Annotated in this window: 53 protein-coding genes and 2 pseudogenes (1 of these 55 only partly in view); 35 read left to right on the top strand and 20 right to left on the bottom strand. The window is 62.2% G+C overall.

The features are described 5' to 3' along the window. Positions 1-174: 174 nt before the first annotated feature. On the bottom strand, positions 175-1,302 hold the full coding sequence (locus PXJ20_RS24225; RefSeq protein ID WP_421031854.1) for an ATP-binding protein: 1,128 nt from the start codon (positions 1,300-1,302) through the stop codon (positions 175-177). Between the two features lie 459 nt (positions 1,303-1,761). Here PXJ20_RS24225 and PXJ20_RS24220 point away from each other — a divergent pair, with 459 nt between their 5' ends. The 4 genes and pseudogenes from PXJ20_RS24220 (at position 1,762) to PXJ20_RS24205 (ending at position 5,443) form a co-directional block, all read left to right on the top strand. After that, complete coding sequence (locus tag PXJ20_RS24220) at positions 1,762-3,459, top strand: methyl-accepting chemotaxis protein (RefSeq protein WP_421031855.1); 1,698 nt, start codon at positions 1,762-1,764, stop codon at positions 3,457-3,459. Between the two features lie 59 nt (positions 3,460-3,518). Continuing rightward, positions 3,519-3,758: pseudogene (locus tag PXJ20_RS24215) on the top strand (hypothetical protein); the annotation flags it as partial. Positions 3,759-3,810: 52 nt separating this feature from the next. Then, a complete protein-coding gene (locus tag PXJ20_RS24210; protein WP_413215977.1) occupies positions 3,811-4,020 on the top strand; it encodes a hypothetical protein in 210 nt (69 codons plus the stop codon). A 235-nt stretch (positions 4,021-4,255) separates the two neighbouring features. After that, positions 4,256-5,443 (top strand): porin, encoded by a 1,188-nt coding sequence (locus PXJ20_RS24205; RefSeq protein ID WP_199540906.1) that lies wholly within the window; start codon positions 4,256-4,258, stop codon positions 5,441-5,443. A gap of 370 nt (positions 5,444-5,813) precedes the next feature. Here PXJ20_RS24205 and PXJ20_RS24200 read toward each other — a convergent pair whose 3' ends face one another. The 4 genes from PXJ20_RS24200 to metC all read right to left on the bottom strand — a co-directional run bounded on the left by PXJ20_RS24200 (position 5,814) and on the right by metC (position 10,523). Then, positions 5,814-6,965, bottom strand: coding sequence for a branched-chain amino acid ABC transporter substrate-binding protein (locus tag PXJ20_RS24200; protein WP_421031856.1), 1,152 nt, complete (start codon positions 6,963-6,965; stop codon positions 5,814-5,816). 110 nt (positions 6,966-7,075) lie between these two features. Next, positions 7,076-7,918 carry a VOC family protein gene (locus PXJ20_RS24195; RefSeq protein ID WP_277598679.1) on the bottom strand — a complete coding sequence of 281 codons (843 nt, stop codon included), beginning with the start codon at positions 7,916-7,918 and terminating at the stop codon, positions 7,076-7,078. Positions 7,919-7,927: 9 nt separating this feature from the next. Beyond that, positions 7,928-9,247: an NAD(P)/FAD-dependent oxidoreductase gene (locus tag PXJ20_RS24190; RefSeq protein WP_421031857.1), complete on the bottom strand. Its 1,320-nt coding sequence runs from the start codon at positions 9,245-9,247 to the stop codon at positions 7,928-7,930. A gap of 115 nt (positions 9,248-9,362) precedes the next feature. Beyond that, a complete protein-coding gene (metC, locus tag PXJ20_RS24185; RefSeq protein WP_421031858.1) occupies positions 9,363-10,523 on the bottom strand; it encodes a cystathionine beta-lyase in 1,161 nt (386 codons plus the stop codon). Positions 10,524-10,828: 305 nt separating this feature from the next. On the opposite strand from metC, the pseudogene PXJ20_RS24180 reads away from it, so the two are divergent. Beyond that, positions 10,829-10,951, top strand: a pseudogene (locus tag PXJ20_RS24180) (MBL fold metallo-hydrolase); the annotation flags it as partial. A gap of 84 nt (positions 10,952-11,035) precedes the next feature. Here the strand turns inward: PXJ20_RS24180 and PXJ20_RS24175 are convergent. Further along, positions 11,036-11,689, bottom strand: coding sequence for a protein phosphatase CheZ (locus PXJ20_RS24175; RefSeq protein WP_421031859.1), 654 nt, complete (start codon positions 11,687-11,689; stop codon positions 11,036-11,038). Positions 11,690-11,825: 136 nt separating this feature from the next. Further along, the gene (locus PXJ20_RS24170; protein WP_421031860.1) at positions 11,826-12,155 is read right to left on the bottom strand and encodes an EAL domain-containing protein; all 330 of its coding nucleotides are present in this window, start codon (positions 12,153-12,155) and stop codon (positions 11,826-11,828) included. A gap of 987 nt (positions 12,156-13,142) precedes the next feature. On the opposite strand from PXJ20_RS24170, the gene PXJ20_RS24165 reads away from it, so the two are divergent. Both PXJ20_RS24165 and PXJ20_RS24160 read left to right on the top strand, forming a co-directional pair. Next, entirely contained in the window at positions 13,143-14,816 is a 1,674-nt protein-coding gene (locus PXJ20_RS24165; protein WP_413215353.1) for a methyl-accepting chemotaxis protein, read from the top strand. 16 nt (positions 14,817-14,832) lie between these two features. After that, positions 14,833-15,375, top strand: coding sequence for a chemotaxis protein CheW (locus tag PXJ20_RS24160; RefSeq protein WP_421031861.1), 543 nt, complete (start codon positions 14,833-14,835; stop codon positions 15,373-15,375). An 89-nt stretch (positions 15,376-15,464) separates the two neighbouring features. On the opposite strand, the gene PXJ20_RS24155 is transcribed toward PXJ20_RS24160, so the two are convergent. The 8 genes from PXJ20_RS24155 to PXJ20_RS24120 are packed head-to-tail and all read right to left on the bottom strand — an operon-like array spanning position 15,465 to position 23,986. Further along, a complete protein-coding gene (locus tag PXJ20_RS24155; protein WP_126876990.1) occupies positions 15,465-16,541 on the bottom strand; it encodes a protein-glutamate methylesterase/protein-glutamine glutaminase in 1,077 nt (358 codons plus the stop codon). A 12-nt stretch (positions 16,542-16,553) separates the two neighbouring features. Beyond that, a complete protein-coding gene (locus tag PXJ20_RS24150; protein ID WP_126876991.1) occupies positions 16,554-17,363 on the bottom strand; it encodes a CheR family methyltransferase in 810 nt (269 codons plus the stop codon). Positions 17,364-17,421: 58 nt separating this feature from the next. Then, the gene (locus tag PXJ20_RS24145; protein ID WP_421031862.1) at positions 17,422-19,443 is read right to left on the bottom strand and encodes a methyl-accepting chemotaxis protein; all 2,022 of its coding nucleotides are present in this window, start codon (positions 19,441-19,443) and stop codon (positions 17,422-17,424) included. A gap of 52 nt (positions 19,444-19,495) precedes the next feature. Then, on the bottom strand, positions 19,496-20,029 hold the full coding sequence (locus tag PXJ20_RS24140; protein WP_126876993.1) for a chemotaxis protein CheW: 534 nt from the start codon (positions 20,027-20,029) through the stop codon (positions 19,496-19,498). An 18-nt stretch (positions 20,030-20,047) separates the two neighbouring features. Further along, positions 20,048-22,120, bottom strand: a complete 2,073-nt coding sequence (locus PXJ20_RS24135) for a chemotaxis protein CheA (protein WP_421031863.1) — start codon at positions 22,118-22,120, stop codon at positions 20,048-20,050. Next, positions 22,117-22,440, bottom strand: coding sequence for an STAS domain-containing protein (locus tag PXJ20_RS24130; RefSeq protein WP_126877088.1), 324 nt, complete (start codon positions 22,438-22,440; stop codon positions 22,117-22,119). Before PXJ20_RS24130 ends, PXJ20_RS24135 begins: the two co-directional genes overlap by 4 nt. Before the next feature lie 26 nt (positions 22,441-22,466). Next, the gene (locus tag PXJ20_RS24125; RefSeq protein WP_017775021.1) at positions 22,467-22,835 is read right to left on the bottom strand and encodes a response regulator; all 369 of its coding nucleotides are present in this window, start codon (positions 22,833-22,835) and stop codon (positions 22,467-22,469) included. Between the two features lie 8 nt (positions 22,836-22,843). After that, positions 22,844-23,986: a methyl-accepting chemotaxis protein gene (locus PXJ20_RS24120; protein ID WP_421031864.1), complete on the bottom strand. Its 1,143-nt coding sequence runs from the start codon at positions 23,984-23,986 to the stop codon at positions 22,844-22,846. Positions 23,987-24,595: 609 nt separating this feature from the next. Here PXJ20_RS24120 and PXJ20_RS24115 point away from each other — a divergent pair. After that, positions 24,596-25,723, top strand: a complete 1,128-nt coding sequence (locus PXJ20_RS24115) for an aminotransferase class V-fold PLP-dependent enzyme (RefSeq protein WP_421032638.1) — start codon at positions 24,596-24,598, stop codon at positions 25,721-25,723. 91 nt (positions 25,724-25,814) lie between these two features. Here PXJ20_RS24115 and PXJ20_RS24110 read toward each other — a convergent pair whose 3' ends face one another. Beyond that, positions 25,815-26,702 carry an SDR family oxidoreductase gene (locus PXJ20_RS24110; protein ID WP_277598667.1) on the bottom strand — a complete coding sequence of 296 codons (888 nt, stop codon included), beginning with the start codon at positions 26,700-26,702 and terminating at the stop codon, positions 25,815-25,817. Positions 26,703-26,800: 98 nt separating this feature from the next. On the opposite strand from PXJ20_RS24110, the gene PXJ20_RS24105 reads away from it, so the two are divergent. The 24 genes from PXJ20_RS24105 to PXJ20_RS23990 all read left to right on the top strand — a co-directional run bounded on the left by PXJ20_RS24105 (position 26,801) and on the right by PXJ20_RS23990 (position 49,897). Then, positions 26,801-27,676 (top strand): helix-turn-helix transcriptional regulator, encoded by an 876-nt coding sequence (locus tag PXJ20_RS24105; RefSeq protein WP_421031865.1) that lies wholly within the window; start codon positions 26,801-26,803, stop codon positions 27,674-27,676. Positions 27,677-27,750: 74 nt separating this feature from the next. After that, complete coding sequence (locus PXJ20_RS24100) at positions 27,751-28,338, top strand: TMEM175 family protein (protein ID WP_017775026.1); 588 nt, start codon at positions 27,751-27,753, stop codon at positions 28,336-28,338. A gap of 134 nt (positions 28,339-28,472) precedes the next feature. Beyond that, positions 28,473-28,886 (top strand): ester cyclase, encoded by a 414-nt coding sequence (locus tag PXJ20_RS24095; RefSeq protein WP_126876998.1) that lies wholly within the window; start codon positions 28,473-28,475, stop codon positions 28,884-28,886. 10 nt (positions 28,887-28,896) lie between these two features. Then, positions 28,897-29,376 carry a MarR family winged helix-turn-helix transcriptional regulator gene (locus PXJ20_RS24090; protein WP_126876999.1) on the top strand — a complete coding sequence of 160 codons (480 nt, stop codon included), beginning with the start codon at positions 28,897-28,899 and terminating at the stop codon, positions 29,374-29,376. Positions 29,377-29,421: 45 nt separating this feature from the next. Beyond that, on the top strand, positions 29,422-29,691 hold the full coding sequence (locus PXJ20_RS24085; protein ID WP_017775029.1) for a MoaD/ThiS family protein: 270 nt from the start codon (positions 29,422-29,424) through the stop codon (positions 29,689-29,691). 73 nt (positions 29,692-29,764) lie between these two features. Next, on the top strand, positions 29,765-30,925 hold the full coding sequence (locus tag PXJ20_RS24080) for a WD40/YVTN/BNR-like repeat-containing protein (RefSeq protein ID WP_421031866.1): 1,161 nt from the start codon (positions 29,765-29,767) through the stop codon (positions 30,923-30,925). Between the two features lie 337 nt (positions 30,926-31,262). Then, a complete protein-coding gene (locus PXJ20_RS24075) occupies positions 31,263-31,940 on the top strand; it encodes a GntR family transcriptional regulator (protein WP_126877001.1) in 678 nt (225 codons plus the stop codon). 137 nt (positions 31,941-32,077) lie between these two features. Next, on the top strand, positions 32,078-32,863 hold the full coding sequence (locus PXJ20_RS24070) for an ABC transporter substrate-binding protein (protein ID WP_017775032.1): 786 nt from the start codon (positions 32,078-32,080) through the stop codon (positions 32,861-32,863). A gap of 76 nt (positions 32,864-32,939) precedes the next feature. After that, the gene (locus PXJ20_RS24065) at positions 32,940-33,638 is read left to right on the top strand and encodes an ABC transporter permease (protein WP_026121495.1); all 699 of its coding nucleotides are present in this window, start codon (positions 32,940-32,942) and stop codon (positions 33,636-33,638) included. After that, positions 33,635-34,360 (top strand): ABC transporter permease, encoded by a 726-nt coding sequence (locus PXJ20_RS24060; protein WP_017775034.1) that lies wholly within the window; start codon positions 33,635-33,637, stop codon positions 34,358-34,360. Before PXJ20_RS24065 ends, PXJ20_RS24060 begins: the two co-directional genes overlap by 4 nt. Before the next feature lie 11 nt (positions 34,361-34,371). Then, positions 34,372-35,136 (top strand): ABC transporter ATP-binding protein, encoded by a 765-nt coding sequence (locus tag PXJ20_RS24055; RefSeq protein ID WP_026121496.1) that lies wholly within the window; start codon positions 34,372-34,374, stop codon positions 35,134-35,136. 25 nt (positions 35,137-35,161) lie between these two features. Continuing rightward, positions 35,162-36,568: an aspartate aminotransferase family protein gene (locus PXJ20_RS24050; protein ID WP_421032639.1), complete on the top strand. Its 1,407-nt coding sequence runs from the start codon at positions 35,162-35,164 to the stop codon at positions 36,566-36,568. Positions 36,569-36,581: 13 nt separating this feature from the next. Beyond that, on the top strand, positions 36,582-38,174 hold the full coding sequence (locus PXJ20_RS24045) for a gamma-glutamyltransferase family protein (RefSeq protein ID WP_421031867.1): 1,593 nt from the start codon (positions 36,582-36,584) through the stop codon (positions 38,172-38,174). A gap of 46 nt (positions 38,175-38,220) precedes the next feature. Then, positions 38,221-39,195 carry an agmatinase gene (speB, locus tag PXJ20_RS24040; protein ID WP_126877005.1) on the top strand — a complete coding sequence of 325 codons (975 nt, stop codon included), beginning with the start codon at positions 38,221-38,223 and terminating at the stop codon, positions 39,193-39,195. Positions 39,196-39,354: 159 nt separating this feature from the next. Next, positions 39,355-40,476, top strand: coding sequence for a porin (locus tag PXJ20_RS24035; RefSeq protein WP_421031868.1), 1,122 nt, complete (start codon positions 39,355-39,357; stop codon positions 40,474-40,476). Positions 40,477-40,838: 362 nt separating this feature from the next. Continuing rightward, positions 40,839-42,398 carry an acetolactate synthase large subunit gene (locus PXJ20_RS24030; RefSeq protein WP_421031869.1) on the top strand — a complete coding sequence of 520 codons (1,560 nt, stop codon included), beginning with the start codon at positions 40,839-40,841 and terminating at the stop codon, positions 42,396-42,398. 41 nt (positions 42,399-42,439) lie between these two features. Continuing rightward, positions 42,440-43,252: an SDR family NAD(P)-dependent oxidoreductase gene (locus PXJ20_RS24025; protein WP_421031870.1), complete on the top strand. Its 813-nt coding sequence runs from the start codon at positions 42,440-42,442 to the stop codon at positions 43,250-43,252. Positions 43,253-43,270: 18 nt separating this feature from the next. Next, positions 43,271-44,308, top strand: coding sequence for a WD40/YVTN/BNR-like repeat-containing protein (locus PXJ20_RS24020; protein ID WP_126877009.1), 1,038 nt, complete (start codon positions 43,271-43,273; stop codon positions 44,306-44,308). A gap of 19 nt (positions 44,309-44,327) precedes the next feature. After that, on the top strand, positions 44,328-44,843 hold the full coding sequence (locus PXJ20_RS24015) for a VOC family protein (protein ID WP_421031871.1): 516 nt from the start codon (positions 44,328-44,330) through the stop codon (positions 44,841-44,843). A 54-nt stretch (positions 44,844-44,897) separates the two neighbouring features. After that, positions 44,898-45,503 carry an amino acid synthesis family protein gene (locus PXJ20_RS24010; protein ID WP_017775044.1) on the top strand — a complete coding sequence of 202 codons (606 nt, stop codon included), beginning with the start codon at positions 44,898-44,900 and terminating at the stop codon, positions 45,501-45,503. A gap of 27 nt (positions 45,504-45,530) precedes the next feature. Further along, entirely contained in the window at positions 45,531-46,409 is an 879-nt protein-coding gene (locus PXJ20_RS24005) for an alpha/beta fold hydrolase (RefSeq protein ID WP_421031872.1), read from the top strand. A 3-nt stretch (positions 46,410-46,412) separates the two neighbouring features. Further along, on the top strand, positions 46,413-48,050 hold the full coding sequence (locus PXJ20_RS24000; RefSeq protein WP_421031873.1) for a bifunctional 3-(3-hydroxy-phenyl)propionate/3-hydroxycinnamic acid hydroxylase: 1,638 nt from the start codon (positions 46,413-46,415) through the stop codon (positions 48,048-48,050). Beyond that, positions 48,040-48,369: an NIPSNAP family protein gene (locus PXJ20_RS23995; RefSeq protein ID WP_421031874.1), complete on the top strand. Its 330-nt coding sequence runs from the start codon at positions 48,040-48,042 to the stop codon at positions 48,367-48,369. The genes PXJ20_RS24000 and PXJ20_RS23995 overlap by 11 nt, the downstream gene beginning before the upstream one ends. 58 nt (positions 48,370-48,427) lie before the next feature. Next, positions 48,428-49,897 carry an NAD-dependent succinate-semialdehyde dehydrogenase gene (locus PXJ20_RS23990; protein WP_421031875.1) on the top strand — a complete coding sequence of 490 codons (1,470 nt, stop codon included), beginning with the start codon at positions 48,428-48,430 and terminating at the stop codon, positions 49,895-49,897. 21 nt (positions 49,898-49,918) lie between these two features. Here PXJ20_RS23990 and PXJ20_RS23985 read toward each other — a convergent pair whose 3' ends face one another. Next, positions 49,919-50,644, bottom strand: a complete 726-nt coding sequence (locus PXJ20_RS23985; RefSeq protein ID WP_421031876.1) for an IclR family transcriptional regulator — start codon at positions 50,642-50,644, stop codon at positions 49,919-49,921. A gap of 301 nt (positions 50,645-50,945) precedes the next feature. Between PXJ20_RS23985 and PXJ20_RS23980 the strand changes: the two genes are divergently transcribed. Continuing rightward, positions 50,946-52,403: an APC family permease gene (locus PXJ20_RS23980; RefSeq protein WP_017775050.1), complete on the top strand. Its 1,458-nt coding sequence runs from the start codon at positions 50,946-50,948 to the stop codon at positions 52,401-52,403. Between the two features lie 26 nt (positions 52,404-52,429). On the opposite strand, the gene PXJ20_RS23975 is transcribed toward PXJ20_RS23980, so the two are convergent. Further along, positions 52,430-53,533, bottom strand: coding sequence for an ATP-binding protein (locus PXJ20_RS23975; RefSeq protein ID WP_126877013.1), 1,104 nt, complete (start codon positions 53,531-53,533; stop codon positions 52,430-52,432). After that, a complete protein-coding gene (locus tag PXJ20_RS23970) occupies positions 53,533-54,222 on the bottom strand; it encodes a response regulator (protein ID WP_017775052.1) in 690 nt (229 codons plus the stop codon). The genes PXJ20_RS23975 and PXJ20_RS23970 overlap by 1 nt, the downstream gene beginning before the upstream one ends. Before the next feature lie 135 nt (positions 54,223-54,357). Between PXJ20_RS23970 and PXJ20_RS23965 the strand changes: the two genes are divergently transcribed. Then, a complete protein-coding gene (locus PXJ20_RS23965; protein WP_421031877.1) occupies positions 54,358-54,741 on the top strand; it encodes a hypothetical protein in 384 nt (127 codons plus the stop codon). 244 nt (positions 54,742-54,985) lie between these two features. After that, positions 54,986-56,746 carry an ABC transporter ATP-binding protein gene (locus PXJ20_RS23960; RefSeq protein ID WP_421031878.1) on the top strand — a complete coding sequence of 587 codons (1,761 nt, stop codon included), beginning with the start codon at positions 54,986-54,988 and terminating at the stop codon, positions 56,744-56,746. A 60-nt stretch (positions 56,747-56,806) separates the two neighbouring features. Here the strand turns inward: PXJ20_RS23960 and PXJ20_RS23955 are convergent, their stop codons facing one another. After that, positions 56,807-57,197: the final stretch of a flagellar hook-basal body complex protein gene (locus PXJ20_RS23955; RefSeq protein ID WP_421031879.1), read on the bottom strand. Its footprint extends 1,109 nt past the window's final position; only the last 391 of its 1,500 coding nucleotides appear in the window; its start codon lies off the right edge, out of view; it ends in the stop codon at positions 56,807-56,809.

Raw genomic sequence — 57,197 nt, 5'->3', positions numbered from 1 at the left:
TCCATTGGTCTGTGACTTCACCGACTCCAGGAGGCAGGTGCCCACCCGTTGTCATTTAAACCGAGGGCACACGGATCATCGCCTCGGCCGCCGCGCTCGCGCAAAGCTTTTACGCGCAAGCTGTCTCCATCGCCGGATCGCCTCGACCTTCCACGCTGCGTCGGATCATCGCCCTCAACCGGAAAGCGAAGGCAAGCTCGGCATGTGCACGGTAAAGCTGGTTCCGCGTTCCGATGATGCAACGGCTATGGTTCCCTGATGTGCGCTGACGATGCAGCGGCAGATATAGAGGCCGAGCCCAATGCCCGCAGCGCTTCCGCTCCGCTCAGGCGAATTCGCCCTCGTGAGCGGATCGAACAATGTGGGCAGTGCTTTCTCCGGGATGGGATTGCCTTCGTTGGAGACGACAATGGTCACGTGCCCCTCGCGGCCATCGGCTTCGACGACAACTCCGCCAGAGCCATAGCGGGCCGCGTTCGTCAGCAGGTTGACCATCAACTGGCTGATCCTGGCGCCGTCCCATCGGCCCCGCAGATCGCCCGCAAGACGCACGTCGATAGTGGCGTCAGGGTAGGACGCCCGCACTTCGTCCGCGGCGTCGCCACAGATACGCCCAATATCCTGCGACGCAAAACTGACCGGCAGCGTGTCGCCCAGCCGTGCGCGGGTGAAAATCAGCAGATCGTCGATCATCTGCTTCATGCGCGTTGCGCTGCGCTGGATGAACGCAATCGCCCGTACGCTGCCGGAAGACAGACCGTTGTCATGCAGCAGCACTTCGCCTGCATTCAGTATCGCCGCCAGCGGCGAGCGCAGGTCGTGGGCCAGCACGCCGTTAAACAGGTCGCGGCTGCGTTCGGTCTGGGCCGCATAGTGCCGCACCGATTCAGCCAGTACCTGATCAATCGCTTCATTGAAGCGGATCATTTCCTGGAACGCCGCGGCACCTTCGGGCGAGGTCGTGTGCCAGTGACGTAGCACCGTGGCGCGCAGGGCGCGGAATTCCGCCACCACGTCGTTGATGCCAAAGCCATGCGCCAGGCGGTCCTCCGCGTGATGGTGTGCCCCGCGGTTGAACTCCGATTGCGGGGCGCGATCGTCGCCACGGGATTTGGCTTCCTGTTGCACCGCGTTCTGTGCAGTTCGCATGTCCGCTGCAATTGCCGTCAGAATCTCGGCAGCAGAATTTCGTAACTGGCTTTCGGAAAGAAGCGTGTCCTCCTGGCTGATGGCCAGGGCGTATTCCGCCCAGGCGTCGATCAAACCGTCAAGGTCGGCCTCAATGAAGTCTGCAAGTTTCATTTGACTGCCCCTCTACAGGTACGCGCGTTGCGAATGGTCGTGCGTCACGGTTGAGCGTTGCGGGACGACCCAGCCGTGCCGTTCCGGGATACGAGTTTACCTGTATTCGGCTGCGGCATATGCCACCGCTCGTGCCCCCTGCGCGACGGAGCCCGCAGATCGCATGGCCTGCGCCTGCGCCGGCGTCTTGCCGCGGACGATAGCCGTCCGGGCGGCGAAGCGACAGCAGCGCCGTTTGCGGCGTGGGATAAGTGCCAGAACAGGTCTTCGGAACACTGGGCGTCGACACGTTACCGGCAGGCCTTGATCGGTAGCAGGCGCCGCTGCAGCGCTTCAACCGGGCGATTCCGTATTTCTGGTAAATGAGCACAGCGCTCTGGCGGCAAGGGTTTACCCTGATATCAGTTCAGGTAGACCGGACAGGACCGATATATGGACTGTCACCCTGGAGATATGAACATGAAATATTTAGGTTCGCTACGTATTGGCACCCGCCTTAAAGTGGGCTTTGGCATTGCCCTGCTTCTGTTGCTGATGACAGGCGGTCTCGCCATGTTGCAAGCCTCAAGAATCTACGGAGGGACGCGTGAGATCGCCGGAAACTGGCTGCCCAGTGTTCAGACGCTGGGCGATATCCGAGCCTTGGCGAACGGCGTACGCCGGGCTAGCTTGCGATCGATTATGGAGAGCGATGTAACAGCAAAGCAAAGTCAGCGCGCTCAGCATGACGCTGATCTGTCGTCTTTTAACGCCGCGATGGCCGCGTACGAGAAGCTGGTGTCCTCGCCCGAAGAACAGCAAATTACGGACAACCTAAAAAATGCGTGGTCCGCATACACGACGTCTGACGCGAAACTGCTTGAGCTTTCCGAATCGGGCGATGCCGGGTTCGCTGCGGCCAGAACACTTGCAACAGGCGAGTCGGCGAGGCTTTTCACTCAGGCACTGCGGCTGATCGAGCAGGACGTAAAGCTGAATCGGGCTGGCGCAGCCGACGCCAAGGCCGAAGCGGAGGTCAACTACCATACGACGATCGTTTTAACGGGCGTTCTGTGCGCGGCTGCCCTGCTGTTGTCTGTTGTGGTGGCATGGCTGATTACCCGTTCCATCGTCACGCCACTGGGTCGGGCAGTCGGCATTGCTGAGACCGTTGCGCGGGGCGATCTGACGTCCGACATCGAAGTGTCCGGTACCGACGAAACGAGCCAACTGTTGCACGCGCTGAAAAACATGAACGAGCGTCTGCTGGATGTTGTGAGCCGCGTCCGCTCAAGCAGCGAAAGCATCGCTAGCGGTTCCGCCCAGATTGCCGCAGGCAATACCGACCTGAGCCAGCGTACCGAAGAGCAGGCTGCATCGCTGGAGGAAACGGCGGCAAGCATGGAACAGTTGACTGCGACGGTCAAACAGAATACCGAGAACGCCCGTCAGGGCAACGCGCTCGCCGGCAATGCATCGGAGGTAGCAGCCAGAGGCGGGCAGGTGGTGGCACAGGTGGTTGATACCATGCACGACATTTCCGCCAGTTCGGCCAAGGTTTCCGAAATCATTGCGGTCATCGAGGGCATCGCGTTTCAGACGAACATCCTGGCGCTGAATGCCGCGGTTGAGGCCGCGCGGGCTGGCGAGGAAGGCCGCGGCTTCGCCGTTGTGGCGAGCGAGGTACGCGGCCTCGCGCAGCGTAGCGCGTCGGCGGCCAAAGAAATCAAGGAGCTCATCAACCAGTCGGTGGCCAAGGTGGAGGCCGGTACGTCGCTCGTTGACAATGCGGGCGCCACGATGAAGGAAGTGGTCGACTCGGTCAAACGTGTCACCGACCTCATGGGGGAGATCGCATCCGCGTCGGTCGAGCAGCATACCGGTATCGAGCAGGTCAACCAGGCGGTCATACAGATGGACGAAGTCACGCAGCAGAATGCGGCGCTTGTCGAGGAAGCTTCCGCCGCTGCGCAGTCGATGGCATCGCAGTCGAGCACCCTGCGCGAACTCGTTTCGATCTTCCGCCTGCCGGACTCCATCGCAGGTTCTGCAAGCCTGCCTATGCGCGCGACTGTGGCACAGCGGCGGCCGGTGTCGACGGCGAGGAACGCTGTCCGGCACAGAAGCGAGACGCCGCTTGTCGCGAACGAAAGCAAGCCGGCCTGGCAGGCGTTCTAGCGTGCGTTAGCCACTTTTGGCGGAATGAAAAGAGCCAACCGCAGCGCTACCCGACTGATGTGTCCGACAAAGATTGGGGTTTCGCGGCACCTTATCTGATGCTGGTGGACATCAGCGCACCGCAGTGCAAGTGCGAACTGCACGAGATGTTCAATGCGTTGCGCTGGAGAGTGCGTGCAGGGCCGCCAGGGCCAGCTGGCGGTTGATACCTTGGGGCAATTGCTGGCTGTGCTGTGACACCTGCCAACGAACAGGAGCGGGCGCACGTTGGTGAGCGTGCGCGTCAGGTTCAGCAGGCCGCAGCAAATCGCACATTGCATCACGTGCGCACTGCCGCCACGACCGACGACCGTGAGCCGACGGCGTGCGCATTCTGTCCATCATGGGCTGTCTTTCTCGCTGGTCTTTTCGTTCGCAGCGCTGCCGGCGCTGCTCGCCATTCCCATGTTCGACGACGACCTCCGTACCGGCATCGTGCTCGGTACCGTCATGGCGCAGCCTTGGGAAGAGGGTGGCGATGCCGAAGAGACACTTCATGAGTTGTTCCTCGTGGCGCCTTGATGTGCCGGTCGTCGATTGTCGTCAGCACGACATATGCCAATGGCCTCAATGCGCCCTCCTTCCAGTAAGTTCCCGCTCGCGACAGATTGGTTGCTATTTATCAAGGTAGCCTGAGATAGCCCTGCCTCGTTGCATGGCAGCAACCGACAGATTCCGCTCCGATGCCACCATACTCGCCGTCCGCCGATGCGGTTTTGTTAACGCAACGAAACTTTAATAACAGGGAGAAAGCTCCATGAAAAGCAACCTCAAAAAAACCCTAGTCGCCTTCGGTGTGTTGGGTGCATTCAGCGCGGCAGCGCATGCACAGAGCAGCGTGACGCTCTATGGCTCGCTCGACGCGGGTCTTGCCTATGTGAACAACGCGGGCGGGCACAGCCTGTGGGCGCAGTCCAGTGGCCTGATGTCCAATACGTACTTCGGCCTGAAGGGCGCGGAAGACCTGGGTGGTGGCCTGAACGCGATCTTCAAGCTGGAATCCGGATTCAACCTGAATAACGGCCAGTTCAGCCCCGGCTATTTCACGGGTCAGTCTTCGGGCATGTTCACGCGCCAGGCTTACGTCGGCGTGCAAAGCCGTGACTACGGCACCGTCACGCTGGGTCGCCAGTACGACACCTTCACCGACTACCTATCGCCGCTTGGACTCGCAGGTCAGGCCGGTGGCATCAACCTCGCCGCCCACCCGTTCAACAATGACAATATCGGTGCCGAGTATTCGTATCTGAATGCGCTCAAGTATCAGAGCACCAATTACGCCGGCTTCAGCTTCGGCGGCATGTACAGCTTCAGCAACCAGGCCGGTGCCTTTGCCGACGGTCGTCAGTGGAGCGTCGGCGCGGGTTATAACCGCGGGCCTCTGAAGGTTGCCGCCGCTTATAGCCAGATGAGCAACCCGGGCGTCAATGCCAATATCGCATCCAATTCCGTACTCAATTCCGGTCTGTTCACTGTTAATGGTACGAGCAGTGGGCAACTGGCCGGCGTGCAGCGCACGGTCGGTGTCGGCGCCAATTACGCGTATGGTCCGGGAACGGTTGGGCTGCTGTGGACGCACACGCGCCTGCAGGACCTTGGCAGCGTCGGTTCGGGCGTGAACATGCGCTTTGACAACGTCGAGCTTAACGGCACCTATGGATTGACGCCGGCGCTGGCGCTCGTAGGCAACTACACGTATACGTGGAGCCGCCTGTCGTCCGGCGACACGGGGCTCAGCCCGAAATGGCATTCGGTCACACTCGGCGCCGACTATTCGCTGAGCAAGCGCACCGATGTGTATCTGGCGAGCGTGTACCAGCATTCGTCGTCTGAGAACGTGAACGGCGTTTCGTTCGCTGTCCCGACCTCGATCGGCGGCATCATTCCGTCTTCGAGCACACAAAACCAGGTGGCTGTGACCACCGGCATTCGCCACCGCTTCTAAACCGGTGTGAGCAGCGCTACCCCGGGTCGGCGTAGCGCTTGCGACGGGCACGTCAGCCAGGTTCACGGCAGACGTGCCCGTTTTGCATCATCAGCTCCCTGTCGACCTCCAGTTCGACGGTGGGCAGATGCATCGTAGTGCCTGCAATGGCGGCATTTATCCAGGAACTGCTCGTCGCGGGAACTGATCTGCGCGGTTAGCGCAGTAATCCCGGAGGCACGTCAGTTTCCGCCTGGCGCCGAAGTGCGACTGGGCGAGTGGCATTGAGGCGGGCCAGCAAATGCACGGTCTCAGGCCGAGGCTCCCCGACCAGGTAGCGTTTCTTGAGGGCGTCTCAGCCGTCTTGGTCGTACGGCTCTGCGCTGTCCAGTCAGCGGGCCGAACTCGTCACCGTTTGCCACGCGCCGTTCTTCACCTGATACAAGGTGCAGACCGCATGGTTCAGGTCGCCTTTGCGGTCGAACGAGACCATTCCCGTCAGGCCGTTGAAATCGAGCCCCTTCAGCGCCTGAGAGATGTTTGCGGGCTCGACGGATTTCGCTGTCAGCATCGCTGCAATCGCCATTCGTGTGCCGTCGTACGCGAACGGCGAGTAGGGAAGCGGGTCGCTGCCGAAACGCGCCTTGTACCCGTTCGCGAAACCACTGCCGCCCGGCAGGCTTTGCAGCGAAGGCCCGTTTTCCCAGGCCATTGCCCCGTCGGCTGCCGCTCCGGCCAACTTCAGGAAATTGGTGTCCGCAACCCCTCCGCCAGCCAGAAACTGCGCATCCACTCCGAGCTGCTTCATACGCTTGACGATTAACGCACTCTGCGTGTCGAGCCCGCCGAAGAACAGCAGATCCGGGTTGAATGACTTGATGTGGGTGAGCTGCGCGCTGAAATCTACCGCCTTGTCGTTCGTGTATTCGCGGTCGACGATCGTGCCGCCGGCGGCGTTTACCGCGCGGACGAATTCGTCTGCTTCGCCTTCACCAAACGCAGTCCGGTCATCGAGCACCGCAATGCGCTTCGCCTTCGTTACCTTCACGGCATAAGCACCCGCGTTGCCGGCATTCTGCGCGTCGGTGGCGATGATGCGAAACACGTTGGCATAGCCGCGTCCCGTAATCGCCGGATTCGTCGCGGACGGCGTGATCATCGGAATTCCCGCACGTTCGTATAGCGTCGAGGCCGGCAACGTCGTGCCGGAATTGAAATGGCCTATCACGACGGCCACGCCGTCATCGACGAGCTTCTGCGCGACCTGCACGGCAGTACGAGGGTCGCTCTGGTCGTCTTCGTGAACAATTTCCAGGTGCACGTCGTTTTCGCCGATTCTCAGGTGTCGTGCGTTCGCTTCTTCAACCGCCATTGTCACGCCGTTCAAGATGTCTTTTCCGTAGCCGGCGCCTTCGCCGGTCAGCGGGCCGACAACGCCAATCTTGACCGTGACGGGTGACGCGTACGCAAGGTTGCCCGACACGCCGACGATAAAGCCCGTCAAGAGGGACGACAGCAACCGTGACTTTCGTTTGAAACACATGGTCGACTACTCCGTTTGAGTGGTTAAAAATCGGACTACTAATTGTTGTCGCGCGATTGCTGCCGAACGATTCCAGGCCCGGATCGAACTCCGGGCGCGAATTGCGTCACTCAGGCATGGGCTGCATTTCCGCGCTCGACAAAGCGCAGCACCGCTCCGTGCGCAACAGATCCGTCCACCACCACATCGCGCGCGCTTCGCGTGGACTCGATGCCGGCACGGCGCAGTACATCGACGAGCCGGTCCAGCGACTCGACCGTGAACGCAAGCTCGGAGAACTTCGGCCCTGCACGGAACGCGTCTTCGTGCGCGGCATGTTCGATTCGAACGTCGACATTCCCGCAGCGGATCAGGCAGCTCGTATCGGCGAGGCACATCGCGCTCGCTGCGAGCACGCGTTCGTATCGATCGACCGTCGTTGCAAGCTGGGCGGCCTCAACCGAAATCGTTATCCCCGCAAGGCCCGTTACGCCATTTGCATGCAGCGTGCCGCCGGGCGGATAGACGAGTTCCGGCGTCAGATGTTCGCACGCAAACACGCGGCCGCCCGGTGTGTATGCGACGTCGACCTGCGTGATCCGGAAGCTCGCATCCGCAGTGCCGCTATCCGTTGAGACGGGCCGCGAAAAACCCACAGGCGGCTCTGCCGGAACGCCGGCCGCACGCCAGTCGCGATACAGCGCGTCCGCGCTGTCGGTCGCGACCACCATGGCGGCGGCGCCATCGCCGCGCTCAAGAAAGTCCGAGAAGAACGCCGTGACAGGATGTGGCCGGCGAACCGTCAGCAATTCGAGATAGCAGCCGGCGAACATGGCGCAATGGTTCTCGGAGCCCATGGTGTGGTAACCGCGCGGCGTGAGGGAGAACCCCATCCGCACGAAGTCGTCGCGCGCGGCATCGAGATCGCGCACGGCGATGACGAAATGATCGATGCCGGACAGATGTCGTGTCATGGGAGGTGCCTAATCGCGGTGGTCTTTCCAGCGGTAATAGAGCATCGCGCCGATCGCAACTCTCCTGACGAGCGCGTGCGCCGTGATCGTCCGCAGCGTGGAAAACGGCAACTTCGATGCGCGCTCGTCCCCCGTGAGCGCGACATCCACAAGCTCGGGGCCGACCGCGGTCGATAGTGCGACGCCGCGCCCATTGCAGCCATACCACGTGTACAGCCCATCATCGAGCCGCACGAAGCGAGGCATCCGGTCCGGGGTGACCGCGAAGTCGCCATGCCAGAGATATTCGAAACGAAGCGGCACGTCGTTTAGTTGGCCAAACATCCGTCGCACTCGCGCACCAATGCGCAGCGGTAGCCGGCGCTCATAACCCATTGGTACGACGAGCGCGCCTCCGGTTACAAGCCGCCCCTCGTGATCGAAACGTGCGAAGTGAAGATCGGACTGCGTATCGGACATCGCATGATCGAACGGCAGGATCGTGGCGCGCATATCTGCGGGCAGCGGCTGGGTCGCCATCTGATATGAGCGCATGGGCAGCAGCGCGTTCGCGATGCCGGGCCACGGCGCGTGGGCGGAGCGCCCGCTGTAGCTGTGCGTGGCAATGACGACCCGGCTCGCATGCACGGACGCATCGCCGTGTGCCGCCACCCAGTGAGCACCCTGCCGCGTCAGCGACGACACGGGTGTGTGCGTATGGATGCAAGCGCCGGCGTCCTGCGCCGCGCGCGCCAGTCCGCGGACGAATGCGAGCGGGTTCAGGTGCCCGCCCGTCGGGTTCTGCCAGCCGCCGTGCCAAAACGACGAGCCGGTCAATTCTGCGGTACGGTCACGATCCAGCAGTTCTACATCGACACCGCGACGCCGCCACTGGTCGACGCGCGAGCGGGCGAGGCCGAGGCGGCTCGCGCGGTGTGCAGGCTGTATCCATCCCGCCTGCACGGCCGCGCACGCTATCCGGTGCCGACGCACGAGATCGAACACGGTATTCGCAGACTCGCCGATCAGCGAGACGAGTGCTTCGCCCTTGTCCGCGCCGTATTCCGCAACGATCGCATCCGGATCGGCGCGCGTCATGGCCGGAATCACTTGCCCGTTGTTGCGGCCCGACGCGCCCCATCCAATTTCCGTTGCCTCCAGCACGATGACCCTGGCTCCACGCTCTGCCGCATGCAGCGCAGCGCTGAGGCCCGTGAAACCCGCGCCGATGACCAGCAGGTCCGCGAAGTACGTGCCAGCCGGCAGCGGTGTGGTGGGCACGGCGGGAGCAGATGTGGCCGCCCACAGCGATGGAGGCATGCGGCTCGGGTCGAGACTCGCGTCAGACATGGCAAATCCCCCGTGTGGAAGGGTTCCGGTGCTTTTGCATGAATATGTCTTCCGGAAAATGGTTCGTTTCCCTGAACTTTCGTGAGGCCGGTTCGCATCCGTTGCTACAGCACACTCAAAGCTGCGCTTGCGCGTTGCGCAACGCTTCGCGCATGTCGGCGATGAGGTCGTCAACGTTTTCCAGGCCAGCGTGGATCCGCAGCACGTGGCCGCGGTGCGGCCAGGGGCGCACGGACCGGCGCAGGACAGGCTCGGACAACAACGCCAGGCTCTCGAAGCCGCCCCACGAAAGCCCGATGCCGAACAGTCTGAAGCTGTCCATCAGGGCCGCGAGCGCGACACGTGGCATCGGCTTGAGCGCGACGCCGAACAGTCCGCTCGCGCCCGTGAAGTCGCGCGTCCAGAGCTTGTGCCCCGGATCGTCGGGCAGCGCAGGATGCATGACGCGCTCGATCAACGGATGCCCGACCAGACTCTGTGCGAGCTTCACTCCATTGGCCCAATGCTGCCTCAGACGCACATCGAGTGTCCTGATGCCGCGCAAGGCGAGATAAAGATCATCCGGGCCTGCGGTCTGGCCGCAGTCGTGCGCACCCTTCGCCAGAGTGGGCCATGCGGCTTCGGTTGCTGTCGCTACACCGAGTAATGCGTCCGAGTGGCCGACGATGTACTTCGTTGCGGCCTGAATCGAAACGTCCACGCCATGACCCAGCGCGTTGAAATAGAGCGGGGAAGCCCATGTGTTGTCCATGATTACCGTTGCGCCTGCGCTCTTGGCGACCTCGGCGATAGCCGGAATGTCGAGAACCTCGAAGGTCCATGAACTTGGCGACTCGACGAAGACGACGCGTGTATTCGGTCTGAAGTCTGCGCGGATGCCGGCGCCCGCCAGCGGGTCGAAGAAAGTCGTTTGGATACCGAACCGTGTCAGCACGTTCTCCGCGAACTGACGCGTCGGTCCGTATACGGCGTCGCTCATCAGCACGTGGTCGCCGCTCCGGACGAATGCCAGCAAGCTCAGGGCGCACGCGGACAATCCCGATGGGAACACGATGCTGCGATAGCCGCCTTCCAGGTCCGCGACCACATGCTCGAAGGAGCGTGTGGTCGGCGTGCCGAAACGTCCGTAAGACGCTGTGGGATTGCCGGGCTCCTTGCGGCTGTCCCATTCGGCAAGCGATGCGGCGACGACTGTCGATCCCCGATGAACCGGCGTGTTGACCATCCCCGAGAAACAGGCGGGATTCCGCCCGCCATGGACGAGGCGGGTTTGCACAGAAGATTTGCTTGCGTGGACAGCCATGCGTTTCCTTGTTGAGTCTGAAGCCCGCAGGCGGGCAACCGGCGAGCGACTGCCTGCCAGCAGCCGTGCTCGCCCGGCTCCCACATATCGGACAGTGCGGTCGATGGAGGAATCATATCGCTCTGACAGGAGAAGCCAATTTCAATATTTTTTATAGCTTCGCCGCTTTGGAGAATTTTTTTCTAGCTGCTGGGCGCGCCGATCAACATGCGGTCGTCCCAAACGCGGCGCCCACGTTGTTGCTGAACGCGATGCCTGCCTCGACGGGCACGGCGAGTGACGTCGACGTCGTGCTGATCAGCGATGGTGTTCCGCCGTTGCCCACCTCCACCCTATCCGCGAACGTGAGCGAAGCGGACCGAAGCCGATGGTTCGAGGGTCGCCTCCTGCAACGCGACATGAATGGCACTGCAGTTGCGGCAATACCGGAAGATGCGAGCGTGAGTGCCGCTTCTGCGTTTGAATTGCGCCGCATGTAACGGCAGTCAGAACCCGAGGCTTGCGAGCAGATCGTCAACCTCAGATTCGTTCAGTTTTTCCAGCGCCGGGCGCTCACGTTGCTGAGATGGTTCGCCCCCTATCGATGGCGATGGCTGAACCTCACCCGACGCAGCGATGCGCGCAAGCGTTTCAGGCGCCACGTTTTCGAGCAGCACGGCAAGCAGTTCCCTTTCGATCACAAGGATGATGTCCAGGACTCTGCGGATCACTTGTCCCCCCAGATCCTGAAAGTCCTGCGCCATGAGAACTGTGAGCAATTGGGTATTGGTCGAACTGGCCGTGTCCGACACCTTCGAGAGGAATGCCCTCGTGTCGTTCAACAGACGAGGCACCTTGTCGCCTCCGCCAGGCACGGCGTACCACTGCGCCCATCGGGCGCACAGCGCTGCGGCCAGTTTCTCGAGCTCATCCTGAAGCAGTCTGGCCGAGTCGATCGCGTTCAGCGTGCAATCGGCACGCTGCTCGAAAACAGAGGCCACGTATTGAAGACCATCACGGGCTTCGGGTACCACCTCTGCGGCAAGCAGCACGCGCCTGTCGAGACCGAGTTCGCGCAGCGAATCGTGCAGCACGCGAGTCAACTGCCCAACCCGGGAAAGCGTCCGTTCGTTCGCTTGAGCATCGGCAGCGCCTTGCATATGAGTCTCTATTGACGGTTTCATTTCTACATCGCGCTTTCGCCACGACATCAAGAATTTTTCGGATCGTCACCCAGGCATCGCCGCGTCTGGACGTTGCCCATGGCGGTTGGCGGATTTCGACGCTAACACATCGTTATCCCTCGGCGAAAGAAACGGCCATTACCTGCGCCTCGTCCGTGTCTCGCTTTCCGGAACGCATGCCCGTTGGCACGACATCTACAAGATTGCATGACGCAAGAACGCCCTGGAGGTCACGCTCCGGTTTCGGCTCGCTGAACAGATAACCCTGAACTTCGCCGCATCGTTCGATGCCAAGCAGTTCCAATTGGGCAATGGTCTCCACGCCTTCAGCCGTGCTGCCTATGCCGAGACTGCTGCACATGCCCGTGACAGCGCGTACGACGGCGAGTGATTCAGGCCGCTGCTCAATCCCGCTCGTGAACGCCCGGTCGATCTTTAGCATGACACTTGCCTTTCTCTTGTTCGAAGCGCCACCCGCCAGGCACTTCGGCAATTCCTGGACGAACGGCGCTTGCGCTTACATCGACAGCAGGGTGTGGAGCCCAAAAAAAAGCCCGCCGTGGCGAGCCGAACCATATCTATGGAGATATGGAGGAGACAACCCTTCAGAAGATGCAGCGCTGGTGGATCGGAATCTCCCACACAGCCAGATGCACCTGATTATCAGGAGACCATTCGGAAACAACTTGACGCATATCAATTGAGACGAACGTGACGCAGGAGGGGCATCTGATGGCTGGCCAGCCGCGAAGCGGCACTCCAGAGCACGCAGACACAGCACCTTTTGCGTGAACTGGCACGAAATCTCATTGCTCCAGGTGTTGCTGACGTACGTGGCGGATGCTAGCTGTCTCTTTCATACCGGACGAACTCCTCACCGACCTTGAGGGACTTTCGAGACGGAACGTTCCAACCGAAACCTCTCGCGCATTAGCTTGAGAGACGGTCTGGTTGTGTCGCGAACCCATCTTGCGGCCGTCCATAACAGCGCAAGCCAAACGTGGCGGCACGCTGCCGAAACTCGCTTGTTTTAACCCGTTAGACCATTTTCAATAAAAAGGCGACCGCACAGGACGTACTAAAGGAGGGCGCGTCCAATTTGCCGTTTTTCAGCCTCGCCTGATTATTTTCCTTATTGAAATCGTAATGATGCAGATTGCATTTTGAGCGGGGAAAAGGTGTCAATACGATCGCCTCTGACGCAACGGCCAGGGAATTTGCGCAAACACAGGTGGTAAATCATTCCCCTCCAGGCGTTACAAAGAATTTTCCGGATCAGGGATTAAGACGTAGTTGTCTCTAACCGATATCCACGTTTATACGCAGGGCTCGCATGACCGAGATGAGCGTGATGCTCGCGATTTAATCCGTCCCCGAAGTCGCGACTGACGTAAGCCCTGCTGAATCCCTTTTCCAAGGACACTTTCATATGCTTGGCAATATCAGGATAGGCATCCGCCTTGTAGCCGCCTTTCTCGTCGTCGCTTCGGCCAGCGGTATCGTTGGCATGGTAGGCATCAGCAACGCCGGCAAGATCAACGATCTTGCCGATCACATGTACAGCAACGAAGTGCTCGGCGTGTCTTACATCAAGGAAGCCAACATCGACCTGATTTACATCGGACGAGCTCGCGGCAACGCGCTGCTGGCTACCACGACGGAAGAACGCGCGAAGTATCTCGACATAATGAACAAGTCGGTCGACTTGTTGAAAAACAACATGGACAAGGCGCGCCCGCTCATGACCTCGGAAAAGGGCAAACAGCTGCTGGACAGCTTTTCCCGAACCTGGGACGCCTACCTGCGCGACCAGGCGACGCTCGTCACGCTGATCAACGCGAGCAAACTGACCGCGCGCGATCCCGCGCTCACGGCGGCGATGGCAACGGTGCGCGAAAAGGCCACCGTGCTGGACGACACAATGACCGACCTCGCTCAGGTGAAAGAGGCCGCCGCGAAGCAGGCATCCGAAGACACCACCGCGCTGTACGAGCAAAGCCGCTCGCTGATGATCGGCACGATTGCGGCTGCTCTGGCGTTGGGCGTGCTGCTCGGCTTCCTCATCAGTCGCGGCGTCAGCAAGCCGCTGGGGCAGGCGTTGGAGGCCGCCAACCGGCTCGCCGAGGGCGACCTCACGGTTCGCATCGAATCGAAGAACAAAGACGAGGTTGGGCAACTGCTGCGGGCGATGCAAAACATGATCGCGAGGCTGTCCAACGTGGTTGGCGAAGTCAATAGCGGGGCGGAGGCACTGGCAGGCGCGGCCGAGGAGGTCAGCGCGACCGCGCAATCGCTGAGCCAGGCTTCGAGCGAACAGGCAGCTGGCGTCGAGGAGACGAGCGCGTCGATCGAACAAATGACGGCATCGATCACACAGAACACCGATAACGCGAAAGTGACCGACGGTATGGCGCAGCAGGCCGCGAAAGAAGCCGCGCACAGCGGGGAAGCGGTCAAGGCAACGGTCAGCGCCATGAAGCAGATCGCGCAGAAGATCGGCATCATCGACGACATCGCTTATCAAACCAATCTGCTGGCGCTGAACGCCGCCATCGAAGCGGCGCGCGCGGGCGAACACGGCAAGGGCTTCGCCGTGGTGGCGGCCGAGGTGCGCAAGTTGGCCGAGCGCAGCCAGGTGGCCGCGCAGGAAATCGGCACTGTGGCGGGCTCGAGCGTCGAACTGGCCGAGAAGGCTGGCGCACTGCTCGATTCGATGGTGCCCAACATCAAGAAGACCTCGGAACTGGTGCAGGAGATCACTGCTGCCTCGGAAGAGCAGTCGTCCGGCGTTGGGCAGATCAACGTGGCGGTCAGCCAGTTGAGCCAGACCACGCAACAGAACGCCTCCAGCTCCGAAGAACTGGCAGCGACCGCGGAAGAGATGAGCAGCCAGTCGGAGCAGTTGCGGCAGGCAATGACCTTCTTCCGCCTGGCAGCGGGCGCCAGCACGACGCGCGCGAGCGATGCCGGCAGCGCCCGCAGCTCGACGGCGCACACGCGTGCGCGCAGCGCCGCAAAGCCGGCCGGCGGCCTGGCGTTGGCGCCAGGGCTCGCGTTCGTCAGCACGGAGATGCCCGACGAATCACAATTCGCGAAGTTCTGATGGGGGGAGCCGGATCATGAATCAGACTCCCGCTACTGCCGAACCGCGGGCGCAGGTCAACGCGCCCGAGACCGTGGACATCGCCGAGCCAGCCCAGGTGTTGACTTTCATGCTGGCCGGCGAAGCCTACGGGCTTGGCATTTTGTCGATCAAGGAAATCATCAGCTACACGGCGATGACAACCGTGCCGATGATGCCGGCGTTCGCGCGCGGCGTCATCAATCTGCGCGGCGCGGTGGTGCCGGTCATGGATCTGCTGGCGCGCTTCGGCAAGCCCTCGTCCGAGGTGACGAAACGCACGTGCATCGTCATTGTCGAAGTGCAGGTTCAAGGCGAACGGCAGGATATCGGCATCGTGGTCGATGCTGTCAACGAGGTGCTCGATATCCCGGCCTCGGACATCGAACCGCCGCCCGCGTTCGGCTCGTCTGTCCGAACCGAGTTCATTCAAGGCATGGGCAAGGTGCGCGGCCGGTTCGTCGTCCTGCTCGCCTTGCAGCACATGATGTCGGCAAACGACATTGCAGCGCTCCAGACCGCGGCCGAAACCGCACATTGAAATGGCAAGCGCCATCGAGCCGCAACGGCGAATGCCGTTGCGGCTCGATGCGTTTACACGTTGAAGTGGTGTGCCGCGTCGCGCCGCGCTCAAGCGCGGTGAGCTTGCACCAGCACGATTTCCTGACTGATCGCGGATAACGGGATGACCTTGTCGACGCCACCGCGTTTGATCGCTTCCCGAGGCATGCCGAACACGACGCAGCTTTCTTCGTCCTGCGCGAGCGTACGCGCGCCGGCGACATGCATCTCGGCAAGCCCGGCCGCGCCATCATCGCCCATGCCGGTCATGATGATTCCGAGCGCATTGCGGCCCGCGCTGCGGGCGACCGAGCGAAAGAGCACGTCCACCGAGGGGCGATGGCGATTGACGAGTGGCCCGTCGATGACGTCGACGAAATGCTGTGCGCCGCTGCGCCGCACGGTCAAATGCTTGCCGCCGGGCGCGATCAGCGCGCGTCCTTGCGTCACGCGATCGTTCGGCTCGGCTTCCTTGACCTCGATCTCGCAAATCCGGTTGAGACGCTCGGCAAAAGCAGCCGTAAACTTTTCCGGCATGTGCTGCACGACTACGATGCCGGGGGAGACGCGCGGTAGCGCCGTCAGTACGACTTCGAGCGCCTGAGTGCCGCCCGTTGACGTGCCGATTGCCACAATGCGTTCGGTCATTTGCGACAGCGCGCCCGGCATGCCCGGTGGCAGCACCACATCCGCCGTATGTTTCGGGACCGGCACGGCCGGGGGATGCCGGCGGGCGAGCCGCGCCGCATTCACGCGCGCTGCGGCGCGAATCGTCGTGGTCAGCTCGTCGGCGGCTTCCAGCAGAAACTGCTTCAGACCCAGCCGCGGCTTGGCGACCACCGACACGGCGCCTGCCGCCATGGCGTCGATGGTCGTGCGGGCGCCCTTTTCGGTGAGCGTCGAACAGATGACGACGGGCGTCGGCCGTTCCGCCATGATCTTCTTCAGGAACGTAATGCCGTCCATACGCGGCATCTCGACGTCGAGCAGGATCACGTCCGGCCAGCCGTGCGCGAGACGGCTCATCGCAGCGATCGGATCCGGAACCGCATCCATCACCTCGATGCCGGCCGCTGTCAGCATGCCGGAAACCACCTGTCTGACGACAGCGGAGTCGTCCACGATCAATACGCGGATTCGAGTCATCGTTGCCTCCCCTCAATGCCCGGCGCGGCCGGGTTTGCGAAAGATCGAAGGGGAAACCGGGATCAGGTCGACCCCGAGATCGTGCAGGCTTTCCGAGTGCCCGATACAAAGATATCCGTCGGGACGCAATAGCGATGAGACGCGCTGAACCACCTCGCGTTTCGTCGCCGCGTCGAAGTAGATCATGACGTTGCGCAGGAACACCACATCGAAGCGCCCCAGATCGGGCAATGGCGCGACAAGATTGGCCTGTGCGAAACGCACCTGTTGGCGCAGCCCGCGTTCGACGAGCAGCGTTCCTTCTTGTGCACCCGTTCCGCGCAGGCAAAACCGTTTCCGGTAATCGACCGGCATCTGGCGCGCGCGAATATCGGGGTAATGCCCGCGCTGCGCGGCCTGCAGCATGCGTGTGCTGATATCTGTGCCGACCACTTCGAAAGGCCGTCCCGCAAGCCGGTCGGCCAGCACCATGGCGATGCTGTATGCCTCCTCTCCACTGGAGCAGGCCGCACTCCAGGTGCGGAACACCGGTGCCCGGACTTCGGATGCAACCGTGCCCAGAAAGTCGAAGTGCTTAGGTTCGCGAAAGAAATAGGTTTCGTTCGTGGTCAGCAAATCGATTGCGATCTGCCGCTCTGCGCGATGCGCGTCGCTGGAAACCAGCGCGAAGTACGCGCCGTAGCTGTCGAGCTGGCAGGCCCGCAGGCGCTTGGCCAGCCGGCCGCTGACGAGTGCCTTCTTTGCCGGCGCAAGACTGATTCCCGCTGCATCGAAGATGAATGACTGGAACTGCCTGAACTCGGAATCGGTGATGGTTTCCATCTGCCCTCGCTATTGCGCGTCGTCCGGCATGCGGCAGAGCGCATGCCGGTGGCGCCGATCAGTAGGAAACGAACTGCGCTTCGTCGAGATGGAACGCCGGCTCGTCGTCGCTCTCGTGCGCTGCATGCAGTGGCATCTGGCGGAGCGACGCGCGAGGTTTGGCGATCGTGGCGACGGGCGCTGCCGGCGTGCGGCGTGCCGCAGCGGGGCGGACCGTTTTGCCGGAACGAATCTTGAAAAAGCTCATCGTCTGCTGCAGTTGCGTGGTCTGGGTATTCATCGTTTCCGCCGTCGCAGCCAGTTCTTCGGAGCTCGAAGCATTTTGCTGAGTGGTTTGACTCAGTTGCGCAACAGCGCTGTTGATCTGGTTGACACCCGCGGATTGCTCTTCGGACGATGCCGTGATTTCCTGCACGAGGTCGGACGTCTTGCGGATGTTCGGCACCATCTGGTCGAGCAGATGTCCCGCCTTTTCCGCGAGTTCGACACTCGAAGCCGCCACGTTGCCGATTTCCTGCGCGGCCACCTGGCTGCGCTCGGCCAACTTGCGCACTTCGGCCGCCACCACGGCGAAGCCCTTGCCGTGTTCGCCCGCGCGCGCCGCTTCGATGGCGGCATTCAACGCCAGCAGATTGGTCTGGTAGGCGATGTCGTCGATGATGCCGATCTTCTGCGCGATCTGCTTCATGGCGCCGACCGTCGCCCTGACTGCGTCCCCGCCTTCGTTCGCTTCGTTGGCTGCCTTGCTCGCCATACCGTCGGTCACGCGCGAGTTCTCGGTGTTCTGGGAGATCGATGCGGTCATCTGCTCGAGCGAGGCACTCGTTTCCTCGACGCTGGCGGCCTGCACGCTGGCGGCCTGCGAGAGCGACTGCGCTGCCGCGCTGACTTCTTCCGACGCGTTCGCCAGCGACATCGCTCCGCCGTTCACCTCGTCCACCACTTCGGCCAGCTTGGTCGCCGTGCTGTTCACGCTCTCGCAAAGCGCCTTCAACTGCCCTTCGAACGCGGTGCTGGCCGTTTGCGTCAGGTCGCCGCCTTCGATGGCCTTGAGCACGCGGCCTGCCTCGTTAAGCGGCTCGATCACGGCGTCGAGGGTCTGGTTGATGCCTTCCACGATGCGACGGAAATCGCCCTGGTGCGCGCTCGCATCGGCGCGCGTTTCGAGCCGGCCGGCGCGAGCCGACGCGACGAGCGCGGCCGTGTCGGTGATGAGCGCCTTCAGATTGCGGCGCACCTGCTCGATCGTTTCGTTGATGAATGCCTTCTTGCCGGGGAACGGTTCGAGCGGCGCTTCGAAGTTGCCGCGTCCGAATTCGGCCACGCAGGCCATCGCCTTCTTCTTCACCGCGATGTGCCCGCCGACCATCTTGTTGATGCCGTCGGCCATGGAGCGGAACGCACCGTCGAAATTCTCGGAGGCGATCATCACGTCGATATCGCCCTTGTCGTGCTCGGCCGACATCCTGTTCATCTCCGCGATGATGCCGTTCAGATTGCGGCGCACCTGCTCGATCGTTTCGTTGATGAATGCCTTCTTGCCGGGGAACTGTTCGAGCGGCGCTTCGAAGTTGCCGCGCCCGAATTCGGCCACGCAGGCCATTGCCTTCTTCTTCACCGCGATGTGGCCGCCGACCATCTTGTTGATGCCGTCGGCCATGGCACGAAAGTCTCCCTTTACATGGGAGAGGTCGATCGTCACGTCGATGTCACCCTCGTTGTGACTCTGCGACATCCGCGTGAGCTCGTCGTTCAATGTGCGCAGCGTGGTTCGCGTTTCGTCGAGCGCGGCGATGAGCGCATCGCTCGCCAGGTGCTCGTGGGGCGTCGCGACGTTGACCTTGCCGGACGCGATCTCGAGCGCCATCTGACGCGCGAGCGCGATGCGGCGTGCCGCGGCGCGGTCGAATGCCGTGCAGGCGACGACGGCGGCCAATCCGATAACGATGGACAACCCGATCGTGACGACCGGCGGCAGAGCATGCAATGCGCCGAGGATAGCGATGATGGCGAGTGCAATTGCGCTCGTTGACGCGCACAGCCAGAGGCGGCGCGAGGCGAAGGAATGGCTGGAGTTCATGATGTTTCCTGGAAGACGGGCGAAAGCGAAGAGCGGATTCAATACAACGGTTCTATGCGAGCGCGGGGGCTGCAAGCTGCTGCTCTCCTGCGAGCGCGGCCAGTTCGTCGATCGCGAGAACGTCCTCGACGGAAAGCAGAATCACAAAGCGATCGCGCACCTTCGCCATGCCTGCGATGAAATCGGTGCGCATTTGCGCGCCGAACGCCGGCGCGGGTTCAATGTCGCTCGCTGTGATGTCGAGCACTTCGCTCACCCCATCGACAACCACGCCGATCACGGGAATTTCACTGCTCGTGCCCAGCTCGACGATGACGATGCAGGTGCGTTTGGTAACAGGCGTGGGCTGTCGCCCGAAGCGCGCCTGCAGATCGACGACCGGCACGACGGCGCCGCGCAGATTGATGACGCCCCGCACACAGCGCGGCATCATGGGCACCGGCGTCACCTCGTGGAATTCGATGATTTCCTTGATGGTCAGAATGCCAATGCCGAACATCTCCCCGCCAAGCAGAAACGTGAGGTATTGCGCCGAGCGCTGCGCCGCATCGGGCGAGAGGATCTGGGGCTGTGTCAAGCGAGTCATGGGGCGGATCCTCAGGGCCTAACAGGTTGCGAGAGCCGGGCTCCCGGAGTTCGACCCCATGGGTCCGGCCATTGCCATCAAATCGGCGATGTCGAGAATCAGGGCGACGTCGCCGCTACCAAGGATGGTCGAGCCGCTCACGCCGCGCACTTTGCCGAACACCTTCGACAGCGGTTTGATGACGGTTTGCCCTTCACCCAGGAGCCGATCGACAAGCAGACCGAAACGTTGCCCGGCATGCTTGACGACGACGATGTTCGGGCGCGAACTGACCGGACCCTCCAGTTCGAAACGCTCACGCAGTCGAATGAAAGGCAGCACTTGCCCACGCAGATCCGTGTAGTCATGCACGCCGCTCGACGAGAATTCGACGCACTCCTCGACGGCGTCCAGCGGCAGGATGAAGATCGAATCGCCGACGCAAACCTGAAAGCCGTCGATGATCGCGAGTGTGAGCGGCAGCCTTACCGAAATCGTGGTGCCGAGCCCCGGCCGGCTATCGATGCCGATGCTGCCGCGCAGCGCGGTGATGTTGCGCTTCACCACGTCCATGCCGACACCGCGCCCCGACAGGTTCGTGACGCGTTCGGCCGTCGAAAAGCCCGGCTCGAAAATGAGCGCATAGACTTCGTCGTCGGAGAGCGCGGCATCCGGTGGGACGAGCCCGCGCTCCACCGCCTTGGCGAAGATGCGATTCCGGTCGAGCCCGCCGCCATCGTCGCTTACTTCGATCACGATAGAGCCGGAATCATGGAAGGCATTCAGCGTCACCGTCCCTTGTTCCGGCTTGCCGCGCGCGCGGCGAATGTCCGCCGGTTCTATGCCGTGGTCCATCGAATTGCGAACGAGGTGCGTCAGCGGATCGCCAATCTTCTCGACCACCGTCTTGTCGAGTTCCGTGTCCTCTCCCTCGACGATCAGATCGATGCGCTTGCCGAGTTCCTGCGCGACGTCATGCACCACGCGGCGAAAGCGGTTGAACGTCGCGCCGATTTTGACCATGCGCAGTTGCAGCGCGCTGTCCCTCACTTTCTGGATCAGGCCATTGAGCGTTGCCGCGGATTCGCGCAGCTCGGTGTTCTGCGTCTTGCGTGCGGCAAGCTCTGTGCTTGCCGATGCCGTAATCAGTTCGCCGACGAGATCGATCAGGTGGTCGAGCTTGTCCGCGTCAATGCGAATCGAGTGTGAGTCGGCGGATTTGTTCTCGCGCGCGGCGCTGCCGCTGCGCGCAGGCGCTGCGGCGGCAGCCGTTGCGCTCTGGCCCGGCAAGGCGTCCTCCACCCTCGAGACGGCGTCGGCTGGCGATTCGGCCACCGGTTGCATCGGTGCGGCCGGTGGCATTGCGATTTGCTCGCTATCGGTCTGGATTTTCAGCTCGCAGTCCTCACGGACGAACTCGAATGCCCCTTCGATAGCTTGCCGACCCGCGTCGCTGAGCAGCTCGATTTCGAACCCGAGAAAACAGGCTTCGGGATCGAGCACGTCGAGCGACGGAACGCGGTCGCCATTCGCGCACACCTGGGTGACCTCGCCGAGCCGGGCGAGGTAGTGGATGATCGAGAGCGGGTCCATCCCGTTGCGCAACACAGGCTCGCCGCATTGCAGCGAGACAAGCCAACGCTGCATGCCTGACGCCGCGGCCGCTTCAGCACGGTCGTCCGTTGCGATATCGGACTTCGGTTGCGCCGTATGCTGCGGCACCGAGAGATAGCGGCCCAGCGCATCGACGAGCGGCTGCGCCTGTGCGAGCAGCGCCTCGTCTGCGCAATTGCCTGTTTCCGCCGTGAGCTCCACGAGCAGGCCGATGTGATCGCCGCACGAGAGCAGCAACGAGATCAGCGGTTCATCGATGCCGATCTCGTTGTCCCGTACGCGGTCGAGCACGCTTTCGACCACATGCGTGAACGCTACGATGCCGTCGATGCCGAAGAGTCCAGACGATCCTTTAATCGTATGCGCCGCGCGGAAAACGGCGTTGATTTCGTCGCCCGGGTCGGCGCTCTCGCGCATGCTGAGCAGGCCGCTTTCCATCATCCCGAGCAGCTCGCGGCTCTCGGCGATGAAGGTCTGCAGTGCGTCGTCGATATTCATAAAGCTTGCTCCTGAAGCGCCGAAAGCGTTTGGGCCGGCGATTGCGCCTGCGTCAGTGTCTGGGGCAGGCCGAGCAGCGCGAGTGTCGTTAGCACGACATCACTTGCAGCGACGAATTCACAGACCTGTTGGCGCTCCGCAGCACGGCGCTGCGCGGCGATGAGCAGTTGCACGCCGGCGCAGTCGATTTCGGGAACGGCCGACAAGTCGAAGCGCACGCAGCCGCTGCGCTCCAGCGCATCGAGCATGAACTCCTTGAGTTCCGCGGCGTGATAGATCGTCATCGGCACGTCGATCGGCGCGGTATAGGTGGCATCCATCGCAATGACTCCGGCTTCTTCGCGATTCAAGGCAACACCAGCTTTTCGACGGCGGCGAGCAATTGAGGCGGCTGAAACGGTTTGACGACCCATGCCTTGGCGCCGGCCAACTGTCCTTCCCGTTTTTTCGTGTCCTGGCTTTCCGTGGTCAGCATGACGATCGGCGTGAACTTGTAGGCGGGCATCTGCTTGACCGCCTTGATGAAGGCGATGCCGTCCATGTTGGGCATGTTCAGGTCGCTGATCATCAGATGAACCTTTTGTCCATGCAGCTTCGTCAGTGCATCTTTGCCGTCGCATCCTTCAATGACTTCGTAGCCCGCGCCTCGCAGCGCGATCCCGACGACTTGCCGCACCGACGCGGAATCGTCGACGATCATGATGGTCTTAGCCATGGTGGTCCTCAAAAGAAAGTAATGTCGGAGTTCGACGCTGATGCTGGCGTTGGGGTCTGGGCGTGCGTTTTGGCATGCACGTCGCCTCGATGCAGCGCACGCTCTTCGGCCATTGCATAGGTGCGCTCCAGCTCACCGAGCAATTCCGCGGCGTCGAGTGTCGGCATCTCAGCACCGGCTTTGTATTGCGCACAGTGTTGGTCGACGACAGACGGAAGGCGCTCGATGTTGGCCTTCACGTGCTGCATGATCTGACTCACGCGGTCCTGAAACTGCAACTGGACCAGCGCTTCGTATACTTCGGCCTTGATGCTGCGGCTCTCGCCGCGCAGTAGTTCGGTATCCGATTCAAGCGAGGAGGTGAACTCACGAAATCGAACCAGGACCTGCTCGATCGCGTGTTGAGAATCGGACATGGCGACGGTATCGTGCTCCGCTGTCTGCTCGGCGGCGTTGCATGCCGAGACGATCGCATGCCGAATCGTCTCGATCTTGGCGGCGATGCTCACGCCCGTTTCACTCGATCTGCGCGACAGCGCGCGAACCTCCTGCGCAACGGTCGCGAATCCGCGCCCCACGTCGCCCGCATGCGCTGCCTCGATAGCCGCATTGATCGCAAGCAGATTCGTTTGCTGCGTGACGAGCTTGATCGCTTCCACCATGTCGCGCAGTTCGTCGACGAAACCGTGCAGCCCCTGCACCTGGGTGAGCATGGCGGTCTTGCTGTCCACCGCCGCGCGCAGCCGTTGCACGACGGCCTGCAACTCGAGCTCGCTCGATGCGTAGACGTCGTTGCCCCCCGATGTCCCGTCGCGGTTTGTCGAGACACCGAGCACGGTGTCGAGCCGCGACGCGATACCACCGAACCGTCCGCTCAGCGCAGTGATCGCTTCCTCCATCTGCGCGCGCGACGATTCGATGTGCCGGGCCCAGACGGGCGCAAGTTCGTCGCTGAACGCGCGCTGGCTATCGAAGTACCGTAATAGCTGCTGCAAGACGCGCACGCTGGCGTTTCGCTGCCGCACGCCGGCCACGATGCCGGCGATTGCAAGCCCCGCGCCGACGGCGGCACCGCCGACGCTGAACGACGAAAAGGCGAGGCAAGCCAGTGCGCCGGCACATCCGAGAAGGGGGGCTGCCAGCCAGGCCAATCTATCTTGCGTATGCGTCATCGGCTTATGGATAATCTTTGAACGGCACGAGAACGAGTGCGGTTCGATATTCGGGAATACTCAAATAGCGATATGAGCGCGTTTACGTTCGCTGATGTTTTTTCTTGATGGGGGGAATCGAGAATGCAGAGGACGGCGCTCAAAATGGACGCGTTCAACGCTTGAGCACAGCGTGGTTTTGTTTCTATCTCAGTCGTCTGAAGAAAGGTTCTGCTCCGCAGGGAGGCTGAACTGCCGGCTCCATGCTTATTTCGTCGACGGATACTCTTTTTGTTATCCGGGCGAATTAGGGATGGCCGCGTCTGGGCAGTAATATCTACCCATCGGTTGCGCCCCTATTAAAGGTGCAAAACCTTAAACGCGTGTTTCAAAAAACGATCTAATTTGAATAATGATTTCTGCGGGAGAGGGTTGATCTATATCAAGTGGGTATTCCGTGGGCTGACACTTGCCGTGGACGTCGCACCCTCGTTTTGAAGTCGAGCAGGGGGGCAAGGGCTCCATAGAAACCCTGCCAACAAGCCGCAACCGTCTGTGAAAAAGTGGGACATACTTGCGGGTATTGTCCACTCCTTACCGGAGGCGAGCGTGCCAGGTTTACTTCCCGATGTCGACCGCGAGGGCCTCCTCGAATATTCAGTCGTATACACCGATCGCTCTATCAACCATATGTCGCAACGCTTCCAGGGAGTCATGCGCGACATATCCGGTGCGTTGAAACGGGTCTACAACGCGAAGTCCGTCGTGGTGGTCCCGGGCAGCGGGACCTTCGGCATGGAAGCCGTGGCCCGGCAGTTTGCGACCAACAGGAAGTGTCTGGTCATCCGCAATGGCTGGTTCAGTTTCCGCTGGTCGCAGATCTTCGAGATGGGGGGCATTCCCGCCGAATCGATCGTGATGAAGGCGCGTCCCGTCGAACCGGGAAGGCAGGCCGCCTATGCACCCGCCCCCATCGACGAAGTGGTCGCCGCGATCAGGGAAAGCAAGCCCGATCTGGTCTTTGCTCCGCATGTCGAAACCGCGTCTGGCATGCTGCTGCCCGATGTCTATCTGCGTGCCGTGGCCGACGCCGTGCACGCCGTGGGCGGCATGTTTGTGCTGGACTGCATCGCGTCCGGCGCGGTCTGGGTCGACATGCAAGCCACGGGCGTGGATGTCCTGATTAGTGCACCGCAAAAAGGCTGGAGCGCGTCGCCTTGCTGCGCGCTGGTCATGCTCGGTCCGGTGGCCCGCGAAAGAATCGAGGCGACCACCAGTACGAGCTTCGCCTGCGATCTGCGCAAATGGCTGCAGATCATGGAGGCCTATGAGAACGGCGGGCACGCTTATCACGCCACGATGCCTACGGACAGCCTCGCGAAACTGCGCGACGTAATCAAGGAAACCGAGGCGTATGGCTTTGCCAAAGTGAGAGCGGAGCAGCTCGAACTCGGCGCGCGCATTCGTTCGCTGCTGGTTGGTAAAGGTTTCAAAAGCGTGGCGGCCGAAGGCTTCCAGGCACCGGGTGTCGTGGTCAGCTACACCGACGACGACGGCATACGATCCGGCAAGAAATTCGCGGAGGCCGGCTTGCAGGTGGCAGCCGGCGTTCCTCTGCAATGCGACGAACCCGAAGACTTCAAGACCTTCCGCATCGGATTGTTCGGCCTCGACAAACTGCATGACGTCGAAGGCGCGGTCGCCAGGTTCGCCGACGCCTTGAACCGCATTCTTTGACGCTGTTGAATGTCTGGACCAAGGCCGTAGCCCGCCCGGGCCGTCGGCCTTGGTGCGGTGGACAGGGGCCCTGTGCCGCTTGGCGCCGTAGCTACTGATATCGCCCCTGGTCCAGGTCCGATATGAGCGACGGCCCGGTTGGCTGCCAACCGAGGCGAGCCTGAGTCAACGCGCTGGAGGCCGGCATGTCCATTCCGACGAACATGGCCATCCAGCCGAAATGGGCTTGCGCCTGCTCCGGCGCGATCGACACGACAGGCAGCTTGAGGCCGCGCCCGAGCGATTCGGCGATGTCGCGGCTGCTGACACCCTCTTCTCCCACCGCGTGATACCGCGCGCCTCGTTCCGCCTTTTCGATCGCGAGCCGATAAAGCCGTACGACGTCGGATAGATGCCCTGCCGGCCAGCGGTTGCGGCCCTCGCCGACATAGGCCACGGCACCTTTCTCACGCGCGATCGCCACCAGGACCGAAATCAGTCCTTGCTTGCGCGTGTCATGCACTTGCGGCAACCGCATCACCGACACGTTCACGCCCGCGTCGAGCAGGGTGTTTCCTGCGATCTCCGAGCCGATGCGCGGATTGGGATGGGTCGTGTTGAAGACGTCCTCGCGCGCGAGTTCGCCGTGCTCACCGATGCCCACGCCCGTACCCGACGTGATGAGAAGCGGCCGATCCGAGCCGGTCAGCACCGAGCCGAGCGCAGCGATCGCACGCTTGTCCTTTTCGCAGTTTTCAACGAAGCGTGAAAAGTCGTGGTCGAACGCGAGGTGGATCACGGCATCGGCCTTCGCGGCGCCGCGTTTCAGGCTTTCGACATCTTCAAGCGTGCCATGGTGGGGCTCGGCGCCAGCCTCTCTGAGCGCCTGTGCACCGGCTTCCGAACGGGTCATTCCGGTGACCTGGTGCCCGGCCTGAATCAGTTCGGGAACGAGGGCCGAACCGATGAAACCGGTCGCGCCCGTCAAAAAGATTCGCATCGTCAACTCCTCTGGTCTTGACCTCCTGAACTATCTGTCGATTTTTTATTCCGTTAAAGTAGTGACGTTATCCCGGTAAAACGACTAACAGGAATCTCATGCCGGTCACCCAGCCCACATCGCTCGGCGACTTCCTGAAGAGCCGCCGCACGCGGCTCGATCCCGCGAGCTTCGGATATTCGGGGCGTCGGCGCACGCCAGGTCTACGCCGCGAGGAAGTGGCGCAGCGGGCGAACATCAGTTCCACCTGGTACACGTGGCTTGAGCAGGGGCGGGGCGGAGCGCCCTCTGCAAACGTACTCGAACGCATTGCCGGCGCGCTGATGCTCACGAACGCCGAGCGCGAACATCTGTTCATGCTCGGGTTGGGCAGACCACCGGAAGTGCGATACCCGGCCGTCCGCGACGTCAATCCTCGGCTGCAACGCTTTCTCGATTCACTGCAATCCAGTCCCGCTATCGTCAAGAATCCTGTTTGGGACGTTGTCGCGTGGAACCGCGCCGCCGCCGTCGTGCTGACCGACTACGGCGCACTGCCGCCCGACGGACGCAATATCTTGCGTTTCCTGTTCGGCAATCCGCGCGTGCGGGCGGTGCAGCATGACTGGGAGAGCGTCGCGCGTTTTGTCGTGGGTGCGTTCAGAGCCGACGTGGCGCGTGCGGGCCTCGTTTCGGAGGCCGGCAAGCTCGTCGATGAGTTGTGTGGAACAAGCCCCGAATTCGAAGCGTTGTGGCGTGAGAACGATCTGCACAACCATGCCGATGGTGGCGTGAAACGTCTGTCGCACCCGAAGCTGGGGCCGATCGAGCTCGAGTACTCGGCATTCTCGGTCGATGGTCGGCCGGATCTTGGCATGATCGTGTACACGCCGCTCGACAACGACACGGCTGAACGTATCAAAGTGCTCGCGAACAGTGTGACGCTGGGCGAGCACGCATCCACCTCCGGGTCTGCCAGTCCCTCATCGGATTAGACCGACGCCGGGGTTTCCCGGCGTTTCGCATGGGGACAGGCAATGAACACCCATAACGTTTTCAGGAACTCCATATGAGAGCCGAAAGACTGCAGGCCTTCACCGACGGCGTCGTGGCGGTCATCATCACGATCATGGTGCTTGAAATGCACGCTCCGCACGACGCGACGTTTCAGGCGCTGCTGGCGCTGTGGCCGACATTCACGTCTTATGTTCTCAGCTTTATTTATGTCGGGATTTACTGGAACAATCACCATCACTTCGCCCACCTGATCCAGGACGTCACGGGCGGCATCCTTTGGGCCAATCTCGGCTTGCTGTTCTTTCTCTCGCTGATTCCGTTTACGACCGCATGGGCCGGGGAACACGGCTTCGCGCCGCTGCCCACGGCGCTGTATGGGGTATCGCTGCTCACCAGTGCGCTCGCCTGGTACGTGCTCCAGATCACGATCATGCATGCCCAGGGTAAAGCGTCAGTGATGAGGCAGGTTCTGGGTGCCGACTGGAAGGGCAAGGTTTCGCCCGTGCTTTACCTCGCCGGCATCGCACTGGCCTTTGTTGCACCCGCCGCGTCCTACTTTCTGTATGCGCTCGTTGCCGCGATGTGGATCGTTCCCGATCGCCGGATCGAAAGATTTCTCAGGGAGATCGCGCGCAGCTAATCTCACTCACTGTCCATGGTCGAGAACGTTGAGTGGCTCCAACGGGGGCCGGAGGCAGAAAGCGGTTCGCTCTTGATATATACAGCTGTGCTGTATAGTATGCCGATACCGCTACTTTTCGACAGGCACCCAGCATGGACTCGAATCACCCCAAACAGGTAGGAATGCGCTTCAACCGCGAAGTCATCCAGGACGGGAATCGTGAATCGTTCGACGCTTTAATGGCGCCCGATTTCGTCAATTGGTCTGCGCCTGATGCTGCGCTGCGGGGCGCCGAGACCATGTGGAAGACGTTCGACACGCTGTTGCGTCCCGCGCTTGCAGACATGCAGGTTCACGTTCATGACCAGCTATGCGAGGGCGACAAGGTCGCCACGCGAAAGACCATCACGGGTCGTCATGCGGGGCCGCTGTTCGGTATCGAGCCAACGGGGCGCACCGTCTCGATCGACGTCATCGATATTGTTCGCGTGCGCGATGGCCAATACGTGGAGCATTGGGGCGTCAACACGCTGGCCGCCGTCATTGCGCAATTGCAGAAGGCGTGAAGTTTTCGATATGGGTAAATCCTCTCCGAAGACTTCGCCGGCATCTGCACGCGGTGCTGCGCTTCTCGCCGAATCGGTTCGCGACGTTGTAGGCCGCCTCGTGCGAGCGGTGCGCGAGCACAGCGGAACGCAGTCGAATGCCCAGAACGAAACGCTTGGCTTTCTCGAACGCACGGGGCCGGTCAGCATCGCGATGCTGGCGGCCGGTAGGGGCGTGACGCATCAGACCATGCGCCTGATCGTGATGAAGCTGGTCGATCAAGGACTTCTGAGCCTGGTGCAGGATGCCGAGGATGGTCGCGCTTATCTCGTGCATATGACCCCGGCTGGCCGGGCACAACTTAAAAAAGACAGGGCTGCGCGAACGGAGTGGCTGACGATGCAGCTTCTGTCGAGAACGAATGAGGAAGAGCGCGAGCTTTTGAAACATGCAGTTCAGGTGTTGGACAAGCTCACGCGTGAGTCGGCTTCGAACGAACGGATCGCCTAAACTACAGAACCAGCGGCCGCGGCCATTCCTGCGCCGCTACCCGCCATGGCGCATATCTTCTTCGCCGCTTCGATCCAGCGGCATATCGCAACGCCCGAGCGCGAGATCGATGCAAGCACGCTGGGCGAAGCGCTCGAGGCCGTCTTTACGGCGCAGCCTCCGCTGCGCGGCTACATACTTGACGACCAGGGCTCACTGCGGCGGCATCTCGCCGTGTTCATCGACGGCCGGCCGGTGCGCGACCGACAACATCTGTCCGATGTGCTCGGCGAGGAAAGCCGGGTCTACGTCGTACAGGCACTCTCGGGCGGATAGAGCGAGCGATCCGTACCCGAGCACCCAAAGCAGGCGCTGAAGCAGCGACTCCGCCTCGCAGGAGACACCCGACATGAGTGATCGATTGCTTGTCGCAACCCGCAAAGGTCTGTTCGTTCTGAAAGCTGAGGGCAAGGGCAACTGGAGTCTCGGCGAGCCGCATTTTGTTGGCGAACCGGTGAGTATGGTGCTGCCCGATCCGCGCGACGGATCGCTCTATGCCGCGCTCAATCTTGGCCACTTCGGCGTGAAGCTGCATCGTCGGCGCGCGGGCATGGCCGGGTGGGAAGCGTGTGCGGTCCCTGTCTACCCGCCGCAACCTGCCGACGAGGCACGCACCGGCGACGGCGCGAGTGGGACGGCAGACGCCGGCGCGGACCATGCGAGCGCCGCGACGCCCAGCCCGCCGGCCCCTGCCTGGACGCTTCAGCAAATCTGGTCGCTGGAGACGGGCGGTCCGGACGAGCCGGGCGTCTTGTGGGCCGGCACGATTCCAGGTGGGCTGTTCCGTTCCGACGATCATGGCGACACGTGGGTGCTCAACCGCGCGCTGTGGGATCGGCCGGAGCGCCGCGAATGGTTCGGAGGCGGCTATGACGCTCCGGGGATTCACTCCGTCATGGTCGATCCGCGCGACAGTCGCCACGTGACAGTCGGTGTGTCGTGCGGCGGCGTCTGGCAAACCGCCGACGGCGGCGCGACCTGGCACCCCACTGCCGAGGGCATGGAGGCCGACTACATGCCGCCGGAGCGGCGCGGCGAGGCCAACGTGCAAGACCCGCACCGCGTTGTGCAATGCGCGGCGAACCCCGAGGCGCTCTGGGCACAGCATCACTGCGCAATCTTTCGCTCGACCGACGGCGCGGCGCACTGGCAGCGCATCGAAGCGCAGCCGTCGAGCTTCGGCTTCGCAGTGGCCGTGCATCCGCGGGAGCCGGACACCGCCTGGTTCGTGCCCGCAGTGAAAGACGAGTGCCGGATCCCGGTGGACGGTCGGTTCGTCGTCACACGCACCCGCGACGGCGGCCGCACGTTCGAACGTTTCTCGAACGGGTTGCCGCCCGCACCGGCGTATGACCTCGTATATCGGCACGGGCTTGCGGTAGACGACTCCGGCACACAGCTCGCGATGGGGTCGACAACGGGATCGCTATGGACATCCGGCGATGGCGGCGAAAGCTGGCAACTGGTTTCGGCACATTTGCCGCCTGTTTATTGTGTCCGGTTTGGATGAGGGCGACGGGCGGACTGCCACAGCAGTAAAGATTCACCGCGTGCCGGCCGCCTCTCCGGGACGATGCCATGCCGGCGTGCCGCTCCCCGATCTCCGTCTTCACCACCAGGGATCATCAGGGATATCCCCTACTCGACACGATTTTTGGCGACTTATAGTGCATCCATAGATACAAATATCCACTATTACAAAATACTTTCATGAAGCGAATCGATAGCCGGCAAGATGGCAGACGGCAAGCACGCGCAGGTCAAGCAAGCCACGCAAGCAGAGAAGAAGTGGGCCGCCACTGGTGCGTCGCCTGCGACGTGCTGCGTCTCGCGCAAAGCGGCAACCCATGAACATGGACACACGCCCCCAATCGCTGCTGGGCCGTTTCCCTGCTACGGCGGAGGAAGAGGCTTACGCATATGTGCTTTACCGCATTCGTATGGGCACGTTCAAGGCTGGCGACCGGCTCGTTCCCGAAGAGATCGCCGCGGAAATCAAAACGAGCCGCATGCCGGTGCGCGAGGCGTTTCGCCGGCTTGCAAGCGAAGGCCTGGTCGTCATTCGGCCGAATCGCGGTGCGGTCGTGCGCGGCCTCGATGCGGACGAGATGGAAGAAGTGTTTGGCATGCGCGGCGTGCTTGAAGGGCTGGCCGCGCGCATGGCATTGCCGAAGATCACGCCTGAGCACATTGCCGAACTCGCGCGACTGATCGATGCGATGGAGCGCGTCGAGTCCGACGTCCAGCAGTGGGTCACTGTCCATCGCAGTTTCCACGAGTACCTTTGCCAGCTATGCGGGCGTCAGCGTCTCGTCGCGCAAATCGCGGGTCTGCATGCAGTGGTGGAGCCGCACATGCGGCTATGGCTGGGCCTGGATGACAAGCCGATGACGTCGCGCGACGAACATATGACGCTCATCAGCGCTATCAAGGCGGGCGATCCCCTGATGCTCGAATCGGCCGTGCGGGAACACATCGAAGCGACCGTGCCCGCCCTGCGCCGGTGGATGACCACCGGGAACTGAATCTCTTCGCAAAGCCTGAAAGGCTTTCGTCAAAATTGATAAGAAGTGCTACAGAAATACGATTTTCAAGGTGTGGCTTTAAACCCGCAGTCATTTCAAAAGCGATCTTTTTCTGGGGTATCGATATGAAGCGAGGTATGAAGAAATTTCTACTGCTCATGGCTTTCGTGCTGGGCGCAACGAACGTTCACGCCAGGGAGTGGAAGGACATCCGCATCGGCTTCGAGGGCGCTTACCCGCCGTTCTCGTCGATGCAGCCTGACGGCACGCCCGTTGGATTCGACATCGACATGATTCACGCGCTGTGTGCGCAGATGCACGCGAACTGCACGCTGGTGCAGATTAGCTGGGACGGCCTGATTCCGGCGCTGCTGGCGGACAAGATCGACGCGATCGTCGCGTCCGTCGCGATTACCGCAGAACGCAAGCAGAAAGTGGCGTTCACCGAGAAGTACTACAACACGCCGCGCCGGCTCGTCGTCGCGAAGAACAGCCCGATCAAGGATGCGACGCTGGCTGAACTCAAAGGCAAACGCGTCGGGGTGCAGCGCGGCACGCTGGCGGACAAGTATGCAACCGCGTACTGGGTGCAGAACGGCGTCCAACTGGTCCGCTATCCGACGCAGGACGAGGTGTATCTCGATCTGCGCTCCGGTCGCATCGATGCCGCTTTGCAGGATGCAACCGCTGCGTACTCGGCGTTCCTCACGAAGCCCGAGGGTGCCAACTTCAAGTTCGTCGGCGCGCCCATTGTCGGGACGACGCCCGAGCAGAAGACGCTGTTGGGCGAGGGCTACGGCATTCCGGTCCGCAAGTCCGACGACGATCTGCGCCTGCAATTGAACCAGGCGATCAACGCCATTCGCGCCAACGGTGTCTATCAGTCGATCGAGAAGAAGTACTTCGATTTCGACATTTATTGACCGTCTCGAAGCCGGCGGCGTGAAGGCCGCCGGCATGTTCGACACGCGTGGTCCTGAGAGGGGCTGAAGGAAAGTCATGTCAGAGCTGCAGAGATATCTACCTGCATTGCTGAGAGGCGCCGAGGTAACGCTCGTGCTCGCGCTGCTCTCCGTCGTGCTGGCCATTTGCGTGGGAATGGCGGGGGCAATGGCCAAGCTGTCGCCATCGCGTTTTCTGGTCTCCGTGGCCACGGCCTACACGACGCTGATTCGCGGCGTGCCCGAGTTCGTCATGATGCTGCTGGTGTTCTACGGCGGCCAGATCGTTCTGAACCGGATTGCGGCCGCTTTCGGCCTTCACGCGCCAGACGTCAACGCCTTCGCGACCGCGGTGCTCACCATCGGTTTCATCTTCGGTGCCTACTACACCGAGACGTTTCGCGGCGCGATTCTCGGCGTACCGGCCGGTCAGATGGAGGCCGCCCGCGCATACGGTTTTTCCAGATGGCTCGCGTTTCGCCGTATTCTGTTTCCGCAGATGGTGCGCCTCGCGTTGCCCGCGGCACTCAACAACTGGCTCGTGCTGTTGAAGACCACTGCCATTGCATCGCTGATCGGTTTGCAGGACGTCATGTTCATCGCGGACCAGGCCGGCCGCACGACCCAGGCGCCCATGACGTTCTATCTCGCTGCATGCGCCGTCTATCTGCTGGTGACGTCGGGTTCCACCGCGTGCCTCGCAAGAACACGTGTGCGATTGAACCGGGGCGTGCGTGAAGGGAGTCTGCACCGATGAACTACGAAGAAATGGCTCCACTGTTTGCCGCTTACGCAAACGGTCTTTGGGTCACCATTCAACTGACGGTGTACTCGCTGGCGCTCGGTCTCCTGATCGCCATTCCGCTTGCAGTGTTGCGTGTGTCGCCCAACCGTCTCGCGAGCGGAGCGGTGGCGGCGTATACATGGTTCATGCGCGGCACGCCGTTGCTTGCGCAGCTGATGATCGTCTACTACGGGTTCGGTCAATTCCAGTGGGTGCAGGACGGGTGGCAACGCGGCAATCCGGTGCTGTTGCTGCTGCGCGACCCATTCAGCTGCGCCATGATCGCGCTCACTGCGAACACCTGTGCGTACACGGTGGAAATTCTCGCGGGCGCCATCAGGGCGACGCCATACGGAGAAATAGAAGCCGCGCAGGCCTACGGCATGAGCCGGGTGACGGCGTGGCGCCGCATTCTGCTGCCCTCTGCGTTGCGCAGGTTCATTCCGGTCTACAGCAACGAAATCATTCTGTTGCTGCACGGCACGTCGCTGGTGAGCGCCATTACGCTGATCGACCTGACAGGTGCCGCGCGCGATTTCTACGCGAACTATTACGCGCCGTTCGAGGCGTTCATTTCCGTCGGGACCGTCTATTTCGGGCTCACCACCCTCTTCACGTTCCTGATCCGACTGACCGAACGCAGATACCTCGCGCATCTGCGGGCACAACCGTTTATCAAACTGGCCAGAGGCTAGAGCCACCTCACATGAACGCACTATCTGTCGAGAATCTTCACAAGCGGTACGGCGAAAACGAAGTATTGAAAGGAGTTTCGTTGGCCGCGAAGCAGGGCGACGTGATCAGCGTGATCGGCTCGTCCGGTTCGGGCAAGAGCACGCTCCTGCGGTGCATCAACTTTCTGGAATCGCCTTCATCGGGCCGCGTGACGTTGAGTGGCGGCGAGGTGCGAACCTCCATGGACAGGAATGGCCAGATCCGCATTTCAGACCCGGCGCAATTGCGCAAGATGCGCACCAAGCTCGCGATGGTGTTTCAGCACTTCAATTTGTGGGCGCACATGACGGTGCTGGAGAACGTCGTCGAAGCACCGCGGCACGTTTTGAAACTCAGCAAGGCGGAGGCCACCGAACGTGCGAAGCGCTATCTCGAACAGGTAGGAATGTCGCGCTTTGCAAATGCCTATCCGGCCCATTTATCCGGCGGGCAACAGCAGCGCGTCGCAATTGCCCGCGCGCTTGCGATGGAGCCGGAGGCATTGCTGTTCGACGAGCCGACGTCAGCGCTCGACCCCGAACTCGTGGGCGACGTGCTGAAGGTGATGCGCGACCTCGCGGAAGAGGGCCGCACGATGATCGTGGTCACGCACGAAATGGGTTTTGCGCGCGAGGTGTCGAACCACGTCATGTTCCTGCATCAGGGCGTGGTGGAGGAAGAAGGGCATCCGCGCGAAATATTGAAGACACCGAAAAGCGGGCGTCTGCAGAAGTTCCTGTCCGGCGCAGTGAAGTAGCACGGCGGGCGGCAAACACACAGTCATTCATTCATGGAAGAGACGACACCGGGAAGATCCCATGCAAAACCTGAAACAGAACGACATTGATCATTATCTTCACCCCTATACGAATCTCAGCCTGCATCGCGATGTTGGCCCGATGGTGATCGACCGTGGCGAAGGTGTCTACGTCTACGACACGGAAGGCAAGCGCTATATCGAAGCACTGAGCGGGCTGTTTTGTGCGTCGCTGGGTTTTAGCGAGCAACGGCTCGCCGATGCCGCGGACAGGCAGATGAGAAAGCTGCCGTTCTATCACGCGTTTGGACACAAATCGTCGGAGCCTTCCATCCTGCTGGCGGAGAAACTGATCTCCATGGCGCCGGTGCCCATGTCGAAGGTGTTCTTCGCGAATTCGGGATCGGAGGCCAACGACACTGCGGTCAAGCTGATCTGGTATTACAACAATGCGATCGGCCGACCGAACAAGAAGAAGATCATTTCGCGAGTGCGTGCCTATCATGGTGTGACGATCGCATCGGCAAGCCTCACGGGTTTGCCGAATAACCACCGAGACTTCGATCTGCCCATTGACCGCATATTGCACGCGGACTGCCCGCACTACTATCGCTACGCGAATCCGGGCGAAACCGAGGAGCAGTTCGCGACGCGCTGCGCCGAGTCGCTTGAGCAATTGATCCTGAAAGAGGGCCCCGAAACGATCGCAGCGTTCTTCGCGGAGCCCATCATGGCGTCCGGCGGCGTGATCGTTCCGCCCGCCACTTACATGGAGAGGATTCAGGCGGTCCTGAAGCGCTACGACATTCTGCTCGTGGCCGACGAGGTTATTTGCGGCTTTGGCCGCACAGGCAACATGTTCGGCTCGCAGACGTACGGCATGCGTCCCGACATGATCGTGATGGCCAAGCAGCTTTCGGCCGGCTACCTGCCCATTTCCGCGCTGATGGTGAACGATCCGATCTATCGCGGGCTCGTTTCAGAAAGCGAGAAGATCGGTACCTTCGGCCACGGTTTCACGTATAGCGGCCACCCGGTGTGTGCCGCCGTTGCTCTGGAGACGCTACGCATCTATGAAGAAGACGGCGTTCTCGAACACGTACGCAGCGTGATGCCGCATTTCCAGCAGCGCCTCGCCGAGCTTGGCACGCATCCCCTCGTCGGCGAGGCGCGGGGTGCGGGGCTGCTTGCGGCCGTCGAGCTGGTCGCAAACAAAGAGACGAAGGAACCGTTCCCGCCTTCCGAAGGCGTGGCCACGTATGCGGGCGCGCGTGCGCTCACGCATGGCGTGATTACGCGCGCGCTGGGCGACACGTTCAACTTCTGTCCGCCGCTCATCATCACGCACGATCAGATCGACCAGATGTTCGACGGTTCGAAGAAAGCGCTGGACGATACGCTCGCGTGGCGGCGGTCGCTGGCTCATCGCTGAGTTTGGGGGATACATGAGGGATTTCGAACAGCCGGGCCGCTCGCTCGTCATGTCCACGGAAGGAATGGCCGCGACTTCGCATCCTGCTTCCACGCTGGCCGCAGTCAGGATTCTGGAAGCAGGCGGCAACGCGATGGACGCCGCAATTGCCGCGTGCGCCGTGCAATGCGTCGTGGAACCGGGGTCAACCGGGATAGGCGGTGACTGCTTCGCGCTTTATTCGCGGCGTGGCAGCGACGACATCGTCGGCTTCAACGGTTCGGGCTGGGCGCCGGCAGCGGCCAGCGTGGAGTCGCTTCGTGCGCTGGGCGTGTCTACTATCGAGCGCCATTCGCCGCATGCGGTAACGGTGCCTGGCGCCGTGGATGCGTGGGCCACACTGGCGCGCGATCACGGTTCGCTGCCGCTCTCTGAACTGCTCGCACCGGCCATCAAGCTGGCGCAAAACGGTTATGCAGTGGCACCGCGCGCGGCTGCGGACTGGGCGCATCAGGCGCAGTTGTTGTTGCTGGACGAAACGAGCCGGCGTCACATGTTGATAGACGGCGAGTCGCCGCGCGCGGGTACCGTGCACCGTCAACCGCTGCTTGCCCGCACGTTTGAGGCGATCGCGCAGTCTGGCGCACGAGCCTTTTACGAAGGGTTCATCGCCGAAGACATCGTTGCGCGTTTGCGCAGCATGGGCGGCCTTCACACGATGAACGACTTCGCGCAGTTTCACGGCGAATACGTCAAGCCCATCAAGGCGAGCTTTCGCGGCTACGAGGTGCACGAATGTCCGCCGAACGGGCAGGGCATCGTCGCACTGTTGATTCTGAAGATGCTCGAACAGTTCGAAGCCAACGACGACCCGCTCGGCGCCGAACGGCTGCACCGCGAAATCGAAGCAACGCGTGTGGCCTATGCACTGCGCGATGCGCTGCTGGCCGATCCGCGTAGCCGGCAGATGGACGTGGACGAACTGCTGTCCGATGCGTCGATCAGTGCGTTGCGCGCGCGTGTCGGCGCAGGCGACGCGATGCACGACAGGCCGCCCGTAAAGCCCGCCGAACACAAGGACACGGTCTATATCTGCGTGGTCGACAAAGAACGCAACTGCGCGAGCTTCATCAATTCGCTGTTTCATCCATTCGGCAGCGGCATCATGGCGCCCGAAACCGGCGTCATGCTGCACAACCGCGGGCAGAGCTTCTCGATGGAGGCTGGGCACCCGAATGCGATTGCCCCGCATGCAAGGCCCATGCACACCATCATCCCCGGCATGGTGACGCGCGACGGCAGGGTGCAGATGACGTTCGGCGTGATGGGTGGCCACTATCAGGCAATGGGGCATGCGCATTTTCTGTCGAAGGTGCTCGACTATGGCCTCGACATGCAGACGGCCATGGACCTGCCGCGCCTGTTCCCACGACCCGGCACGCGTCTGGTGGAAGCCGAAAGCACGTTGCCGGCTGCGGTGCGCGAGGCGTTGACGCGACGTGGTGTGGAACTGATTGCGCCGAACTGGGCGATTGGCGGCGCGCAGGCCATCCGCATCGATTGGGATGCCGGCACGCTGGCCGGTGCTTCCGATCACCGCAAGGACGGATGCGCATTGGGCATCTGACACGCGCCGTCATTCGCGGCGCCGACACACAACGGCGAGACACATAATGGAAAAGCAGCAAGTCCTGCGCGGCGACGGCGCCATTCGCCGCGAGTCGCCGTATGGCTCTTCGAAAGAGAACACGTACGCGGGTGTCGTGTCGTTCATGCGTCGCCTGTACACGAAGGACCTGACCGGCATCGACCTCGCGATCACCGGCGTGCCGCTCGATATCGCCACGACGAATCGCCCTGGCGCGCGGCTCGGCCCACGCGCGATTCGTGCCGCGAGCAGTCAGCTCGGCGTATTGCTGCCTTATCCGTGGGGTATCAATCCGTTCGACGACTACGCGGTGATCGACTACGGCGATTGCTGGCTGGACGTGCACAATCCGTCCACCGTCAAGGAGGCCATTGTTGCCCACGCCCACGCCATACTCGCCGCGGGTTCGAAAATGCTGACGCTGGGCGGTGATCACTACATCAGCTACCCGTTGCTCGTGGCTCATGCGCAGAAGTATGGCAAGCCGTTGTCGTTGATCCATTTCGACGCACATTGCGACACGTGGCCCGACGATCAACCGGATAGCCTCAACCACGGCTCGATGTTCTACAAGGCTGTGAAGGAGGGGCTCATCGATCCAGAGCACTCCGTGCAAGTCGGCATACGCACGTGGAATGACGACTTCATGGGCATTCACGTGCTCGACGCACCGTGGGTGCACGAATACGGCGTCAAGGCGACGGTCCAGAAGATTGTCGAAATTGTTGGCGAGCGGCCCGCCTATTTCACGTTCGACGTCGACGGTCTGGATCCGGCGTTCGCGCCGGGTACCGGCACACCCGTACCCGGCGGTCTCTCCACGGCGCAGGCGTTGTCGATCATTCGCGGGCTGACGTCGATCGATATGGTGGGCGCAGACGTAGTCGAAGTGGCGCCTGCATACGACCATGCGGACATTACCGCGCTCGCGGCGGCACACGTGGCGAGCGAATTGATCTGTCTGTTCCGGCACCGGGCACGCGAAGCGCAAGGCCGGTGAGCGCGTGCGGCTAGAACGCTGCTGAATTCTGGGTGGTCGGCATCGCCCGGAAGTTTGCAATCGTGTCAGCAATAAATTTAGGTATACAAAATATTTAGACATAAATGTCGCGCGCTTCTGATCGACTTCCCTTGACCACGCAACGACGGAGAAAAAGCAATGAAATGGATAGCATCGACCACGTTGGCATGTGCCGCCGGCATGTGCAGTAACGCCTTCGCGCAGAGTTCGGTGACGCTCTACGGTGTCATCGATGAATCGATCCAGTACACGCACAACACAGGCGGCGCGAGTAACGGAGTCAAGCTGCAGTCCGGGCAGATGTCCATCAGCCAATGGGGTTTGCGAGGTACGGAAGACTTGGGCGGCGGGCTGAGTGCACTGTTCAACTTGCAGAACGGTTTCAACGTCAACAACGGCAAGATGAACTCCGGGTTGCTGTTCGGCCGCAAGGCTTATGTCGGACTGGCGGGTGCGTTCGGCACAGTGACGATGGGCCGTCAACAGGATACGTTGCAGGATCTCGTTTTACCCATTCAGGGCGACAATTTTCTCGAGTACTTCACCGCGCCGGGCGACGTGGACAACGCGGACGGATCGGTGCGCAACGGTAACGCCGTCAAATGGACGAGCCCGTCGTGGGGCGGGCTGCAGGCCGCCGCGATGTATGGGTTCGGCGGGGTGGCCGGTTCAGTGGGCTCGGGGCAGGCATACAACGCGGCACTCTCCTATAGCCGCGGACCGCTGACGATAGCGGGTGGCTACGCGCACATCGACAATGGCAACACGGTGTTGTCGAAGCGCGGCACGAGCAGCGCTGACAGCATCTTCCTTTCGCCGGTCAACAATGCCTACGCAACGGCCAGCGCGATCAACATCGCTCGCGCGGGCGCAACGTACGCAGTGGGTTCCGTCACGCTGGGCGGCTACTACAGCTACGCCGAGTATCTCGCCGATGGAAACTCGACCTTCAGGAATGCAGAACGCTACAACAACGGTTCAGTGTTTGCAGCCTGGCAGGCTACGCCGGCGTTGTTGTACGAGGTTGGGTACAACTACCTGAAGTCGCACGGCGATTCATCCGCAACGTATCAGCAAGTCACGCTGGCTGCCGACTACGCACTCAGCAAGCGCACGGACGTGTACGGCACGATGAGCTACGGCCATGCGTCAGGCAACAACGGCGCGGGCGCGGCGCAGGCGGTGATATCCGACGCCTACGTGGACGGAGGGAAGGCAACGCAGGAACTCGTGATCGTAGGCGTACGGCACCGGTTCTAGTCCGCTATGGGAAGTGGGCGCCGGCGTGCCCTGCACATGTCGGCGCCGCTACGGCGCGGGCGCTTTGCGGCGCATGCAGGCTGGGCATCCGTCTTCGTCACAACGAGGGGCAGTGTCCGTGCCTTCGTATGGGCTAAGCGTGTACGAGAATCCCACTAAACGGTATTGTGGATAGTTCACCATGTTGGCATAGACGACGGATGATGCTCACTTAGCCTTCTATGATATCGAAAAACGTGGGTGATTGAGCGTCAGATCAAACTCCATGGGCTCGATGATTGATTTTTGACAAATCTCCAATTGCGGGATTATAGTCACGCCAACCGAACCAAACCGAGCGTGACCGCATGGAGACACCCAACATGGCCCCCGACCAACGCAACGGCGCATGCGTCGTGCTGGAGACCGCGCGCGATTCGGGCGTGAACGTCTGCTTTGCCAACCCCGGCACGACTGAAATGCCGTTCGTCCGTGCGCTCGATCTGGTGGCCGGCGTGCGGGCCGTTCTGGGGTTGTTCGAGGGCGTCTGCACAGGCGCGGCGGATGGCTACGGCCGCATGGCGGGCAAGCCCGCCATGACGCTGCTGCACTTGGGACCGGGGCACGCGAACGGTATTGCGAACCTGCACAATGCCCGCCGCGCCCGCACGCCCATTCTCAACATCGTCGGCGACCACGCGCGCGCACATCTGCAGTACGACGCGCCGCTCACATCCGACATCGAATCGTTGGCCCGTCCCGTGTCCGTCTGGTACCGCAGCGTGGCGACCGAAGCCGACCTCGGCCGTGATACGAACGACGCCATCGCCGCGACCATGGGCGCCCAGCGTGGCGTCGCGACGCTCGTGCTGCCCGTCGATCTGCAATCCGTGAATTCGCCTGCGTCGAACCCGTCAGGCATACCGAAGATTGCGACACCGTCGTTCGACCCCGCAAACGTCGCGGCTGTCGCGGATCTGGTGGCTGCAGGCGCGCCGATCACGTTTCTGATGGGCGATCGCGCGCTCTCCGCTCGCGGTCAACGGGCCGCTGCCCGAATTGCAGCGGCTACGGGATCGACGTGCTTCAGCGAGACATTCCCCGCGCGGACAGAGCGGGGCGGCGGCCTGCCCGACATCGACCGGCTGCCCTATTTCCCGGAGCCGGCACGCGAAGCACTGGCCGGGCGCCTCGTCGTGCTCGCCGGCGCGCGCGCGCCCGTCACGTACTTCGCCTACGAAGGCATTCCGGGCGAGCTTGCGGCGCCCGAGAACATTCTCACGTTGGCCGCGCCAGGCGAGGCCGCCGACGAGGCGCTGGAGGCGCTGGTTCAGCGCATCGAAGCGGCAGCCGGCGTGCCCGGCGTGGAAACGGGCCACTGGCCGGTGGATGCCGGCCCGCTCACGCCGCAGGCCGTGGGACGCATTCTTTCGAATGCATTGCCCGACGACGCGATCGTTTCGGTGGAAGGCGGCACCTGCGGGTATCCGTTCGTGACGGCATCGGCACGTGCTCGTCGGCACACCATTCTGACCAATACGGGCGGCGCAATCGGTCAGGGTTTGCCGGTTGCGTTGGGTGCCGCGGTGGCGTGCCCGGATCGTCGTGTGTTCGCGCTGCAGTCGGACGGCAGCGCGCAATACACGATCCAGTCGCTGTGGACCATGGCGCGGGAGCGCTTGCCCATCGTCATTCTGATTGCGTCGAACAGACGTTACGGAATCCTTCAGACCGAACTGAAGCGCAGTGGTTTTCCCGACGACGCCCCGAACTCGCGTCGCCTCACGCTGCTCGACGATCCCCCCATCGACTGGCTTTCGCTTGCGCGCGGCTACGGCGTGCCGGCCGAAGCAGTGAGCACCACGCAAGCGCTCGAACAGGCTCTTGCAAGCGCGCTCGCGGACACGGAAGGGCCGCGGCTCATCGAGATGCGCCTGCCTTGAATCTCAACTTCACTACTTCCTGAATCTCTACGGGTTTCGTCATGGATCTGCAACTCAAAGGAAAGGTCGCCTTCATTACGGGCGGCAGCATGGGGATCGGCAAGGCGGTCGCACTCGAACTGGCTCGCGAAGGCGTCAACGTTGCCATTGCGGCTCGCCGCATGGAGCATCTCGAAAGCGCTGCAGCGGAAATTCGCGAGGCGCTCGCGTCGGCCGGCGACAGTGTTGGCGCGATTCTGCCGGTCAGCGTGGACACCACGAGCATGGCTTCGGTGGAAGCGGCGATGGCGGCAACCGTCGAATGCTTCGGGCGGCTCGACATCCTGCTGAACGGTGCCGCGCATCCGGGCGGCCTCGTGCGCGCAGAACTGGAAAACGCGGATCCCGACGGGTTGCTGCAGGACATCGACATCAAGGTGGTGGGCTATCTGCGCTGTGCCAAGGCCGCGGCGCCGTACATGCGTCGCAACGGCTTCGGCCGGATCATCAACATCGGCGGGCTGACGGGCCGCGGCAGCAAGCAGCTTTCCGGCATGCGTAACGTTGCCGTCGTGCACATGACGAAGACGCTTTCGGACCAGTTGGGCCCTGACGGCATCACGGTGAATACGATTCATCCGGGGGTGGTGGAGACTCCCCACATTCATGAACTTTATGAGAAGGAAGCGCAAAAACAGGGGCTGACAGCCGATCAGGTGGAGGCCAACTACGTGAAAGCCACGCCGATTCGCCGTGTTTTGCAGCCCGAAGAAATGGGCTGGATCGTGGCGTTTCTCGCCTCGCCGAAGTCCGGCTCCATCACCGGCGAATCTGTGGGCTGCGACGGCGGCCTCACGCGCGGCATTTTCCTTTGACACGAGGAGTATCGATTCATGACCGCAACTGTACTGGTCGCAACGGCGGGGCAGGGCATTCTGCGCTCCAATGACGATGGCAAGACCTGGCATCGTCTCGGGCTCGAAGAACCCATCGAGTTCGACGGCATCGTTCGCGCACTTGCCGTGGACCCTTCGACGCCCTCGCGCATCTACGCCGGAGCGGACTCGGGCTTGTGCATCAGCGACGACGGCGGTGCGCACTGGCACCGGCCCACAAACCTGCTGAACGGCCTGACGGTGTGGTCCATCGCGATCGACCCCAACCATCCTTCCGTGCTCTATGCCGGTACGGGCGCGCCCTCGCGTGCAGCGCTCTACAAATCGACCGACGCCGGGCTCACGTGGACGCGTGCGACGCCCGAGTTCCCCGAGTTCTGTTCCGGCGTTCATCGTCCACGGCTGCTCACCATCTGTGTCGATCCCGATAACAGTCGCGACGTCTGGTTCGGCCTGGAAGAGGGCGGGGCCTGGCGCAGTCGCGACGCGGGCGCGAGCTGGACGCGCATCGACGGTCCCGGTACGGCGATCCGCAACAGCGACATTCACGCCATCGCCGTGCTGCCCGCCACAAGCGACAAAGCGAAGACCACGGTGCTGCTCACCGTCAACGCGGTCTACGTGAGCGAGGACGACGGCGAGACATGGAACGGAAAACTTTCGCGTGAGCGCTTCGACGGCCTCTACTACACGCGGACCGTCACGCAACTGCCGGGGCCGGACGGCGATCTGCTCATGGCGATCGGCGACGGCACACCCGGCAGCCGCACACGCATCTACCGGTCGCACGACCGCGGTCACGAATGGATCGAGATGGAACTCGACATGCCGCCGAACTCGACGTTCTGGGCCTTCGGCGTGCATGCGGCGCAGCCGCAGCGGGTCTATGCAGGCACCAAATACGGTCATCTTTTCTGCTCGCACGACGGTGGCCGCCGCTGGACAAAGCAATGGCGCGAGTTCAGCGAGATCACGGCGGTGGCGTGGACGCCATTCGAGGCACCGCTTGTCGCTCATGTCCAGTCGACGCACTGATTGAAGAGGGAGACCAGCCATGACGCCTTCGGAAATCGAGGAACGTGTGCGTGCGGCGAATGCATCGGGGTTGCCGCTGCGCACACCGCAGATTCAGAGAACGCACCTTTCGCTCTTCGTGCGCGACCCCGTCACCTCGAGCGAATGGTATGCGCAAGTGCTCGGTATGGCCGAGACGGCACGCGGCGAACAGTGGGTGTTCATGTCGTTCGGCAAGAAGCACCACGATATCGCGCTGATTCGCGCGGCCTCGGACGCTGAACTCGGCACGATCGGCCTGCAGCACTATGGCCTCGAGATTGCCGGCGACATCATGGAACTGCGTCGCCTTTACGGCATGCTGCTGCGGCGCAAGGTGCCCATCGTGAAGATCACGGACCACAAGGTGGGTATCGGCGTGTACTTCACGGACCCGGACGGAAACCGGCTCGAATTCTTCTGCGAGACAGTGAAGGACGACGAAGAAGGAAAGCGCGTGTTGAACCGGCACCACGCGCCCAGTGATCCGACGCAGCTGGAACCGTTGTTCGAATAAGCGCGCGACCGATGTGCCGCACACGTCCCGCCAATAACTTTCGGAGTACTTTAGATGAGCAAGACCGCCAATTTCGAAACCTATCATATTCGCAAGTGGTATACGCAGATCGAAGATACGCTTGCCAACGAGTCCGGTGAACTGGCCGACGGCGAACCGCTGCGCAAGATCGTGATCGCGGCGGTCATTCATAACCCGTACGCCGGGCGCTTCAGCCAGAACCTCGAAGAACTCGTGAACCCCTCGCCGGCATTGGGTGCCGAATTTGCCCGCCGAATCCGCGAGCTGAGTGGCGAGCGCAATATCGAGAGCTATGGCAAAGCCTGTCTCGTCGGCTCGGCCGGCGAGTACGAGCACGGCAACGCATTGCTGACGGCGATATTTGCCGAACCGGTGCGTGAGGCGCTTGGCGGCGGCAAGGCGTGGGTGCCGTCCACCGGCAAGCGCGGGGGCATCAACACGGTCATCGACGTGCCGCTCGCACACAAGGACGCGTTGTATGTCCGCTCGCACTACGACACCGTCACGTGTCTCGTCCCCGACGCTCCTGGCGCCGACGAAGTGGTGGCGATCTTCGCCTTCGCGACGCGCGGCCGTCTGCATGCGCGGCTCGGTGGTCTGAAGTCCTCGGAGATTGTCGGCAAGGACGGGCTCGTCTAAGCGGATCGATGCCCTGGAGAGCGAGCGATGAATACCTTGCCGGTGCAGGAAGGCTGGATTGTCAACGACGGGCTGCGGCTGCGCCATATCAGCTGGGGACGCGAGGATGCGCCGCCCGTCGTGATGCTGCACGGTCTGCGCAGCTATGCGTACACGTGGGAGCCCGTGGCCGCAGCGTTGGCCGATAGTTACCGTGTAATCGCGCTTGACCAGCGCGGCCGCGGTTTGAGCAACTGGGACCCGCAGCGCAACTATTACGCCGAGGCCTATGCCCGCGATCTCGAAGTGCTCGTGGACGCGCTCGGGCTGCGCCGGTTCGTGCTCGTCGGTCATTCGATGGGCGGCGCCAACGCGTTCGTCTACTCGGGCAAACATCCTGAGCGCCTGGCCGGGCTCGTGGTTGAAGACATGGGGCCTGGCGCGTCGGCAAGCTCCCAGGGTTCGGAGCGCATCAGACGCGAACTGCGCGACACGCCCGATGCCTTTAATTCATGGGATGAGGCCCGCGCATTCTGGCGCCGGCAGCGCCCCAACATTTCGGACACCGCACTGGAGTCGCGCGTTGCGCATTCCCTGAAGACCGGCGAAAGCGGCCGCATCGTCTGGCGGCATGACGCCGCCGGCATCGCGGCGGCGCGCCTTGCGGCAACGCCGGCGCAACTGGTTGATCTGTGGCCGTTCGTGACGGGACTCGCGATGCCCACGCTCGTGCTGCGTGGAAGCGATTCGGATTTCCTGTCCGCGGCGACGCTGGAAAAGATGGCGGCGGCTTCGCCGCAGATCTGCACCGTGAGCATTCCGCAGGCAACGCACTACGTTCACGACGACCAGCTTGCCGCATTCAACGCGGCGCTGCGTGCGTGGCTCGATCATCTGAACGACGCGGTATGGCGCGAGGGGGCCTGAGCGGTGAAGGCGGACAACACATACAGGCCGTCGGTCGTCATCGTGGGCGCCGGGCCCAATGGCGTCGCGATGGCGAACATGCTGGGGCTGTACGGCATCGCCACCGTGGTGATCGAAAAGACCCCGCAAATCGTGGAGTTTCCGCGCGCGGTGGGCATCGACGACGAAGCGCTACGCCTGTTCCAGACCGCAGGACTCGCCGACGAACTCTGCCGCGACATCATCCAGAACGTGCCGCTGCGCATGTTCAAGGCGAACGGACGATGCTTTGCCGACATCCGGCCTTCGGGGCGCGAATTCGGTTGGTGGCGGCGCAACATCTTCATGCAGCAGCTTGCGGAAAAAACCTTGCGCGCGGGGCTCGCGCGCTATCCGCACGTCTCGCTTCGCTTGAGTGAAGAAGTGGTGGATCTGCAGCAGGACGACACAGGCGTGACGCTGCACGTTCGCCGCGTAGACGGTGAGACGTACGCGCTGGAAGCCGACTATGTCGTGGCCGCGGATGGCGGTCGCAGTCCGCTGCGCGAGATGCTGGGCGTGAAGCTGGAAGGCACGACTCATCCCATCAAATGGGTGGTGACCGATGTCAGGAACGCGGACATGGACCAGCCCTGCACGGCACTCGTGTGCGATCCGCGCCGGCCCAACGTCTGTGTGTATCTGCCGTTCAACTACCGACGCTGGGAATTCCTCGTCTTTCCTCACGAGAACGAGGAAGAGATCGCCACGCCTGCATCGATCCGACGATTGATTGCGCCGTACGTGAGCAACGTCGACGAGATCGAGATCGTGCGCGCGCGAACCTACACGCACCATTCGCGCATCGCCAGTCGATTTGTCGTGGGCCGTGTCGCATTGATCGGCGATGCGGCGCATCTGACACCGCCCTGGATCGGCCAGGGCCTCAACGCGGGTCTGCGTGACGTCGGCAATCTTGCGTGGAAGCTGGCCGGCGTCGTGCAAGGGCGCCTGCGGCCCGAGGTGTTGCATACCTACGAGTCCGAACGGCTCGATCACGTGCGCGCCATGATCAGTCTTGCCGACACCTTCGGGGCCATGCTCATGCCCACGAATCGCGTGGCGGCCTGGCTGCGCGACAGTTTCTTCAGCCTTGCGCGCTTCGCGCCTGCTCTGCGCAACTACGTGTTGCAGATGCGGTTCAAGCCCATGCCGAGCTACACGAACGGCGTCGTGTTGCCGGGCACTTTGGGCACTTCTGTCGCGACGGGCAGGATGATCGTTCAGCCCGACGTGGAAACCGCGGACGGCGTGCGTCGCAAGCTGGACGACATACTGGGTCCGTGGTTCGCCATCATCGGCTGGCGTTGCGATCCGCTCGCGCATCTGTCGGCTGACGACCGGAGCTACTGGCATGCGCTCGGCGTGAAATTCGTTCAGGTGAGTCGTTCGCGCAGCGGGGTGTCCCGTGAAGACCGCGTGGACAGCGCATATGGCAGCGAGTGTGTAGAAGACGTCGATAACGTATTGGCGGAGTGGTTCCATCAGCACCCAGGGCCTATCGTGCTCGTACGCCCTGACCGTTACGTCGCGGCGCAGACTGACGTGGCAGGGTTGGCCGATCTGGCCAGCCGCTTTCAGGCGTTCGCGTCCCCACAGCTGGAGGAAGCCGATGTTTGTTGAACAGCGTATCTACACGCTCGTGCCGGGCGGCACAGCGGAATATTTGAGGCTGTACGTGGAGCACGGCCGCGAGGCGCAGGAGCGCATTCTCGGCACGATGCTCGGTTGCTTTACGACCGAGGTCGGCCCGCTCAATCAGCTTGTGTATCTGTGGGGCTTCGAGTCGCTTCAGGACCGCACTGAACGCCGCGTGCGACTGATGGCCGACGCTGCATTCAGAGATTTCCGCGGCAAGGTGCGCCCTCTGCTCGTGCGGCAAGAGAACCTTATTCTCAAGCAGGAAATCGGTGGCGTGCTCGCGCGCCGTCCGCCTCAGTAGTGTCTGGTTTTAGCCTGCGTGATCGAGGTGCTTACATTGAAACCCGCTGAATACGCCTATGCCAACGAATGTTTCTGCATCGCCGGCGCATGAGTCGGCCTACCCGTCGCTTTGCTTCTATATCGACGGTGTTTTCCATGCCGCCGACCATCGCCAAACGCGTCCTGTCTTCGACCCGGGCACGGAGCAGGTCATCGGCGAACTTCCGCTTGCCGACGCAGACGACGTTGCGTGTGCCGTGGATGCCGCCCATCGCGCGTTCGAGCGGTGGAAACGCGAGTCGCCACTCGCGCGTTCCGACATTCTGCGCAGGGCAGCCGCGCTGATCCGCGAACGTGCGGTCGAGATTGGTCGCCATATCACGATGGACCAGGGCAAGCCGTTGCAGGAGGCGATAGCGGAGGTGGCATCGTCTGCCGAGCATCTTGAGTGGCATGCCGAAGAGGGGCGGCGCATCTACGGGCGTGTCGTGCCGGCCCGCTCGCCCGACGTGCAGCAGACGGTGCTGCGCGAACCGGTTGGCGTGTGCGCCGCGTTTTCGCCGTGGAATTTTCCGTTCAACCAGGCATTGCGCAAGATTGCGGCCGCGCTCGCCTCGGGCTGCACGCTGGTGTTGAAGGGACCGGAAGAAGCGCCCAGCGCGATCGTCGCGCTGGCACGCGTCTTTCATGACGCGGGGCTGCCGCCTGGCTGTCTGAACGTGCTGTGGGGCGTGCCGTCCGAAGTATCGGCGCAACTCATCGAATCTCCGAAGGTGCGCAAGATCTCTTTCACGGGATCGGTGCCCGTCGGAAAGCAACTGGCTGCGCTCGCGGGTGCACACATGAAGCGCATGACGATGGAACTGGGCGGACACGCGCCCGTGATCGTCTGCGACGACGCCGACGTGGCGCGCGCCGCCGCCATGCTGGCCGCCTACAAGTTTCGCAACGCCGGGCAGGTATGCGTTTCGCCCACGCGTTTCTTCGTGCAGCGCCGCGTGTACGAGCGCTTCGTCTCCGCATGGCTCGACGCGATGGCGACCATTCGCGTGGGCCACGGCCTCGAGCCCGGCGTCACGATGGGCCCGCTCGCACATGCACGGCGGCTTGCCGAAATGGAAGCCTTCGTGAGCGATGCGAAAGCAAAGGGCGCGGAAATCGCGGCGGGCGGCACGCGGCTCTTCAGTCGCGGCCATTACTTCGCACCGACTGTTGTGCTGGCGCCTCGCTCCGATACGCGGTTGATGTGCGAAGAACCGTTTGGTCCCATTGCGGCACTCGTGCCGTTCGACGGACTCGACGCGGCGATTGACGAAGCGAACAGGCTGCCTTTCGGGCTCGCGTCTTATGCGTTCACTACGTCGTCGCGCAACGCGCATCGCATCAGCCGAAACCTGGAGGCGGGCATGGTCAACATCAACCACTTCGGCATGGGCCCGGCGGAGATTCCATTCGGCGGGGTGAAAGAGAGCGGCTTCGGTAGCGAAGGCGGAACGGAGACCTTCGACGGCTATCTGGTCACGAAATTCGTTACGCAGCTCAACTGAACGATGACGCGTATCGACGGTTCAGATGGCCTGCCCGATGCGCGTGGCCGCGTCGACGAGCAGTTTGCCGAGCACGCTCTGGTCGAACAGCGAGAAATGCTCTTCACGAAACACGAGCGACACGCTGCTGTTGATGTCGCCGTTGCTCGCGGCAGCAATGGGCGCGGCAATACCGACGAACCCCTGGTCCAGTTCGCCGCGCGAAAGGCAGTAACCGCTCTCCACGATGTGCTGGCAATGCCGCCAGAATGCGGTCCAGTCTTCGAATTCGCCCATTTCCGCGCGATGTCGTTCATGTAGACGTTTGAGCCGGGGACGCGACATCGAGGCGACGATGGCTTTCGAAGACGCACCATGAAAGAGCGGCATGATGCGTCCGCGCCCGAAACCGAGTTGCAGGTTTTCTACGCCCGTTTCGTGCAGGACGTTGATGATCTGTTCGTCGTACAAGGTGGACACGAGTGCGTCGCCGCCCGTCAGCTGCGCGAGTTTCTGCACCACCGGTGTGGCGGCCATGAGCATCGGGTCAGACTGGCGCATGTTGTAGTCGAGATGGATGATGCGCGGCCCCAGCGTGTAGGCGCCGTTGTGGCTCACGAGCAGGCCGACGGAGACCAGTTCCTTAACGTAGCGGTAGCACGTGGTTCGCGAGAAACCCATGTGTTCGGCGATGCCTTCTGCCGTCATCGACATGGCCGAAGACGAGAAGACGTCAAGGATGGAGAGCATTTTGGTGAGGCTCGACATGAACGGTCCGTAGCGAAATGTATTGTGCAGAAAGGCCGTAGCAAGGGCGGCTGCGGTCAGTTTCGACCTTGCCCGGCAGGCTCATATTGCGGGATTTCAGCAGGGAAATTTCGATTTATGGCGTGGTAGTTTATCGCCAATCCTGCATTGTGCCGATTCGGGATAACAGCGCGAAAAATGGACTTCTAATATCGGGTTCGTGTAGCCGGATCGTCAGCGGGCGCTTCGCCTCGCTCTTCGGCAGCGGAACTGCGGGCGGTGCGCTGGCCCGACTATACCGACACATGACGGAGGAGACGTAATGCTTCAGCAGACGCAGGCCCCGCATCCCGGGCTCAGGCAAGGTGCCTTGAGTATCGGATTCATCATCTTTTTCGTCGTCTCGGCGGCGAGCCCGTTGAGCGTGCTGGCGGGCGGCTTTCCGATCGGCATCATGCTCGGCAATGGACCCGGCACGCCCGCGCTGCTGCTCGTGACGCTCGGCATTCTGCTCACGTTCTCGGCCGGCTATACCGCGATGGCGCGCCACGTCACGAATGCCGGGGGGTTCTACGCGTTTTCGTGCCGCGGCCTGGGTGGCCTTCTGGGGGGTGGCGCAGGCATGCTCGCCATGTTCTGCTACAACATTCTGCAGATTGGCGTCTATGGTCTCTTTGGCGCGGTTGTTTCGGACACCGTTTCAACGGCTTTCCATCTCGTGTTGCCCTGGTGGGTCTATTCGTTCATGGCGCTGGCGAGCGTCGCGATACTCGGGTATCGGCAGATCGATCTGTCGGCGCGCCTGCTCTCCGTGATGGTGACCGCCGAGTATCTGACCATTCTCGTGCTCGACGCGTGCATCCTGCTGAAAGGCGGCGAAGCGGGCGTCAATCTGGATGCCTTCAAACCCGCGGCCGTATCGAGCGGTTCGCCTTCTATCGGGCTGTTGTTCTGCTTCGCCGCGTTCATCGGCTTCGAAGCGACCACGATCTACGGCGAGGAAGCACGCGACCCGAAGCGCGCCATTCCCATTGCGACATTTGCGGCCGTGCTGCTCATTGGCGCGTTCTATTCGCTTTCGCTGTGGGCCATGGTGGTGGGGGCCGGCGCGAACAAGATCGTTCCTGCGCTGCAAGCCATGCAGGATCCGACTACGTTCATCTACGGCCTTTCCGACCGCTATGCGGGGCATGGCCTCACGCAGGTGATCCGTGTGCTGTTCATCGTGAGCATCTACGCCGGGTTGCTCGCCTTTCATAACTCCGCGGCCCGATATTTCTTTGCCAGCGGACGCGACCGTTTGTTGCCGCAAGTGCTCGGACGTGCACACGGGCGACATCAGAGCCCGCACGTCGGCTCGCTGCTGCAATCCTTCATTGCAGCGGTTGTGGTGGGCATATTCGCGCTGCTGCACGCGGACCCGGTGCTCCAGTTGTTCGCCTGGCTCTCGAACGTGGCGACGCTATGCGTGATCCTGCTCATGGCGATTACCTCGGCAGCCGTGATCGGCTTCTTTCGTCGGCGCTCGGGAATTCATTCCGCCGCGCGCGAGAGCTGGGTACGTACGCAGGCATTGCCCGCCGTCTCGTGCGTGCTGCTGACTTACGTGCTCATTACAGCGATCAGGCACTTCGATGTGTTGACGGGCGCGAGCGGCTGGCTGGCCGACGCGTTGTGTTCGCTCGTGCCGCTCGCGGTGCTGCTCGGTGTAGCGTTGGCCGCGCGGCTGCGTCGGGTATCGGCGGAGCACTATCGGCGGCTGGGCACGTACACGCCTTAAACAGGTTCCGCACGCTGCATGCGGTATCACGGTTCGGGAAGCGGCGCGCGCGGAATATCGATTTCGAAGATGCTGCCGCCCACGCTCGACTGAACGTAACGTACCTCGCCGCCGTGAGCCATGGCGATGGCTCGCACGACGGACAAACCGAGCCCGGATCCTCCGGACTCCCGCGAGCGCGATGCGTCGCCGCGTGTAAAGGGATTGAAGGCGTGGCGTGCGAATTCCGGGGTGAGGCCAGGGCCTTCGTCCTCCACGCGCAGCACCACATGCGTGTCGCGGGGCTCCACCTCGATGCGCAGCCGGCCAGCATGCGCATAGCGACGTGCGTTATCGAGCAACGCGAGCAACGCCTGCCGGATTCGCGGACCGTCGCAACGCAGGATGACGGGCACGATATGGAGTTCGACGCGAAGGCCGGCTTCCTCCAGCGCCGGGCGGATCGAATCGACGGCGTGCTCGACTTCGGCGCCGATCTCGGTTGGCTCAATGCGCATTTGCATGCGGCCGCTGTCTTGCAGCGTGACGACACGCAGGTCTTCCACCAGACGCGAGAGGCCTTCCACCTGAAACAGCAACCCACGGAACAGCGCTTCGTCGGGGCGGAATACCCCGTCGCTCAGGCCTTGCAGGCGCCCCTTCAGGATGGTGAGCGGCGTACGCAGTTCGTGCGCGATGGCCGCGTTCCAGGCCGCCATGTCGGCGGCCATGTCCTGCAGTTTCATTGCCATCGTGTTGAAGTCGTCTACCAGATGCGCCGTTTCGCCGAGCGAGCGATCGCCTGGCACGGCGCGGGCGGCGAGGTCGCCTGCCGCGATGCGGCGTGCGCCCTCCGCGAGCGAATTGAGCGGAGCGAGAATGCGCCTCGCGAGGCGCAAGGCAATGATGACCGCGACGATAAGCGCCACGAGCAGCAGCGCGGCGAAGATCAGGTAGTCCGGCGCCTGCGGGATGAGCATGTCCTCGGGCGGCCCCGGCGGCAGAGGTATGAACGTATAGAGCAAACCGTAGATCACGAACGAACCCACGAACGCGATCAGCGTCGTGATGACCGCGACGAGCCCCATCGACATCACGATCTGCCGGCTCAGCCGGTTGCGCTGCGGCATCGGCCCTTCTTGAGTCGGCATCAGCTTTCCATGAGCCGGTAGCCGACGCCGCGCACCACCGACATCATGCCTGGTGCACCGCCCTGGTCGAGCTTCTTGCGCAGGTTGCAGACGTGGCTGTCCACAGTGCGTTCCAGCGCGTCGCCGCCGGGCAGGCAGGCGTCCACCAGTTCGCCGCGGCTGAATACGCGGGTGGGCGATTTCGCGAGGTGGGCCAATATCCGGAACTCGGTCAACGTGAGCGCGAGCGGCGCTTCGCCGGCCTCGCTCACCACCTTGGCCACGTATCGCTCGGTATCGATTTCGAGCTTGCCGGCGCGTAGAAGCCCTGGCGAGCGCGAAACGCCGACGCGCCGCAACACGGCCCGCACGCGCGCGACGACTTCCACGGGATTGAAGGGTTTGACGATGTAGTCGTCTGCGCCAAAACGCAGGCCCTGCAGGCGGTCGATGGCCTGATCGAGCGCCGTCAGCATAATGACGGCCGTATTGCTGCGGCGACGCAATTCGACGAGCACTTCCCAGCCGTCCTTCTTCGGCATCTTGACGTCCAGCAGCACGAGGTCCGGCTTCAGTACGGGGTGCACATCAATGGCGGTTTGCCCATCGGTCACGCGGTAGGTGCGAAACCCTTCGCGCACGAGGTACGCATCGAGTATTTCGGCAATTTCCGGTTCGTCTTCCGCAATCAGGATCAGCGCATTGTTCATGCTTCTATCTCGGGTCTCGACAGCGCGCATTCGGCTGCTTACGCCTGTAATGCTGGCACAGGGCGGGGCGCCGGTTAATGGTCTCCACGGAATCTCAATGGTATCTCAACACTCTTTGGCGGCCACGCGCCTAAGATGGGCGCACGCCTGTATAGCGGTCAATACGTGGTACGAAACACGGCAGGACTGCTGCGGCAGGTCAGACAAAATATCGGAAAAACGATACGAGGTGCGGGGATGCGATTTCGCAGGCGGGATGGTGTCGTTGTCGAAGCCAGCCGGTGGTTTTTTCCTGAAAAGCACCCTCGGGTTCAGTTTCGCGGCGGCAAGTGGATGATCGCGACGCCCGACGGGTGGCGCGAAGTGAAGGCAGGCGACTGGATTCTGACGGATAGCACCGGCAATTCGTGGCCCATGTCGAACCTTTCGTTTTGCCAGGTATATGAGCCGATGCGTGAACCGATGCGTGAGCCAATGTGCGAGCCAATGTGCGAGCCGAAGCGCGACCCCGAAGTCTGATGTTGTTTGCCTGAGGCTCCGGGCGTTGGTCCGTGAGTATCGGAGCCTCCCTGGCCAGCCCTGCGGGTTGGCCTTTTTTCTTTGTGCGTCCGGATCGCCATAGCCGCTATATGGGTGCACTGTATGAGCGGTCGTGGCGCGAGTCTTCATCGAATCTCCATCGAACCTCCATGCGCTGTGGCGACAGCCAACCGAAGATGCACGTGCTGACGAAACGCGTCAGTTCGTCAACCTGAGGTGTTCCATGAGTCGCCACGCGCCTGCTGCACGGCACGTTTTCCTGCGCAGAGTACTTGCGCTTTTCAAGCCCTATTCGCTTCAGTTTGCCGTCGTGCCGGCATTGATGGTGTTCGCCTCCATTGCAGGCGTGGCCAACCCCTTCATCATCCGGCGCATCATCGACGAAGCGCTTCCGCAAGGCAATTTCCGGCTTCTCCTGGGTCTTGCGGCGGCGTTGGTCGCCATCGCGGCGGCTACGGCCGTGGCGAGCACCATTCAGACATTCGTTTCGACCCGGATCGGGCAAGCCATCATGCACGACCTGCGTGTGCGCGTGTATGGGCATCTGCAGAATCTGTCGTTGTCGTTCTTCACGAACACGCGGTCGGGCGAAATTCAGGCACGCATTGCCAGCGATATCGGCGGTCTGCAGGCGCTCGTCACGCACACCGCGGTCGAGGCCGCCCGGAATGCAAGCGTGGTCGTCATGACAGCGATCGCCATGCTCGTGCTCGACTGGCGTCTTGCGCTGCTCTCGTTCGCCGTCATACCGGGCCTTGCGTGGCTGCAATGCCGGATCGGCCTCATGCGTGAAGCTATCGTGCACGAGCAGCAGGCACGCATTGCCGATTTGTCGTCGACCATCCACGAGTCGCTGTCCGTTGGCGGCATCGTGCTTGCGCGTACCACGGGCCGTCTTCGTCATTTGCTAGGCGGATTCACCCGCACGTCGCGCGACGTGGCGCACCTCGAGGTGCGCTCGCACTCCGCGGGGCAGTGGGAATGGAGCCTCGTCTACTTCGCGCTCTCCGTGTTGCCGGCACTCACGCTGCTTGCTGGAGCGGCCTTCATGGATTTCGGTATGGCAATGACCATTGGCACGCTGGTGGCGATGATCACGTTGCAGGAGCAATTGTTCTGGCCGCTTGAAGAAATTCTTGCCGCGAGCGTCGAATTACGCACCGCCCGCGCCCTGTTTGCGCGCATCTTTGAGTACCTGGACAAACCCGTTGGTATCACGGAACGTCCGCATGCCGTGACGCTGGTGCGCGCCGCGATGCGCGGCAACGTGCGCCTTGAAAACGTGACGTTTCGCTACGACGGCAGCGACGTACCGGCGATTCGCGATGTCAGCATCGACATCCCCGCAGGGTCCCACGTGGCTATCGTCGGACCCACCGGTTCGGGCAAGACCACGCTGGCCTATCTGCTGGCGCGTCTGTATGACGTGGAGGGCGGAAGCATCACTTACGATGGCGTCGATGTGCGCAATCTGAGCTTTGCATCGCTGACGGAGATGCTCGGCGTAGTCACGCAGCAGCCGTATCTGTTCAACGCATCGGTTGCAGATAATCTGCGTTTCGCGAAACCGGACGCCACTGACGACGAACTCGTGGCCGCCGCGCGCGTGGCCCAGGTCCACGACCTGATCGCCTCGCTGCCTCAAGGTTACGCGACACGCGTGGGCGAAGGCGGCTATCGCTTTTCGGGCGGCGAAAAGCAGCGCCTCGCGCTTGCGCGCACCGTGCTGCGCAATCCGCCTGTTCTGCTGCTGGACGAAGCCACCAGCGCGCTCGATACGCGAACGGAGCGCCTGCTCGCAGAAGCGCTCGCCGCGCTGGCGAAGAATCGCACGACCATCACCATCGCACACCGGCTCTCGACGGTGCGCGACGCGGACCAGATCATCGTGCTCGACAAGGGGCGCATCGTCGAGCGCGGCGACCACGACAACCTGGTCGCGCGCTCCGGCATGTATGCCGAACTCGTTGGATCGATGAGTTGAATTTCCGTCGTTCCTGCGCGCGTTTGCGGCAGGAACGACTCGCGCACGTCTTGCGGCGCATTAGATGTTCATGAGCGTCTGATCGACCATGCGCTGTGTCTTGATGGTCTGCGCATTCGCCTGGTAATTGCGCTGCGCGGTGATCAGCTTGACCAGCTCGTTCGTCAGATCGACGTTCGAGTTTTCGGTTGCCCCGCCTTGCAGCGTGCCGTGGTTCGTCGAACCCGGTGCCGATATTTGCGCGACGCCGGAAGACGACGTCTCCTGAAACTGGTTGTTGCCCAGATTCACCAGTCCGTTCTGGTTCGCGAAGTTGGCGAGCGCGATCTGGCCCAGCGCCATGGTCTGTCCGTTCGTGTACCGGCCTGTGAGCGTGCCGTCGTTGCCTATCGTGAAGCTCGCGAGCTGTCCCGCCGAATAGCCGTCCTGCGCCAGCGCGTTGATGCCGTCC

It is taken from the genome of Paraburkholderia sp. A1RI_3L, assembly GCF_048957895.1.
Taxonomy (GTDB): domain Bacteria; phylum Pseudomonadota; class Gammaproteobacteria; order Burkholderiales; family Burkholderiaceae; genus Paraburkholderia; species Paraburkholderia kururiensis.
The sequence above is the reverse complement of the archived record's forward strand: the minus strand, read 5'-3'. Positions and strand labels throughout refer to the sequence as shown.

Coding starts and splice junctions, on each gene's coding strand:
- PXJ20_RS24225 (WP_421031854.1), bottom strand. CDS start 1,302: ATGAAACTTGCAGACTTCATTGAGGCCGACCTTGACGGTTTGATCGAC.
- PXJ20_RS24220 (WP_421031855.1), top strand. CDS start 1,762: ATGAAATATTTAGGTTCGCTACGTATTGGCACCCGCCTTAAAGTGGGC.
- PXJ20_RS24205 (WP_199540906.1), top strand. CDS start 4,256: ATGAAAAGCAACCTCAAAAAAACCCTAGTCGCCTTCGGTGTGTTGGGT.
- PXJ20_RS24200 (WP_421031856.1), bottom strand. CDS start 6,965: ATGTGTTTCAAACGAAAGTCACGGTTGCTGTCGTCCCTCTTGACGGGC.
- PXJ20_RS24195 (WP_277598679.1), bottom strand. CDS start 7,918: ATGACACGACATCTGTCCGGCATCGATCATTTCGTCATCGCCGTGCGC.
- PXJ20_RS24190 (WP_421031857.1), bottom strand. CDS start 9,247: ATGTCTGACGCGAGTCTCGACCCGAGCCGCATGCCTCCATCGCTGTGG.
- PXJ20_RS24175 (WP_421031859.1), bottom strand. CDS start 11,689: ATGCAAGGCGCTGCCGATGCTCAAGCGAACGAACGGACGCTTTCCCGG.
- PXJ20_RS24170 (WP_421031860.1), bottom strand. CDS start 12,155: ATGCTAAAGATCGACCGGGCGTTCACGAGCGGGATTGAGCAGCGGCCT.
- PXJ20_RS24165 (WP_413215353.1), top strand. CDS start 13,143: ATGCTTGGCAATATCAGGATAGGCATCCGCCTTGTAGCCGCCTTTCTC.
- PXJ20_RS24160 (WP_421031861.1), top strand. CDS start 14,833: ATGAATCAGACTCCCGCTACTGCCGAACCGCGGGCGCAGGTCAACGCG.
- PXJ20_RS24155 (WP_126876990.1), bottom strand. CDS start 16,541: ATGACTCGAATCCGCGTATTGATCGTGGACGACTCCGCTGTCGTCAGA.
- PXJ20_RS24150 (WP_126876991.1), bottom strand. CDS start 17,363: ATGGAAACCATCACCGATTCCGAGTTCAGGCAGTTCCAGTCATTCATC.
- PXJ20_RS24145 (WP_421031862.1), bottom strand. CDS start 19,443: ATGAACTCCAGCCATTCCTTCGCCTCGCGCCGCCTCTGGCTGTGCGCG.
- PXJ20_RS24140 (WP_126876993.1), bottom strand. CDS start 20,029: ATGACTCGCTTGACACAGCCCCAGATCCTCTCGCCCGATGCGGCGCAG.
- PXJ20_RS24135 (WP_421031863.1), bottom strand. CDS start 22,120: ATGAATATCGACGACGCACTGCAGACCTTCATCGCCGAGAGCCGCGAG.
- PXJ20_RS24130 (WP_126877088.1), bottom strand. CDS start 22,440: ATGGATGCCACCTATACCGCGCCGATCGACGTGCCGATGACGATCTAT.
- PXJ20_RS24125 (WP_017775021.1), bottom strand. CDS start 22,835: ATGGCTAAGACCATCATGATCGTCGACGATTCCGCGTCGGTGCGGCAA.
- PXJ20_RS24110 (WP_277598667.1), bottom strand. CDS start 26,702: ATGCGAATCTTTTTGACGGGCGCGACCGGTTTCATCGGTTCGGCCCTC.
- PXJ20_RS24105 (WP_421031865.1), top strand. CDS start 26,801: ATGCCGGTCACCCAGCCCACATCGCTCGGCGACTTCCTGAAGAGCCGC.
- PXJ20_RS24100 (WP_017775026.1), top strand. CDS start 27,751: ATGAGAGCCGAAAGACTGCAGGCCTTCACCGACGGCGTCGTGGCGGTC.
- PXJ20_RS24095 (WP_126876998.1), top strand. CDS start 28,473: ATGGACTCGAATCACCCCAAACAGGTAGGAATGCGCTTCAACCGCGAA.
- PXJ20_RS24090 (WP_126876999.1), top strand. CDS start 28,897: ATGGGTAAATCCTCTCCGAAGACTTCGCCGGCATCTGCACGCGGTGCT.
- PXJ20_RS24085 (WP_017775029.1), top strand. CDS start 29,422: ATGGCGCATATCTTCTTCGCCGCTTCGATCCAGCGGCATATCGCAACG.
- PXJ20_RS24080 (WP_421031866.1), top strand. CDS start 29,765: ATGAGTGATCGATTGCTTGTCGCAACCCGCAAAGGTCTGTTCGTTCTG.
- PXJ20_RS24075 (WP_126877001.1), top strand. CDS start 31,263: ATGAACATGGACACACGCCCCCAATCGCTGCTGGGCCGTTTCCCTGCT.
- PXJ20_RS24070 (WP_017775032.1), top strand. CDS start 32,078: ATGAAGAAATTTCTACTGCTCATGGCTTTCGTGCTGGGCGCAACGAAC.
- PXJ20_RS24065 (WP_026121495.1), top strand. CDS start 32,940: ATGTCAGAGCTGCAGAGATATCTACCTGCATTGCTGAGAGGCGCCGAG.
- PXJ20_RS24060 (WP_017775034.1), top strand. CDS start 33,635: ATGAACTACGAAGAAATGGCTCCACTGTTTGCCGCTTACGCAAACGGT.
- PXJ20_RS24055 (WP_026121496.1), top strand. CDS start 34,372: ATGAACGCACTATCTGTCGAGAATCTTCACAAGCGGTACGGCGAAAAC.
- PXJ20_RS24045 (WP_421031867.1), top strand. CDS start 36,582: ATGAGGGATTTCGAACAGCCGGGCCGCTCGCTCGTCATGTCCACGGAA.
- speB (WP_126877005.1), top strand. CDS start 38,221: ATGGAAAAGCAGCAAGTCCTGCGCGGCGACGGCGCCATTCGCCGCGAG.
- PXJ20_RS24035 (WP_421031868.1), top strand. CDS start 39,355: ATGAAATGGATAGCATCGACCACGTTGGCATGTGCCGCCGGCATGTGC.
- PXJ20_RS24030 (WP_421031869.1), top strand. CDS start 40,839: ATGGCCCCCGACCAACGCAACGGCGCATGCGTCGTGCTGGAGACCGCG.
- PXJ20_RS24025 (WP_421031870.1), top strand. CDS start 42,440: ATGGATCTGCAACTCAAAGGAAAGGTCGCCTTCATTACGGGCGGCAGC.
- PXJ20_RS24020 (WP_126877009.1), top strand. CDS start 43,271: ATGACCGCAACTGTACTGGTCGCAACGGCGGGGCAGGGCATTCTGCGC.
- PXJ20_RS24015 (WP_421031871.1), top strand. CDS start 44,328: ATGACGCCTTCGGAAATCGAGGAACGTGTGCGTGCGGCGAATGCATCG.
- PXJ20_RS24010 (WP_017775044.1), top strand. CDS start 44,898: ATGAGCAAGACCGCCAATTTCGAAACCTATCATATTCGCAAGTGGTAT.
- PXJ20_RS24005 (WP_421031872.1), top strand. CDS start 45,531: ATGAATACCTTGCCGGTGCAGGAAGGCTGGATTGTCAACGACGGGCTG.
- PXJ20_RS23995 (WP_421031874.1), top strand. CDS start 48,040: ATGTTTGTTGAACAGCGTATCTACACGCTCGTGCCGGGCGGCACAGCG.
- PXJ20_RS23990 (WP_421031875.1), top strand. CDS start 48,428: ATGCCAACGAATGTTTCTGCATCGCCGGCGCATGAGTCGGCCTACCCG.
- PXJ20_RS23985 (WP_421031876.1), bottom strand. CDS start 50,644: ATGTCGAGCCTCACCAAAATGCTCTCCATCCTTGACGTCTTCTCGTCT.
- PXJ20_RS23980 (WP_017775050.1), top strand. CDS start 50,946: ATGCTTCAGCAGACGCAGGCCCCGCATCCCGGGCTCAGGCAAGGTGCC.
- PXJ20_RS23975 (WP_126877013.1), bottom strand. CDS start 53,533: ATGCCGACTCAAGAAGGGCCGATGCCGCAGCGCAACCGGCTGAGCCGG.
- PXJ20_RS23970 (WP_017775052.1), bottom strand. CDS start 54,222: ATGAACAATGCGCTGATCCTGATTGCGGAAGACGAACCGGAAATTGCC.
- PXJ20_RS23965 (WP_421031877.1), top strand. CDS start 54,358: ATGGGCGCACGCCTGTATAGCGGTCAATACGTGGTACGAAACACGGCA.
- PXJ20_RS23960 (WP_421031878.1), top strand. CDS start 54,986: ATGAGTCGCCACGCGCCTGCTGCACGGCACGTTTTCCTGCGCAGAGTA.